Genomic DNA, 57,671 nt, shown 5'->3' on the forward strand with positions numbered 1-57,671 from the left:
AGATTGCCGTGCGCATCCAGCGCCAGCATGCCGATGGTGTCGTGGTTGTCCTTGCCGCCGGGCAGCGTGCCGCGGCGATAGGCGCGGTTCTCGATATTGGCCTCGGGCGCGTAGTGGGAGGTCTTCAGCCACTCCTTCCACGCCTGTTCCGATTCGGGCGTCAGCAGCTTGGTGCGCTCGAAGCCCTGCGCCAGCGCGAACTGCAGCGCGCCATCGCCGACCAGCATCACATGCGGCGTCTTCTCCATCACCCGCCGCGCCACCGAGATCGCATGCACGATGTCCTCCAGCGCCGCCACCGACCCGCAACCGCCGGTGTGATCCATGATGCAGGCATCCAGCGTGACCCGCCCATCGCGGTCCGGATACCCGCCAAGCCCGACCGTGTGATTGTCCGGATCCGCCTCCGGCACCCGCACCCCGGCCTCCACCGCATCCAGCGCTGCGCCGCCGCGGGAGAGCACCTGCCACGCCGCCTGGTTCGCGGCGATGCCGAAGTCCCAGGTGGAGATCACCCGTGCAGCGCCGTATGGCAAGGGGTCAATGCCGGTCTTGGTCTGCGCCTTGGCCGCGGCGCGTGCGCCCGGCAGCACACCGCCCAACCCGGCGGCCAGGGCGCCGAAGGCGGCGGTTTTCAGGAAGTGGCGGCGTTGCGGCATGGGAAGGCTCCGGCGTTGGGAGGGCGCGCGGGGTGGTGGGCGCGTAGCCTTACATCATGCGGCAGAGTGCGCGGGGATTAAACGGCCTGCTTGGCGTTACAGAGCGTCTTGGCCGGCGTGCTCACGCAAAATTGCGTCAAGCGTGCCTTTCATAAGGCTCAGATTCATAGTGGAGTCAAAGCAAAGCCGACAGGCGTCAGATTTCGCTTTGTCGCATTGCGGCCCAGGCGTTCAAACGTGCACTCAACATTTCTATATCGCTCACCGCGCCCATGATGATCAACACATAGCCACCTTTGAATCTCTCTCTTAATTAAATTCACATAATGGAGCGGTGGCACCGAAGACTTTGCCATGCATGCTCTAACCAAGCCTCCATATCGCAAACTCGAAACTCGACCTTAATCGAGATTTCGATAGAAGATCAAAAATAACGTTATTAATTCACAAGCCAAAAAGAACACATATTCCTTGGCAAAAGAAATTTCTTCCCACTGAAAGCCTCCACACACCTGACAAAATCGTATTGAATTTTTGAGTAATGATTCCAGTCAAAAAAATCGAAAAATCTGAAATCTAAATTCGAGACATCCGTTGCCGCGCCAACATGAATCCACTTTACGTTCCCATCCACATCTTCCTCAGAAGTCAAAACTGAACTCAGGTCATTCGAATTTAATTTAACAACCAGCATCCTTATGACATCCATCCGATAAGCGTCAGCAGCATGGGGAGACCCATGAAGCACCAAGCACCGAAGAAGCTCCCGCTCTATGATTTCAAAAGACTCCTCAACATCAAGCCTAATTATATTTTCGCCAGGCATTAGATATTTATTCCAGACATCACACCCTGCGCGCCGAAAAAGCTCAATTTCAACACTTACATTCTTCATTGTCAGAAACCATTAAGACCAGTACTTGGCCGATCAGGATGACAGATGCATGTGTTCGGATTTTGGTTATATCTAATTACGTGCCAGTAACCGTTAGCATGTCCATGCCCTGGTTTATTGACAAACCACCTAGCACCTGGAGGGCATGGATTGCAATTACCATCGCAGTCTCTACCCGGATCAACAGGAGGCAAAGAGACCGGATCATTTTTCCCCCTCGCTTCCTGCCAAGGCAGCCCAAAAATCGGTGAATTGTAAAATTTCACAGACCCCCAGAGAATTGAAGCAAGCACTTCATTCGGCCCAGGGAAATTAATCTTCGGATCATTGTATCCAACATCAGGCTGATCTTTAGAAGGATCTGAGGGATGACCGATGTACGGAGGAGTACCCGGTACTACCCAGTTCAAAGGGGGTACCACTTGCAACCCAAGAAGATCATAGAAATTTAGCGGCTGCCCAACGGCATAGCTATAAGTGGAAGCGCCTCCTCCAAGTCCAATCGGATCACTCTGCACATACCGACCCGTCCCTGGCTCGTAGTCGCGGAAGTAGTTCTGATTGAGCCCGCTCAACGCATCGTAGCGCTGCCCCGGGAAGCGCATATCGAACACGAAGGCGGTGCCGTCCTTGTCCGGATCCTGGTCTGGGGCGGTGGCGCCGAAGGCTTCGCCCTTCAGGTCCCAGCGCCAGATCGCCACGTCGCGGACCGGGTCGATCACCGCGCGCGGCGTGCCCAGGTGGTCGGGTTGCACATAGCGCAGCGTGGTCTTGGCCAGCACGCCCACCGGCAGGTCGTCCAGCCAGATCGCCTGCTGCACGACTGCGCCGTTGTTGTCGTAATCGCCCAGCCAGTGGCCGCTCTCATCGTAGAGCGTATAGACGTTGGTCTTGCCCACCCGCCGCACCTGCTCGCCACGGCCGTTATAGGCATAGTTCGCCACCACCGTGCCGCTGCGCTTGACCTGCGTCAGTCGGCCATTTGCTCCATACACGTACTGCACGGCCGTGCCACCGATCGCCGTGGTGTTGCCGACCGCATCGTAGCTGCGCGCCGTGCCGGCCACGCTGCTCAGGCGGTGGCTGGTGGTCGGATAGCTGTAGGTCTGCGTGGTGGTGTTGACCTTGGCGCTGAGGCGGTTGCCGGTGGCATCGTAGGTGTAGCCGTCGATCACCGTATCGGTCGGGCCGTCCTTGAACGCGGTCAGCCGGCCCAGCGGGTCGTAGTCCAGTTTGATGACCGGTGCGGTGTTGCCCGGCGCGGTCAGCGCGCTGAGATTGCCGACCGGGTCGAAGGCGAAGCCCACCGCTAGGCCATCACTACGCGTGTCGTTGACCGCCAGCGGGTGGTAGTCCTGGTCCAGCGCGCGCTGCATCGGACGGCCGTTGCCATAGGCCCACCCAGCGACCGGGCCGAACGGATAGTAAGTCGCTTGGTTCAGCAGGACCTGTCTTGTACCGCCAGGTGGCGTCACCCCGACTTCGGTGGTCTGACCTTGGGCGTTGCGCACGTAGTCCACCACCGCCCCATCCGGGTAGGTCAACCGGCTCAGTTGCCCGGCCTTGGTGTAGGCGTAGCGGACCACGAACACCTTGCCGTTGGTGGTCTGCACCTTGCGGACCAGATCGCCGAAGCGGTCATAGCAGTAGTCGGTGCTACCGCTGCCGTCCTGCATCCGGGTCAGGCGGCCCACGGCGTAGGTCTCGCCGCTGGCGCAGGTCGTCTGGCTGACGTCGTAGGTATAGCTGACGTTGAGGCTGGCGGTCGGATAGGTGACCAGGGTCAGCCGGTTCAGCGCGTCGTAGCCGTAGCTGGTCTTGATGTTGCGCGCGTCGGTCTGGGTGGCGCGGTTGCCGGCGCTGTCGTAGGTGTAGGTGGTGCTGCCGGTGTCCGGGCTGGTGAGCTTGGTCAGGTCGCCCAGGCCGTTGTAGGCGTAGGTGGTGTCCAGGCCCTTGGGGTCGGTGACCTTGGTCAGGTTGTCCAGCGCGTCGTAGCCGAAGGTGGTCTCCGCGGCGATGCCCCCCACGTCCTGCAGCGTGCGCGCCAGGCGGTTGAGCGGGTCGTAGTCGTTCTGGGTGGCATGACCCAGCGCATCGGTGACGGTCTTGGTGTTGCCGTTGGCGTCGTAACCGAAGTCGGTCGGATCGCCCTGCGCGGTGGCCTGCGTCGCCAGTTGGCCGAGCTGGTTGTACACCCGCGAGAGCGTGCGCTTGAGGGTGCCCGACGCGTCCTTGGTGTCCTCCTTGAGGCGGTTGCCGGCATTGTCCAAGGTGTAGTGGATGGTGTTGCCGGCGTTGTCGGCGATATCGGTCAGCCGGTGCGCCGCGTCGTAGTTGAAGCGGGTGAACGCGCCATCGGGCTGGGTCACCTGCTTGACCAGCCCGGTCGGCCAGTAGTCGATCGTGGTGATGCGATCGTCGCTCTCGCTGCTGTCGTCTGACCCGCGCACCTTGCTGGCGGTCAACCAACCGCGCGGGTGGTAGGTGAAGTCAGCGATTACACCGTTGGCGTCCTTTGCGGACAGCACGCGGCCGGCGCCGTCGTAGGCCAGGTACTCGGTGACTTGGCCGAGCGCATTGGTCGCCTTCCACAAGTCGCCCTTGCGGTGCGAACAGGTGGTCGGGGACGTGGCGCAGGTGCTGTCGTCGGACGGGTAGTAAGCAAAGCTCGTGGCGTCGTTGACGTCGGTGCGCTGCCCAGCAACCGAAGTCACCAAACCCAGCAATGGGCAGCGACCCGCATCAATGTCAGCCTGTTCGCAATAGGTTGTGATGGAGGTTCGGGTGTCACCCGTCGCGGGATCAGTGCGCAATGCCGTGAGTGCTTGTCCGCGAGTGTTATAGGTCCAGTTCCAACGCGATACCAACGTGTCCAAGGAATTGTAGGTGCGACGCTCGGTCGGCACTCGAAAATCCCGATGCCAATCAGTCTGAGAACTACGCTTGTTGCCTAGCACTCCATCTGAGACATCGACACGACTTAGAAGCAAACCCATGGCATCGTACTGGGTTTCAACCACGTTACCTTCAAAATCCGCCGTACGCGCCGGGTAGCCATTATCGTCATATGTGCGAGCCGCAAACGCACCGACGGGACAATTAGCACAGTACTTTTGAGAGGTCGCCAATTTAGCTCGACCGAATTGAGCAACATAGCCATACGTGACTTCACCACCAAGAGCCGTGATTACTTTCGCATTGCCAACACTGCGCTCAATGGTTACGCGATCAATTCCATCTTCCGCTGCCCCATGCCAACTACTTACTGCCAACCCATTCTCATCATATTTCCAGCTGGCATATCGAGCTCCGAGCTCATCAAATACTCCAGTAATAAGAAATGGATCCGAAGCATCCTCATAGACATATTTCAAAATTCCGGCGGACACTCCCGAAGAAGCAAGATAAGAAACCTCATCAAGCCGCCGAGAAGTGTACTTATACTTAACAACGGTACCATCCGGAAAACTCAAGCTATCAAGCAGTTGATTTACATACGCAAACAACAACCTGCGTCCCGATCTGTCCTCAACGGAGGCAAGCTGTCCTTCTTCATTGTAGGAAAGACTAATCAAGTCGCCGTCTTGATAGGCGACAGATATCAACATCCCCGACCTATCGTAATATTCTTTTTCACCCAATGACGTATCAACCAGCCAACCGACGCTCCCGTCACCAAATTTAATTGAACTCAGTTCATCATCGACATCAGGGTCTCCCAACCACTGATTATCAGACTCCCTGAAAAAAGAGTACGCCCCCGAAGGACGAGATAGCAGGATAACCCTCTTACCATCAATAATGTATTCAACAATCCTGCTTTGATAATTATGCCGCCAGCGGCGCCCAAGCAGATCACCTGGGTTATAAAAGGAAATCTCACTTGAATAATACCTAGAGAAACTTAGATGCCCCTGATTCACCCTAAAGTCGTAGACATGTTCCTCTTTAGCCCCCGTGAACATATTGATTGGATTACCAACCATGACAGGACCAACAACTTTACATGAATTCCCACAAGCACTATTTTTCCCAGACTGAAGTTCAGAATCGACACACTCTATTCCAAGGCAAGCCGGAGGCTGTGAGTAGGAGAAATGCTCCACAGCTTGTACGTAACTACTACTAAGATACCAAATCGAGGAAACGCTACAGAGCTCATAACTACAACCTTCATCACGCACCACATAGTGAGCACCAGCATAACCGTCTGATTGCCGCGCAACCTGATATCGCCCCCATGCGACCGCGGTGTCGTATGCAGTTGATTTGTCACAAACTTCATCTTTGCAAGCCCAATCAGCCGCACTGGCATCAAAGGTGAAGAGACCACCTGCAACGCCCCAAATTAGCAGCAAGGCAAACTTAGAAAACAGTGACATCACTAAGATCCTTACGCGTACATACGCCACAAGCTGCACCCCCTAGCGGAACAGATAAATCCAAAAATCAAATCAACCAACGGACAGTTTCACTTAACAAGACACTTATCCGCCAACCGACTACCATGACATCGTCAACGTAAAGCTACCGCGTCACACCGCAAACCGCTCCACCACCATCCCCTCGATCGCCTCCAGATCCGGCAGCAAGGCGCTCTGCTCGCCCAGCAGCACGCGCATGTGCACGCCCGGTGGGAGGGTTTCTTCGGAGGCGTCGGCGAGCAGGCCGTCGCGGGGGACGGAGATCAGTTGCGGGAAGGATTGGGTCAGCAGGGCGACGTACGGCAGGTCGGGGTTGCCGCCCAGGGCCTTGAGCACGACGATCTTGTTGTTGGCGGCGACGGTGTCGGCGCCCAGGCCGGTCAGGCGGGCGAAGGAGACCAGCGGTACTTTCCAGCCGTACCAGGCGATCTGGCCGAGCAGCCAGTGCGGAACGTCGGGCAGCGGTTCGACCGGCACGCGCGACATCACTTCGGCGATGGTGGCGTTGGGCAGCAGTACGCGCTCGCTGCCGGCCAGGATGAGGACACCGCGGATTTCGTCGTTGCTGGCGTAGCTGCTCATGGAATGACTTCGTCCTGGAAGCGGAAAAAATGCGCGATGCGGGCTCGGCGGTGAATGGCGTGTGCCGCCTCGCTCAGCCGCTCCACCGCGCGGTCAAGGCCTGGGCCAGCTGCGCCGGATCGCCGCCGGGATGACCCTGCAGGATCAGTTGCGCGCCGGCGGCGGGGTCGTAGCAGCCGTCGCCGGATTGCCCGGCGACCCAGGCGCCCTGCCCGGCCAGTGCCAACACGGCCTCCACCTGTTGCGGGTCGCTGCCGCTGAGCAGCAGCACCGCGCTGTGCGCGGCCGGCAGGCCGGCGACTACGGAAGTGCCAGCGTCTTGGGCGACGAAGCGCAGGCCGGCCGTGCCCTGCACGCCGACGTCGTCGGGAAGGATGTAGACGTTGCCGGGGGTGACCGGCTCGCCGGCCTCGGCCAGCAGCACCGGCAGCGCGGATACGCGTGCGATCTGCTTGACCAGGTTGCCGTAGCGGCCGCCGTCCAGGCGCAACTGCACCAGCAGCGGTAGCGGGAAGTTGTCCGGCAGCGCAGCGAGCAGGCGGCGGATCGCGTCGGGGCCGCCGATGCCGGCCATCACCAGCACGGCGCCGCGCGCGACGTCGGCGCGGGCGCCGGGGCCGCTTGGAGATGCGGACTCCTCAGAGTCCAGCGCCACCAGCGACAGGCCTTCGGTGGAGAACTGCACGCTGCGCTGCGGTTCGCGCGGCTGCGGCGCGCTCAGCGGCGCGTCGTCATCGACCAGCGACCAGGCACTGGCCGGCAGCGCCGCGGGTGCGGCTGCGGGCGCAGCCGGTGTCGTATCGGCGGACGGTGCAACCGGTGCCGCAGACGCTTCGCTGGCAGCGGCCTCGGCGCGCGCGAACTGCAGTTCTTCGAAACCGGGCGCGACGTCGGCCGGCGGCTGCCAGGTGTAGACGCCGTCTTCCGGCACGGTCGCGGCGAAGCCGGCGGCTTCGTCGACATGCAGGCCAATCGGCGCGTCCTCATGCAACTGCGCCGGCGTCGCCGGCAGGCCCGGCTCCGGCTGCAGGCCGGTCTCGGTCTCGCGGCCGGGCGGCAGCACGTCCTGGTGGCCTTGCAGCTTGGCCGCCAGATGCCGCGCCCAGCGCTGCGCTTCCCAGCCCTCGCGGCGCGCGGCCAGCTCGGCTTCGTCGAAGATCACGGTGACGCCGGGCAGTGCCAGCGCCGCATCCAGCCGCTCCAGTGCGTCCTCGATCGCCGGCTCCAGTGCGATCAGTACCGCGCTGGGGGCGGCATCGGCCAGGGTCTGCGCGTCGATCGCGCCAGGGTCGTCTTCCAGCACGATCGCCGCGCCGACCAGATGCAGGGCTTCGCGCAGGCGCTCGCGCGCCTTGCCGGGACGGGCCAGCAACGCGACCGGCGTGGAGGTGGTGTCGCCGTCATTCGCGAACACGGGCGATCCCCAGCAGGTCGTAGACGTTGCGCATCAGATCCAACTCTTGGTAAGGCTTGCCGAGGTAGCGCTGCACGCCCAGTTCGAAGGCGCGCTGGCGATGCTTTTCGCCGCTGCGCGAAGTGATCATCACGATCGGCACGGCGGCGTAGCGCGGATCGGCGCGCATCGCGGTCGCCAGTTCGTAGCCGTCCATGCGCGGCATCTCGATGTCCAGCAGCATCAGGTCGGGCACGCGCTCTTCCAGGCGCTCGAGCGCCTCGACGCCGTCGCGCGCGGACACCACGTCGAAGTTGTGCCGTTCCAGCACGCGGCCGGTGACCTTGCGCATGGTCAGCGAATCGTCGACCACCATCACCAGCGGCACGCGGCGCTGTTCGGTCGGCACCGCCTCCACCACCGGCCGCTGCGGCTGCGCCAGATAGCGGCGCACCAGCGGGGCGATGTCGAGGATCACCACCACGCGGCCATCGCCGGTGATGGTGGCGCCGTAGATGCCGGGCACCGAGGCGATCTGCAGGCCGACCGGCTTGACCACGATTTCGCGGTTGCCGAGCACCTGGTCGATCGCCACCGCCGCGCGCAGGTCGCCCGCGCGCACCAGCAGCAGCGGCACCTGCGCCTGGCCTTCGGCCCGCGCCGGGGCCTGCCCGACCAGCGAACCGAGGTCGTGCAAGGCGTACTCCTCGCCGCTGTAGCGGTAGCCACCGGTGCCGGCCTCGAAGCGTTCGCGGCCGATGCGGCCGATGCCGCTGACCGACGCCACCGGCACCGCGAAGGTGGTGTCGCCGATCTGCACGAACACCGCCTGGGTCACCGCCAGGGTCTGCGGCAGGCGCAGGGTGAAGGTCACGCCCTGGCCGCGCACCGAATGGATGTCCACCGAGCCGCCGAGCTGGCGCACTTCGTTGCGCACCACGTCCATGCCCACGCCGCGGCCGGCCAGCTGGCTGACCTGGTCGTAGGTGCTGAAGCCGGGTGCGAAGATCAGCGCATCCAGTTCGTCGTCGGACAGCACCGCGTCGGCGGCGATCAGCCCGCGCTGCTCGGCGCGGCGACGGATCGCCTCGCGGTCGAGCCCGGCGCCGTCGTCGGCCACTTCCAGCACGATTTCCGACCCTTCGCGACGCAGGCGGATGGCGATGTTGCCCTCCTCCGCCTTGCCCGCAGCGCGGCGCTGTTCCGGCGCTTCCAGGCCGTGCGCAACCGAATTGCGCAGCATGTGTTCCAGCGGCGCGACCATGCGGTCGAGCACGTTGCGGTCGAGTTCGCCGTGGGTGCCTTCCAGGCTCAGGTGCACCTGCTTGCCGGTTTCGCTGGCGGCCTGGCGCACCACGCGCCGCAGCCGCGGCACCAGGCCGTCGAACGGCACCATGCGCGCGCGCATCAGCCCGTCCTGCAGTTCCGAACTGACGCGCGACTGTTGCTGCAGCAGACCGTCGTACTGCCGCGCCAGGTCGTCGAGCACGCCCTGCAGGCCGCCCAGGTCGGCCGCGGACTCGTTGAGCGCGCGGCTGAGCTGCTGCAGCGTGGAGAAGCGGTCCAGCTCCAGCGGGTCGAAGCTCTGCTCGGCCTGGTCCTGTTCGCGCTGGTAGCGGGCGACGATCTGCGCCTCGGTTTCCAGGTCCAGGCGCCGCAGCTGGTCGCGCAGACGCGCATTGGTGCGGTCCAGTTCGGCCATCGCGCCGCGGAACGCGCCCAACTGCTGCTCCAGCCGCGAACGGTAGATCGCCACTTCGCCGGCATTGTTGACCAGGCGGTCGAGCAGATCGGCGCGCACGCGCACCTGTTCCTGCATCGGCCGCGCGAGCATCGACTCTTCGTCGGGCGCGCCGTCCGCCGGCAGCGGCGCCGACAGTGGCGCCGATACGGCCGCCAGGGCCGCGGCGGACAGGGCAGCGTCGGCTGCAACGGCGGGCGCCGCCGCAGCGGTCTCGGCGTCGCCGCTGACGACGGACGACTGCCCATGCGTGCGCGCGTCGAACGCAGCGATCAGGTCCTGCGGCATCGCCACCGCGCGGTGGTTGCCGGTCAGGGTCAACAACTGGTGCAGGCGATCGAAGCCGCGCTCGAGCAACTGCACGTCCTGGCGGTCGAGCTCGGTACGGTGGGCGGCGACCGCCTCCAGCAACGACTCGATGCCATGGCCAAGGTCGCCGATGGCGTTGATCCCGGCCATGCGTGCGCCGCCCTTGAGCGTGTGCAGATCGCGCTGCAGGCCGCCGAGCACGTCGCGGTCCTGCGGCGCGGCACGCAGCTCGGCGATCAGGCGATCGCAATGGTCGAGCAGGTCCTTGCCTTCGTCGACGAAGATATCGACCAGTTCGCGATCGAGGTCGGCGAAGTCCAGCGGGCCGAGATCGACGGCCGACAGATCGGGCCGCGCGCCATCGGCGACGGCATGCGTGGCGTCAGCGTCGGACAGCGCAGGTACGGCTGCCTCCGGCACGTGCGGGTGGATCGCTTCATGGGCGTGTTCGGCAGATGCCGCGTCGGCATCGGCTACCGTGGCCGTGTCGCCCTGATTGGCGTCGTCCTGCGGCGCGTTGGGCGCTTCGTCGAACGTCGCATGATGCGCTTCCGTCGTTTCATCGACGTCGGGCGGCGCAGCGTGCGCGGCGTGCTCCGTTTCGGCGGCGGCGTCGTGCGGCGCGCCATCACCTGCACCTCCGGTCGGCTCGACGTGTTCGGCAAGCGGCTCGGTGTCGGTATGTTCGCCCACCGCGTGTGTGGCGAGCGAAGCCGCATCGCCCTCGTGCTTTGCGTCGTCCACAGGCGCTGCGGCATCCGGCGTCGCGTCGCCATGCTCCGCAGCAGCCTCGGTATCGTCGTTGGCCGAGGCCACGCCATCGTGGCGCCAACCACTCGACGGCGCCAGCGGCTGCTGGTGCAGGCCGATCGCAGGGGCGTCCTCGTTGAGCTGTTGCTCGTGCGCTTCAGCGGTGTCGTCGGCGGGCGCGTCGGCGGCGCCAAGCGCGGCCTCGTCATCCGCTGCCTGCGATTCCTGGGCATGTGCATCGTGGATATCGTCGGCCGGCGTTTCGGTCGCCTGGTCCGCGGCATCGCCGTCGACTGCCATGTCCTCTGGCGCCTGCGCATCGTGCGCGTGCTCGGCGTCATCCTGGGTGTCGTCCGTGTGCGCGTCGGCCGCGTGGCCTTCGGCATCGACGGCGGCTGCCGCATGATCGGATGCCTGGACATCCTGCGCATGGACGGACACGTCCTGCGTCGCGTCGGCGTGTCCCTCGACTTGGCGATCCTCGGAATCGTGCGCTTCGCCGTCGTGCGACGGTGCCTGGACGTCCTGTGCGTGCGTGACCGTGTCGGTCGCGGCATCGACGGCGGCCGCATCGGCCGTCGCGTCAGGCGCTACAGCCGCATCCAACGCGTCCGGTGCGGAATCGTCCGACACCTGCTCGGCGCTCAGCGGCGCCTCGACCGTCAACTCGTCGAGCTGGCCGTCCTGCGCCAAGGCCGCCTGTTCTTCTGCGTGGCCTGGATCTTGCGATGCTGCCAACGCTTCGACCGATGCCTCATCTTGGCTTGGCGCATCGTCGTGCTCGGACGTCGGCTGGGCCACGCGCGACGTGTCCTCGCCCGCAGAGACCGGCATGGCGGCCTCGCTGTCGAGGGTGGCGTCGGTTTCTGCCGGCGTGGACGCCGGTGCCTCTTCAGAAGACGGCACGGACGCCAAGTCCGCGTGAACGTCGGCAGCATGCTGATCGACGTCGCCCTCGCCTGCCTGCCCGGCCGCTTCGTCCGCCGGCAGCGTCTCGTGCAGATGCGCGGCGTCGCCCACGAACGCCGACAAGTCGTCGGCCGCGGTGAGTTCCACCGCCTGCACGGCCTGCGCATCCAGACCGCTGTCGCCCTGTGCAGACGCAGACAGGTCTTCGTCGTCCTCGTCGTGCGCGATCAGCGGCCACTGCACTTCCGGCAGGGTCTCCACCAGTGCGCGCAGGCGTTGTGCCAGGTCGGTGAACGGCGGAATCACCGGCGACGGCGCCTGCAGTTCCGCGATGGTGGCGGCGATGGCGCGCGCCGCGTCCTCGAGCGCACGCACGCCTTCGGCGCTGGGCACGCTGCCGGCGGCCAGCGCACGCTTGACGTAGCTCTCGGCCGGACCGGTGACCGCCGTGATCTCCGGCACGTCGGTCATCGCGAACGCGCCGCTCATGGTGTGCACAGCACGCAGCAGCGCTTCGGTGGCCGGCTGCGGCGCGTGCTGCAGCCAGGCATGCACGGTCTCCAAGTGAGTGGCGACCTCGGCTTCGAGGATCTCGCGCAGCACGCTGTCCACCGACGCCGGCGTGCCCGCGCGCGGCGCGGCCGCGGCCTGCGGCGTGGCGAAATAGAACGCGTCCTCGCCGGCAGCGATGCGCTCGGCCACCGCCTGGATCGCGTCCAGGTCGGCCTGCACCGTGCCGTTGCCGCGCAGTGCGGCATTGAGTTGCGGCAGCACCGCGTAGGCCTGCTCGACCATGGCGACCACCGCCGGGCTGGCCGGGCGCGAGCCGTCGAGCACGCGGTTGAGCATGCTCTCGATCTTCCAGCTGAACTCGCCGAGTACGCGCGCGCCGACCAGGCGGCCGCTGCCCTTCAAGGTATGGAACACACGGCGGATCGGCCGCAGGCTTTCCATGTGCCCGGGCGCGGCGCGCCAGGCCGGCAGCAGCGTACCGAGATTGACCAGTTCCTCGTCGAACTCCTCGAGGAACACCTCGCGGATTTCCTCGTCGATCTCACCTTCGCCGTCGATGAAGCCCGCCTCGACGGTGGGAGCGGAGGCGACAGGTGCGGCGCTGGGCGCGGCATGCTGCGCTTCGGCGGACGTGGCGGCGGCAGACTCGCCATCGCTGGTGGCGGTGGCGACATCGAACTGCGCGGCCGCCGCCTCCAGATCGGCGAGGAACGCGGCTTCGGCGTCCGACACCGGCGTAGTGGGAGCAGCGTGTTCCGAGACCGGCTCGGGCGTCGCCCGTTCCTCGGCGTCCAGCGCGGCATGCTCCGGCTCCGCCGGCGCAGCGGCCACGGCGTCGGTATGCGCTTCCTCGCCGGTGCTGGCAAGGTCGGCATCGGCATGCCCCTGGCCATCCTGGGAAGCGTGAGAATCGGTCCCGTCTGCGACGTCGGTGGCGGCGACCTCCGTGATCTCGCTCGGAATCGCATGCGCGGCGTCTTCGTCGTCGGCACCGGCGTCGGAGGGCTCAGCCTGCCGTGCCGCGTCGAGGTGCTCGCCCTGCGCCGTGTCGGCGTCGGCGTCGGCCAACTCGGCCGCACCCGCGGGCGGCGCAGATGCTGCCTCCTGGTCCGGCGACGCCGGGGCGGCATGCCAATCGAGTGCACGTGCCTCATCGGCCATGCTCGGCGCGTCGGCGAACGCCGGCGCGTCTCCCAGTTCGATGATCAGCGGTGGCCTGGACGCGTCGGTGTCTTCCGCAGCAACCGGCGCGTCGACGATGATCAGGTTGGGATCGTCGTGCTCGCCAAGCTCGGCAAACGCGGCCGGCACATCGGCCTGCGCCTCATCCGGGTACTCGGCGGCCACCGGATCGAAACCGGCGACATCGGACGCGGGCGCCGCGGGAACGGCTGCAGCTTCGTCCTCCTGCGCGAGCGCGGGCGGCGTCTCCGACCGCAACGCGTCCTGTTCCAGCACCAGGGAATCGAGGCTGATGTGCAGCGGCTCGGCGGTGCCGGTCCAGCTGTCCTGTTCGGCCGCGACCGGATCGAAACTGAGCGCCTGCGATGGTGCCGCGGATTCCTGCTCGCGCGCGTCGCGCACGTCGTCGACCGGCGCGGAGGCGTGTCCGGCCGCGGCATCGTGTTCGTCCGTCGCCAGGCTCCACTGCGGCGCCTGCGGGGCGAACGGCGCGGCGTCCTGGGTGCGCGGCATCGTCTCCGGCACGTCCTCGGCCGGTGCCAGATCCCAGGCCGGCACGGCCGGTGCGGCGATGGACGGCAGCGCGGACTCGACGGTGGGATCGGCGGCCACGGGCGGCGGCGGCGCGACGGATTCGGCCGCCTCGCTTCCGCTCGGCAACACGCCCGGCGCAGCCGGCGCGGTATCGGGCAGCGGCCAGTAACGCAGCGCTTCCAGGCTGCTGCGTGTGATGTCCAGGATTTCCTCGCGCCCGGGGCGGCGCTCGCGCAGCGCTTCCAGGTAGTACTCGAGGCTGGCCATCGCGTCGGCCAGGGTGTCGAGCTGGCGGCCGCTGGGCACGCGGCGCTTGCCGATCAGTTCGGTGGCGACGTAGCGGCGCACGCCTTCCAGGTAGTCGGCTGGCTGCGGCAGCTCCAGCATGCGCAACGCACCGGCGACCTCGCCGAGCAGGCGCGGCACTTCGTCCAGGCGCGCATGGTCCCAGTTGGTCTCGATGAAGGCGACGAAATGCTCGCGGGCACTGCCGAAGTTGGCGATCGCCTCGTGCGCCAGCACTTCCACCGTGCGCCGCGCCTCGGCGGCGCTGGCCTCGTCCTGCACGTCGCCGCCGGCGCCGAGATAGGCGACCTGGTCGTCGAGCGAGGCGTCCACGTACAGCAGCGCGCCGGCGATATCCAGCAGCAGGCCTTCGTCGGCCGCGCGGACGCCGTCGACGATGCTGCGCAGCGCGTCGCGCTGCACCACCACCACGCTGCGCGCCACGCCCAGGCCCATCACGCCCAGGGTGTCGGCGACGCCGCCCAGCTCGTCGACCTGGGCCTGCAACGCGGCGACATCGCCGCCGGTGCGCAGGTGCAGGTCCAGCGCGTCCTTGACCCGCAGCAGTTCTTCCTTGATCGCAGTGCCGACGGTGTCGAGCAGCTCGCGGTTGCGGCCGGCGAGGCTGCCGCGCGCGTGGTCCAGTTCGGCCTCGGTGGCGGCGGCGGCATCGGGCGCCAGCGCGAACAGCGCGCCCTCGCTGAGGCCGGCTTCGCCGCGCGCGGCGCGGATCTCGTTGAGCAAGGGCAGCAGCACGATCGGAATGTCGCGATGGCCGTCCTGCAGGCGCTCCAGGTAGTCCGGCAGCAGCACGGTGCCGCGCATCAACGTGGCGCAGGCCTCGTCGCGGTCGGCCGCCTGGCCGTTCTGCACCGTGATCGCCAGCAGTTCCAGTTCCTCGGCGACCATCGCCGGCGCGTACAGCTCGACCATGCGCAAGGTGCCCTGCACCTGGTGCAGGTAGCCGGCGCAGAAGCGCATGCGGCCGGTGTCGGCCGGTTCTTCGACGAAGGCTTCGATCTCGCCGCGGACCTGGCGTAGGGTCTCGTCCAGTTCCGGCTTGACCCAGCCCAGCGCGGCATGGCTCATCGCATCGCGCAGCGCGCTCATCGCCGCGTCTCCGCGGCCGGGCACGCGCCGTGCCGCGCGAGCGCGGCGACGGGATGCGGGAGTTTTTCACGGTACGTCATGTGCGCTTCCTTCCACCCGGTTCCGGCCCGCTTACGCCGGCAGCTTGAAGTCGGCGACCGAGCGCCGCAGGTCCGCCGCCAGTTGCGCCAGGCGGCCGATCGATTCGGCGGTCTGTCCCGCGCCTTGCGAGGTCTGTCCGGTGATCTGCCGGATCACGTCCATCGTCTGGGTGATGTCGATCGCCGCCGCCGACTGCTGGTGCGCGGCGATGGAGATGTTCTTGATGAGGGTGTTGAGCGCGTTGGACACGCGTTCGATTTCGGTCAGCGCGGTGCCGGCATCCTCGGCCAGGCGCGCGCCGGACACCACTTCGGAGGTGGTCTGCTCCATCGAACTGACCGCTTCGTTGGTATCGGCCTGAATGGTCTGCACCAGGCCTTCGATGCGGCGGGTGGCGCCGGAGGTACGTTCGGCCAGGCGCTGCACTTCGTCGGCGACCAGGGCGAAACCGCGGCCGGCTTCGCCGGCCGAGGCGGCCTGCACCGCGGCGTTGAGCGCGAGGATGTTGGTCTGCTCGGAAATGTCGTTGATCAGTTCCACGATCGAGCCGATTTCCTGGGTCGACTCGCCCAGCCGCTTGATGCGCTTGGAGGTCTCCTGGATCTGGTCGCGGATCTGGTCCATGCCCTGGATGGTCTCGCGGACCACGCCGGCGCCTTCGGCCGCGATCACCACCGAGCGCTGCGCCACTTCCGCCGATTCGGTGGAGTTGCGCGACACCTGCTCGATGCTGGCGGCGATTTCGTTGATGCGGACCGAGGCCGAGCCGATCTGCTCGGCCTGATGGCCTGCCGCGTCGGCCAGCTGCCGCGCGGTGGCCTGGGTTTCCTCGGTGGACACGGCGACCTTGGCCGAGGTGTCGTTGATGGTGGTCACCAGGTGGCGCAGTTCGTCGACGGCGTAGTTGATCGCGTCGGCGATGGCGCCGGTCATGTCCTCGGTGACCGAGGCCTTGACGGTCAGGTCGCCTTCGCCGAGCGAGCTGATTTCGTCGAGCAGGCGCATGATCGCCTGCTGGTTGCGGCTGTTGTATTCGACCTGGGTCTGCAGGCGGATTTCCTGCTCGCGGCTGCGGCTGCGCACCGTGGTCCAGACAAAGCCGACGATCGACAGCAGCGCCAGCAGGCCGGAGACCACGCCCAGCCAGAAGTTCGGGAACCACCGGGTGTCGCGGGTCGAGCCGAACGCGGAGAATGCGTCGAACAGCTTCTTGCTGTCCTCCAGCATCTTGCCCGAGCCGGCGGTCAGCGCCGCGGCGGCGGACTGCGCGGCGAACAGGCTGCGCGAGCTGGCCTGCAGCGCGTCCAGGTCCTTCTTCATTTCCGCCCACTGCGCCTGCGACTGCTCCAGCGCGGCCAGCGCGGCGGCGTTGCGCACCGGGGCGATACCCAGTTCCTCGTTGCCGTTGCGCAGGCCCTCGAGCATCTGCCCGAACACCACCGCGTCGCGCGCCAGCGCGTCGCCAGCGCTGGCGGCGCCGCGGCCGCCGGCGCGCATTTCGGTGACGCGGCGGGCCATGGTGCCGGCCACCACCACCTGCTGCAGGGTGTTGTAGATCTGCGCGGCGGGAGCGCCGCCAACGGTCATCGCGCGCACCACCTCATTCAACTGCGCCTGCAGCTGCGGCACGCCGCCGACGAAGCGGTCGGCATTGCCGGCCAAGGCCAGCACCGCCGGTTCGCTGTCCACCACCTGCTGCGCGTTCTTGGCCAGCGGCGCCCAGGTGCCGTTGAGGGTCTGCAACGGCCCGGACACGCCGGTCTCGTTGGCATAGCGCGCATTGAGCTCGGCGACGGTGGTTTCCACCTTCGCCTTGGTCTGCTTGAACTGCTTGAAGGTCTCGGCGTTGCCGGACACCGCGTCGCGGGCCTGGTTGGCCAACTGTTGCGACAGCACCTGCAGGTCGGCCGCGCCGGTACTGGCGCCGGCCAGGCGGTTGCCCTGCCAGGTGGCCACGCCGGTGTTGGCGCCGAACACGACCAGCGACACCGCCAGCAGGCCCAGCCAGAAACTGGTGCCCACGCTGCCGAGCTTGCTGGCCTTGCGGGCGTCCGGAGCAGTACTCATGATGCGACCTCGGTCTTCGATGCGGAGGCAGCGCGCGCGCTCAGGCGGCGGCTTGCCGGAATTCGGGAGTGCGCGACAGCAGCGACAGCGAGAACACGCCCCAGTCCTGGGCGTCGCCGCGGAAGGCGCGGTCGATGAAGTGCGCGTAGCGGCCCTGGGCCAGATCGCCCGGCTCCACCGCCTGCGCCTCGGTGAAACTGCGCTGGCCGAACAGTTCGTCGATGGTCAGGGCCACGTCGCCGCCGCTCTGGCGCATGATCAGCACGCGCTGGCCTTCCTGCAGCGCGGTGCGCTCGCCTTCCAGGAACTGCTTCAGGTCGACCACCGGGAACAGGTTGCCGCGCAGGTTGCCCACGCCCAGCAGCCAGGGCTGCGCGCCCGGCACCGGGGTGACCGGCGGCATGCGCACGATCTCCACCACTTCGCGGAAATCCGAGACCAGGTGACGCTTGCCGACGCGGTAGCCGACCCCGCGCCAGACGTCGTCGTCGAAGGCGCGTTCGGGCATCTGCACCGCGTGCGCCAGGCTGCGCCGCTCGTAGGCCTCGAGGATGTCGAAGGGCGAGCGCATGTCAGCCCACCAGTTGGTTGATGCGGGCGATCAGCTCTTCTTCCCGCGGCGGCTTGACGATGTAGTCGGTGGCGCCCTGGCGCATGCCCCAGACCTTGTCGGTCTCCATGCTCTTGGTGCTGATGATCAGCACCGGGATGTGCCGGGTGGCCTCGTCGCGCGACAGCGCGCGGGTGGCCTGGAAGCCGCTCATGCCCGGCAGCACCACGTCCATCAGCACCAGGCTCGGTGCCTGCTCGCGCACCAGCTTGATCCCGTCCTCCGCGTTGTCGGTGGACAGGACCTGGTGCCCGGCTTTTTCCAGCCATTGCGTGAACACCGCCCGGTCGGTCGGTGAGTCCTCGATCAACAAGATACGGGCCATGCTGCCTTTCCCCCTGGTCAGGCGTTGACGTATGTACGGATCGCGCCCAGCAGCTCTTCGCGTGTAAAGGGTTTGGTGAGGTACTGCTCGGACCCGACGATGCGCCCGCGCGCCTTGTCGAACAGGCCGTCCTTGGAGGACAGCATGATCACCGGCGTGGCCTTGAACAGCTGGTTGCCCTTGATCAGCGCGCAGGTCTGATAGCCGTCCAGCCGCGGCATCATGATGTCCACGAAGATGATCTGCGGCTGCTGATCGGCGATCTTGGCCAGGGCCTCGAAGCCGTCGGTGGCCGTCACCACTTCGCACCCTTCGCGCTTCAGCAACGTTTCGGCGGTACGACGGATTGTTTTCGAATCGTCGATCACCATCACCCGCAAGCCTGCGAGTTCCCCACCCGCAGTCGTGTTTTCACTCATCACTTGCCCCCAAGCGCGCGACGCTTCATCGGATCCGGCTTCGCTGCGAAACGCCATGTATCCCAAGACCCGCTGCGACTGTCAAGGCCGCCGCTGCCGGTCTGCGTTGAACCACGTAACAGCACAAACTATGTCACAGTTTGGCGGATAACGTGCGACACCGTGCGGCCGCGCCGGACGCCCGGTGCGCGGCGCCCCCGCCGACCCGCTACCATCGTCCGCTCAGTCTCTCAGGTGCCCCCATGCCGTTCGATGTCATCGTGGTGATGGACCCCATCGCCAGCATCAAGATCGCCAAAGACACGACCTTCGCGATGCTGCTGGAAGCGCAGCGCCGCGGGCACCGCCTGCACTACGTGCGGCCGGGCGGGCTGACCCTGCGCGACGGCCGCGCGCTGGCCCAGGCCGCGCCGCTGCGGGTACGCGACGACAAGGCCGGCTGGTTCGAGCTGGATGCCTTCGCCGACCTGACGTTCGGCCCAGGCCAAGTGGTGCTGATGCGCAAGGACCCGCCGTTCGATGCCGAGTTCCTGTACGACACCCACGTGCTGAGCGTGGCCCAGCGCGCGGGCGCGCAGGTGGTCAACGACCCGCAGGGCCTGCGCGACTTCAACGAGAAGCTGGCCGCCCTGCTGTTCCCGCAATGCTGCCCGCCGACCCTGGTCAGCCGCGACGCTGCTGCGCTGAAGGCCTTCGTGCTGGAGCATGGCCAGGCGGTGCTGAAGCCGCTGGACGGGATGGGCGGGCGCTCGATCTTCCGCAGCGGCACCGGCGACCCCAACCTCAACGTGATCCTGGAGACGCTGACCGACGGCGGGCGCAAGCTGGCCCTGGCGCAGCGCTTCATCCCCGACATCAGCGCCGGCGACAAGCGCATCCTGCTGGTGGACGGCGTGGCGGTGGACTACTGCCTGGCGCGGATTCCGCAGGGCGACGAGTTCCGCGGCAACCTGGCCGCCGGTGGCCGCGGCGAAGGCCGCCCGCTGAGCGAGCGCGACCGCTGGATCGCCTCCCAGGTCGGCCCGGAGATGAAGCGGCGCGGCATGCGCTTCGTCGGCCTGGACGTGATCGGCGACTACCTCACCGAGGTCAACGTGACCAGCCCCACCTGCGTGCGCGAGCTGGACGCGCAGTTCGGGCTCAACATCGCCGGGCTGCTGTTCGACGCCATCGAGGCCTACCCGGCGCGATGAGCGCGGCCGCCGCGACGCCCGCGCCGCGCATCGGCGAGCGCGAACGGCTCAGCGCCACCCTGGTGCTGTCGCTGATCGTGCATGGGCTGCTGATCCTCGGCGTGGGCTTCGCGATCGACGACGATGCGCCGCTGGTACCGACCCTGGACGTGATCTTCAGCCAGACCAGCACCCCGCTGACCCCAAAACAGGCCGACTTCCTGGCCCAGGCCAACCAGCAGGGCGGCGGCGACCACGACAAACCCCAGCGCCCACGCGACAGCCAGCCGGGCGTGGTGCCGCAGCGCCAGGATGGCCTGGCGCCGCAGGCGCTGCGCGCGCAGACCGCGGCCGCCGCGCCGGAGCCGACCCCGCGCGTGGTCAGCAGCGCGCGCGGCGAGCAACCGCTGCCGGTGGCGCAGACCCAGCCGCGCACCGACGAGCCACAACGGCCCGTGGACGCGCAGCGCGAACAGCGCGATGCCGAGATGGCGCGATTGGCCGCCGAGGTGCATTTGCGCTCGGAGCAGTACGCCAAGCGCCCCAACCGCAAGTTCGTCTCCGCCAGCACCCGCGAATACGCCTATGCCAACTACCTGCGCGCCTGGGTCGACCGCGCCGAGCGCGTGGGCAATCTCAACTATCCCGACGAAGCACGGCGGCGCCGGCTCGGCGGCCAGGTGGTGATCAGCGTCGGCGTGCGCCGCGACGGCAGCCTGGAGAGCAGCCGCATCCTGCGTTCCAGCGGCGTGCCGATGCTCGATGCCGCCGCCCTGCGGATCGTGCAGCTGGCGCAGCCGTTCCCGCCGCTGCCGCGCACCGACGACAACATCGACATCCTGCAGGTGACCCGCACCTGGGTCTTCCTGCCCGGCGGCAGCCTGGTCGACGACCGCTGAGCTGCGTGCACGGCAGCACCTCTCAGCAGGCTAGCCCCTCTCCCATCGGGAGAGGGGTTGGGGTGAGGGTACGGCCGCCCGCAACGCCTGCCGGTCGCAAACAGTTCGAGGCTTCGCCCGCACCCTCATCCGCCCCTTCGGGGCACCTTCTCCCGAGGGGAGAAGGGAAGCGCTAAGCCCCTCTCCCGCCGGGAGAGGGGTTGGGGTGAGGGTACGGCCGCCCGCAACGCCTGGCGGTCGCAACAGTTCGAGGCTTCGCCCGTACCCTCATCCGCCCCCTTGGGGCACCTTCTCCCGCAGGGAGCAGGGAAGCGCTAAGCCCCTCTCCCGCCGGGAAAGGGGTTGGAGTGAGGGTGCGGGCGCCACGGAACGCCTGGCGGTCGCAAACAATTCGAGGCTTCGCACGTACCCTCATCCGCCCCTGCGGGGCACCTTCTCCCGCAGGGAGAAGGGAAGCGCTAAGCCCCTCTCCTGCCGGGAGAGGGGTTGGGGTGAGGGTACGGTCGCCACGGAACGCCCGGCGGTCGCAAACAGTTCGAGGCTTCGCCCGTACCCTCATCCGTTCCTTCGGGGCACCTTCTCCCGCAGGGAGAAGGGAGGCGCTAGCCCCTCTCCCGCCGGGAGAGGGGTTGGGGTGCGGGTATGGCCGCACGGAGAGCCCGACAGCCAGCGACATAACCATTGGTGCCGCCCACATAACGACGCGGCATTTCTGTGATGGCGGCCCATTAAGGTTAATGGAGCGGGGGAACGTTACCGCGCACACCGCATCATCCAGGACGGGCGGATTCGAGTCGGCGCGGCGTGCCCCGCCCCACCACTCCCACCCGAGCCACCCCCGCATGCACAACCACCGTTCCCTTCGCAGGCCCGCCCTGCTCGCCCTGGCACTGAGTGCCGCCCTCGCCCTGCCGCCGGCGCAGGCCCAGTCCACCACCGGCGCCGTCGCCGGCCAGGCACCGGCCGATACCCAGCGCATCCTGGTGCGCAGCGACAGCGGCCTCAGCCGCGAGGTCGCGGTCGACGCACACGGCCGCTACAGCGTGGGCCAGTTGCCGCTGGGCACCTACACCATCATCGCCAAGGGCGCCGACGGCAGCGTGCTGGGCAGCCGCGATGGCGTCGGCCTCACCGTCGGTGCCGTCACCGACGTCTCCTTCACTCCCGCCACCACCAGCCTGGCCGGCGTCCAGGTCAGCGCCGACCGTGCCGCCGCCGCGATCGACGTGAGCAGCGTGGACTCGCGCACCGTGATCAATGCCGAACAGCTGCAGCGCCTGCCGCTGGGCCGCTCGGCCGAAGCCATCGCGCAGCTGGCGCCCGGCGTCGCCGGCAACAGCGGCAGCGGCACCTACATCGGCCCGACCGGTGCGCAGTTGCTCAGCTTCGGCGGTGCCTCGTCGGCGGAGAACGCGTACTACATCAATGGTTTCACCACCACCGACCCGCTGCGCGGGTTGGGCGGGCTGACTCTGCCCTACGGCAGCATCGACCAGTTGGAGGTCTATACCGGCGGCTACAGCGCCAAGTACGGCCGTTCCGACGGCGGCGTGCTCAACGCCGTCGGCAAGCGCGGCAGCAACGAATGGCATTTCGGCGCCCAGGCGACCTGGGAACCGGACGGCCTGCGCTCCGCGCAGAAGGACGTGTATGCGCCCGGCAACGGCGCGCTGTACCGGCCGGACAGCAAGAGCGGCTCCACGCTCAGCAGCCAGAGCGTCTACGCAGGTGGTCCGTTGATCCAGGATCGGCTGTTCTTCTTCGGCGCCTACGAACTGCAGCGCCAGGACGGCGATCGCTTCTACGGCGCACGTGAGACCACACCGGGCCCGTACTACTACGACTACCAGTACCGCCGCCCGAGCTGGTACGCCAAGCTCGACTGGAACATCAGCGACAGTCAGCTGCTGGAAATCACCGGCGCCTCCAGCCGCTACATCACCCGCGGCACGTACTCCCAGTACAGCGGCCGCGACATCGGCGCGCTGCGCGGCGATGCCGACACCACCAAGACCGGTGGCGACCTGTGGAGCGCCAAGTACACGGGCTACCTCACCGATCGGCTGACCTTCAGCGCCCTGTATGGCCAGCAGCGTACCGACGACTACAGCCGCAATCCCAGCTACAACAGCACGCTGACCTATGTCTCCAGCCCCGGCTTCCAGAACCCGGCCTACACCGGTGGCACCCCGATCACCAATGCACAGACCACCGCGCTGCTGGTCGACCCAGCGCGCGGCAACCGCACCGACAACCTGCGCCTGGACCTCAACTACGCCATCGGCGCGCACAGCATCACCATCGGCATCGACAACCAGAACGCGCGCGCGCTCAACCGCGGCTCGGTGGCCTCGGGCGACGGCTATTACTGGATCTACGGCCAGGCCAGTCCCAACGTGCCGATCAACACCGGGCTCGGCGTCCCGGCCACCGGTGGCTACCCCAACGGCCAGGACGGCTATTACGTGCGCAAGTACATCTACAGCGCACTGGCCTCGGTGCGCTCGGCGCAGCGCGCGCAGTACGTGGAGGACAACTGGCAGGTCAACGACCGGCTGCTGCTCAGCCTCGGCCTGCGCCTGGACCAGTTCACCAACTACAATCGCGACGGCGCGCCGTACATCAAGCAGACCAGCGGGCAATGGGCGCCACGGCTGGGCTTCAGCTGGGATGTCGACGGCGATGCGCGCTTCAAGGTGTACGGCAACGCCGGCCGCTACTACCTGGCGTTGCCGCTGAATCCGGCGTTCAACGCCGCTGGCGCCACCCTGGCCACGTCCACCTACTACACCTACGGCGGCATCGACGCCAATGGCTATCCCACGGGCCTGACCCAGATCTCCGGCGCGGTCTCGTCCAACAACAACTACGGCATCCTGCCCGATCCCAAGACCGTCGCCACGCAAGGCATCAAGCCCTCGTTCCAGGACGAGTTCATTCTCGGCTTCACCAAGGCCTGGGGCGACAGCTGGGTCTACGGCGCCAAGGGCACCTACCGCGTCCTGCGCAGCGGCGTGGACGACTACTGCGACAGCGATACCGTGTTCGCCGCCGCCGCAGCGCAAGGGCACACGGTGACCCTGACCAGCAATCCGGTCAGCTGCTGGCTGATCAACCCGGGCCGGGCCAACACCTTCACCCTGGTCGACACCTCGGGCAACTACGTCAAGGTGCCGCTGAGCAACGCGCAGTTCGGCTTCCCCGCGTTCAAGCGCAACTACTACGGGCTCAACCTGTCGCTGGAGCATCCGTTCGACCAGCGCTGGTACGGCCGCCTCGACTACACCTGGTCGCGCAGCTACGGCACCACCGAAGGGCAGTTGCTGTCGGGCATCGGCCAGACCGCGGTATCCACCACCCAGGCCTGGGACTACGCGCAGTTGATGGAACACACCAACGGCCCGCAGAGCAACGACCACACCCATCAGTTCAAGTTCTACGGCTACTACCAGATCAACCCCGCATGGCTGGTGTCGGCCAACCTCAAGCTGATCTCCGGTTCGCCGTTCAGTGCACTGGGTTCCTACGGCCCCGACCACAGCGACCCCTCCGGCTATGGCATCGCCTATCACTACTACCAGGGACAGCCGTCGCCCCCAGGCAGCCAGGGCCGTCTGCCGTGGCTGCAGCAGCTCGATCTTGGGGTCTCGTGGCGGCCGGCCTACGCCGACCGCAAACTGGCCTTCACCCTGGACGTGTTCAACGTCTTCAACGGCCAGGCCACGCTGTGGAAGTACCCGTACTCGGAGACGGGCCCCGGCAATCCGGATCCTGTGTACGGCGCGGCACTGCTGCGCCAGGCGCCGCGCTCGCTGCGGTTGAGCGTCAGTTACGACTACTGAGGCGCGTTGGCGAAGCGCACGGGTGCCGGCCGCTGGCGGTCGGCACCCTGCCCGGTCTCACTGCAACAGGCTGGCCGCATGCAGGCGATCGGCCAAGGCCACGATTTCGGCGGCATCCTGCACGCGCGTACGCCAGGCCGCGGGAATGCCATCGAGGCCATAGAAGGCACCGGCCAGTTGCCCACAGATGGCTGCGGTGGTATCCGCGTCGTCGCCCAGGTTGGCCGCGCGCAGCACCGCATCCGCGAAGCACTCGGTGGTGGCGAAACACCACAGCGCCGCCGACAGCGCATCGACCACGTAGCCGGTGCCGCGGATCTGCGTTGCCGGCACCGCGGCATGCTCACGCACGGCCAGCGCACGTAGCGCAGGAGTCTGCATCGGCGGTACGTCCGCCGGTTGCAGCACCTGCGCACGCGCGTCGCCGCGCAGCGCGGCACGCAGTTGGAAGGCGAACAGCCGGCTGGCATCCAGCACCTCGGCCGCGGCATGGGTGGTGCGCGAACTGTCGGCGGCGCGCTCGGCCAGTGCGTCGGGGCGCTGCGCGTAGAACATCGCCACCGGCGCCAGCCGCATCAACGCGCCGTTACCGGCCGCGCGCGGATCGTCGCTGCCGCTGAACGCCGGCCCGCCCTGCAGATAGCGCTCCAGCGCCGCGCGCACCGTGTTGCCGATGTCGAAGCATGTGCCAGTGCTGCTCAGGTAGCCGTGCCGGTACCAGTTGCAGTAGCGGTTCATCTGATCGGACGCGTCGAAGCCTTGCCGGTACAGCAGGCTGTGCGCCAGACACAATGCCATCGAGGTGTCGTCGGTCCACTGCCCCGGCTGCAGGTCGAACGGACCGCCGCCGACCATGTCGTCGATCGGCGCGAAGCTGCCGGGCGCCTTGAATTCCAGGGTGGTCCCCAGCGCGTCGCCCACCGCCAACCCCAGCAGGCAACCGCGGAAGCGGTCGCCGGGCGTCACCGCGGCGCTCATCGCGCGGCCCGCTGCGCCTGTTGCTCGGCCAGGGTCAGGGCGACGTTGTCGCGCAGGTAGGCTGGTTCGGCGCGTTCCGGCGCGATCCCTTCGCCGCGCGCGTGTGCGGCCGCGGCGAGGGTCAGCACGTCGGCGGCATGCGGCAGCGCATGCGCATCGGCGCTGCGCCAGTGCGTGCCGAAGCGGCGCTGCAAGCTGCCATCGACCGCCGCCAGCCCGGTACCCACCGCGGCCCAGGCCGCCTCCGGCTCCGGCAACACGAAAGCTTCCGGATTCAGCACCTGCTCCGCGGTCAGCGCCTGCAGGCCGCCATCGGCCTGCCGCGCGTAGGCCGCGGTGTAGATCTCGCCCATGCGCGCATCGATCGCCGCCAGCACCCGCGGCGCATCGGCCGGCGCGCGCAGCGCCAGCACCTGCAGCGTGGACACCGGCAGCACCGGCAGGTCCAGGGCCAGGGCGATGCCCTGCGCCACCGCGATGGCCAGGCGCACCCCGGTGAACGCGCCGGGGCCGCGACCGAAAGCCACCGCATCGAGCTGCCGGCGGCCGATGCCGGCTTCGGCCAGCAGTTGCTCGGCCCACGGCAGCGCCAGTTCGGCATGCCGCCGCGGCGCCAGTTCGAAGCGCTCCAGCACGCGGTCGCCGACCAGCACGGCGACGGAGCAGGCTTCGGTGGAGGTTTCGAAGGCGAGGAGATTCATTGAGGAGCCGGGATTGGGGATTCGGGAGTTGGGATTCGCAAAAGCAAGAGCGGCGCGTCGGCTAGTGTGACGCGGCCGGTGGCGTCGCGGTCTCGGGATTATCGCCCAGCGCCGGGGGCTCGGCGGCGAAGAACTGGCGCACGTCCTCCACATCGCGCGTCCTGGCGAACGGCGGCAGCGACTCCAGGAAGGTGCGGCCGTAGGACTTGCTCAGCAGGCGCGGGTCGCACAGCACCAGCACGCCGCGGTCGCGCTCGCTGCGGATCAGGCGGCCCACGCCCTGCTTGAGCGCGATCACTGCCTGCGGCAACTGCTCGTCGCGGAACGGGTTGCCGCCGTCGCGGCGGATCGCGTCCAGGCGCGCCTCGAACACCGGATCGTCGGGCGCGGCGAACGGCAGCTTGTCGATCACCACCACGCTCAGCGCATCGCCGACCACGTCCACGCCCTCGCGGAAGCTGGCCGAGCCGAGCAGCACGCCGTTGCCTGAGGCGCGGAAGCGCTCGAGCAAGGTCGCGCGCGGCGCCTCGCCCTGCACGAACAGCGGCCAGGGTCCGTCGCGCAGCGCCTCGGCCGCCTCGCGCAGCGCGCGGTGCGAGGCGAACAGCAGGAAGGCGCGGCCCTGCGAGGCCTCCAGCACCGGCTGCAGTGCAGCGATCAGCGCGGTGCCGAAACCGCGCGCGGCCGGATCGGGCAGCGCCGGCAGGTAGCACAGCGCCTGCCGCGCCCAGTCGAACGGGCTGGGCTGCAGCAAGGTCATCGGGTCGCTCAGGCCCAGGCGCGTGGCGATGTGCTCGAACTCGCCCTTCACCGCCAGCGTCGCCGAGGTGAACACCCAGGCCGCGTGCGAGGCCTCGCGGTGCGCGCGCAGCGGCCCGGACACGTCCAGCGGCGTGCGCTGGCAGCGGAAGCCGCGCGGGGTCAGCTCGTACCACAGCACGTCGTTGCTCGGCGCGTCCGCTTCCGGCTCGGCCTCGAAATCCGGAATCGGCGCATCCTCGCCGAGCCAGCGGCCCAGCCGCGTGCGCAGTTCGCGCGCGCGCGCCGCGCAGGCGTCGAAACCGGGCGAGGCCTCGCGCAGCGCGGCCAGTGGCTCCTGCAGCCGCGCCAGATCGGCGAGCAGCGCATCGAAGCCGTCGCGCACCTGCGGCTTGGCCAACAGCCGCCATTGCGTGCCGCGCGCCGGCAGCCCCTCCATCGCCGCGCGCAGTTCGCGCAGGGTCTGCTCGATCGCCTGCACCGGCGCCTGCAGGCTGGCCAGCGCACCGGCGACATGCCGGCTCTCGGCCACGCAGTCGCGCGCCAGTTCCTGCAGCGGGCGCATGCCGAAGCCTTCGCCGAAGAAGTTCGCCGCCAATTCCGGCAACTGGTGCGCCTCGTCGATCACGAAGGCCTGCGCGCCGGGCAGGATCTCGCCAAAGCCCTCCTGTTTCAGCGCCAGGTCGGCCAGCAGCAAGTGGTGGTTGACTACCACCAGGTCGGCGGCCTGCGCGCGTTGCCGCGCCTGCACCACGAAGCACTCGCCCCAGAACGGGCACTCGGTGCCCAGGCAGTTGTCCACGGTGGAGGTGACCAGCGGCAGCAGCGGCGAATCGTCGGCCAGCGCGTCCAGTTCGGCGATGTCGCCGAAGCGGGTGCGCCCGCTCCAGGCGACGATGCGCTGGAACTGCGCGACCTGTTCGCGCGCGGTGAAGCGCGGCTCGCCGCGCGCCTGCTGCAGGCGGTACTTGCACAGGTAGTTGGCGCGCCCCTTCAGCAGCGCGCTGCTGAGGCCCACGCCCAACGCGGCCCGCACCCGCGGCAGATCGCGGTGGTAGAGCTGGTCCTGCAGCGCGCGGGTGCCGGTGGAGACGATGGTCTTGAGCCCCGACAGCAGCGCCGGTACCAGATACGCATAGGTCTTGCCGGTGCCGGTCCCGGCCTCGGCGAGCAGCACGTCGCGCTGCTCGAACGCCTCGGCGATCGCCGCGGTCAACCGCAACTGCGCCGGCCGCGGCACGAAGGCATCGAGCTGACGCGCAAGCGCACCGCCTTCGCTGAGCGCTTCGGTGCTTGCGTGGGCTAAAGACATGGGGGTGGTGCCGGGATTGGGGAATCGGGATTGGGGATTGGCAAAAGCAGAAGGCGTGCGCGTCGTGGATCAGTGCGTCGGCCATCAAGGCGAATTACACGCCAACCAGCGACTTCAGCCTGCAACGCGCGGAAATGCGCTCTAGCCAATCCCCAATCCCAACTCCCCAATCCCCGCCCTCAGTACCTCTTGATCCCCGGCACCGTGCACCCGGCGATCTGCGCATGCGCCGAGGCCGCGTTTTCCTTCTGGCCGCGGGCCAGGCGTGCCTGTTCGATGGTCGCCCAGTGGCGGCGGCACAGCGGGCCGGTCTGCGAGCCGAGGTCGATGGCGCGCTTGGCGAAGGCTTCGGCCTGGGCGTCGTCCTTCTGCAGCAGTGCCACTTCGGCGCGGTCCTGCAGCAGCGCCGGGTCCTCCGGCACCAGCTTCAGCGCCTGGTCCAGCGCCGCGGCGGCGCCGGCCAGGTCGCCGGCATTGCGCTTGCGCTTGGCGCTCTCGCGCAGGTCCTCGACTTCCGGATCGCGCAGCGGCTGCACGCTCAGTTCGGTGTCGTCGGCACCGCCGCTGGCGTCGATCGCGGCGATGCGCTGCGCCGGCGTGGTGGTGTCCACCGGCGCGGCCGGGGGCGGCGGCGGCGGCGCACTGACGCACGAGGCGAGCAGCAGGCTGAGGGCGGCGATGGCGGGAAGACGTGGGGTCATGAGCGGTATCCGGAATCCGGGAATCAATGTGCCGGCGGCGGCGCGGCCGCGTCGGCAGGCGGGTCTTTCTTCTTGTCCAGGCCGAACCAGCTGCGCCAGCCACCGCCCTGGTGCTCGCCCTCGGCGGGCGCGGCCTCTTCCGGCAGCGCCTGCGGCGGGGTGCATGCGGCATACGCGGGCACGAAGCCGACCACGAACGGGAACTGGCGCGCGCCGGGGCAGGTCGAGTCGGTGCTGTTGTACCCCACCGGGTCCATCCACTGCCAGTCGATGCCCTTGCCCTGCACCTGCAGCGGCGCGCTCGGCAGCCGCGAGAAGATACCGGACCAGACCCGCATCGCACCGGTGGCGCCGTACAGGCCGGTCTGCTTGTTCTGGTCGTTGCCGATCCAGATCACCGCCAGGTGGTCGCCGGTGTAGCCGGCATACCAGCTGTCCACGCCGTCGTTGCTGGTGCCGGTCTTGCCGGCCGGCGACAGCTTGCCCAGGCCGTCGCTGAGCAGCTGCCGCGCGGTGCCGTTGCTGACCACCTGCTGCAGCGCCATGCCGACCAGATTGGCGGCGATGGAGTCGCCCTCCTGCGCCGGCGCCGGAGTCTTGTCGTAGCGCTTGAGCAGCTTGCCCTGCGGATCGAGCACGCCGCGCACCGCATGCAACGGCTGGATCTCGCCGCCGGAGGCCAGGAACTGGTACAGCTGCGCCATCGCATACGGGCTCTGGTCGGTCGCACCGAGGATCAGCGAGGGGTTGACCTCGGCCTCGATGCCGGCCAGCACCTTCACCAGTTGCGCCACCCGTTCCGGCCCGACCTGCATGCCGACACGCACCGTAGCCTGGTTGTAGGAGTGCGCCAGCGCATCGACCACGCGCACCGTGCCATGGCTGCGGCCATCGGAATTGCCCGGGCTCCAGGTGCGGCCGCGGCCCAGTTGCACAGTGACCGGGGTGTCGTCGACCCAACTGGCCAGCGAAAAGCGGTCCGGCTGCGCCAGCGCCAGCAGGTACACGAACGGCTTGAGCAGCGAGCCGACCTGGCGCTGCGCCTCGATCGCGCGGTTGAAGCCGGGCTGGGCCACGTCGCGGCTGCCGACCACCGCCAGCACTTCACCATTGTGGGTATCGGTGAGCACCAGCCCGGCCTGCAGCGGCGGGCGCTTCTTGTTGGTCTCCAGCGAGGTGATGGTGCGCGTCACCGCGCCTTCGGCATAGGCCTGCGCCGACGGCGACATGCCGGTCAGCACGCTCAGGCCGGCGCCCTGCAGCGCGCTTTCGGGGTAATCGCGCGCCAGTTGGCGTCGCACCAAGTCGACATAGGCCGGGAAGCGGTTGGCCGCAACCAGGCCGGGTTCGGCCGGCACGCCCAGCGGCGCGGCCAGCGCCTTGCGGTAGGTCGGTTCGTCGATCAGCTCGCTCTCGCGCAGCTTGCCGAGCACGAAGTTGCGCCGGTCCAGCGCGCGCTCGGGATAGCGCCGCGGGTCATAGTAGGACGGCCCCTTGACCAGGCCGATCAGCAGCGCCACCTGCTCGGGTGCCAGCGCGTCGAGTTCGCGGCCGAACCAGAACTCCGCGCCCGAGGCCACGCCATGCACCGCCTGGCTGCCGCGCTGGCCCAGGTACACCTGGTTGAGATACGCCTCGAGGATGGTGCGCTTGTCGTAGCGCGCCTCCATGATCAACGCGTACAGGATCTCGTTGAACTTGCGGGTGACGGTCTGTTCCTTGCCGATGCCGAGCAGGCCGCTGCGCGCCAGCTGCTGGGTCAGGGTGCTGGCGCCCTGCCGGCTCTTGCCGCCGGAGCGCACCATCACCCAGGCCGCGCGGACCATGCCGCTGAGGTCGACGCCGTGGTGCGAATTGAAGTCGCGGTCCTCGACCGCCTGCAGGCCGGTGACCAGCAGTTCCGGCACTTCGTCCACGCGCACCAGGCGCCGCTCTTCCTGCTTCTGCCCGTACAGCGTGGCGATGCGCGCCGGATCCAGCCGCGCGGCCTTCAGCGATTTGCGCGTCTGCGCATCACGCAGCGCCACCACGCGGCCGCCAGCCAGACCGACCTCGATGCGCCGCGGCGCGACGCGCCCATCGACGTCGACGTAGCCGCGGCTGGCGATGGTGAAGCGGCTGCCGTCCTGCTGGTAGCTACCGGGACGCTCGGCACCGGCGTCGGCGCGATAGCTGGCCGCGTCCAGTTCGGTCTTCAGCGTCTGCGGGTCCATCGCGGTGTCCGGCGCCAGTACCAGCGGCCGGGCGTACACGCGGGTGGGAATCTGCCAGCGCAGTTCGCCGAAGCGCTGGGTGACCTGTTTGTTCAGATAGACCGTGTACGGAATCAGGAAGCCCAGGCCGAGTGCGGCGGCAGCCAGGCCCCAGGTGAGCAAACGCCGGCGCCATACGGCGGCGGGGCTGTCCAGGGCGTCGTCCTGATCGTCGGTGTCGTGATCGTCGTAGCGTCGGGGCACGGGAATGCGAGAATGTAAATTCCGCCGAGTCTAGCGCAGCCCAGCGGGCAGCGCGGCGCGGCGGCCTCTTCGTTTAAGTTGGAGTGGTCCCGGATGTCGATGTCGTGGGCGAATGCGCGCTACGCCCTGAACCGCCTGGCCGGCCTGGTCCGGCGCGGCCTGACCAGCCTGCGCACGCGCGGCTGGCGCAGCACCTGGCAACGCGTGCGCGTGCATGCGCAACCGCTGCCGCCGCCGCAGCGCGCGCTGTTCGCGGTGGAACCGGCGCCGTTCGCCCCGTTCGCGGTGCCGAACAGTCCCGCGCCGCTGGTCAGCATCGTGATCCCGGTCTACAACCACGTCGCGCATACCCTCGCCTGCCTGCGCGCACTGGCCGCGCATCCGCCGGCCGCGCCGTGCGAGATCCTGGTCATCGACGACGGCAGCAGCGACGCCACCGCGCAGTGGATGCCACAGGTGGTCGGCCTGCACTACCACGTGCGCGAGCGCAACGGCGGCTTCATCGCCACCTGCAACGACGGCGCCGCGCGTGCGCAGGGCCGCTACCTGGTGTTCCTCAACAACGACACGGTGCCGCAACCGGGCTGGCTGGACGCGCTGCTGGACACCTTCGCGCAGGTGCCGCAAGCCGGCCTGGTCAGCGCGCAACTGCTGTATCCCGACGGCCGCCTGCAGGATGCCGGCGGCGTGGTCTTCGCCGACGGCAGCGGCTGGAGCTACGGCCGCTTCGAGTCGCCCGACGATCCGCGCTATGCCTACCTGCGCGACGTCGACTACGGCAGCGGCGCGGCGCTGGCGATCGAGCGTGCGCGCTTCCTGGCGCTGGGCGGCTTCGATACGCGCTACACGCCGGCCTACTACGAAGACACCGACCTGGCCTTCGCAGTGCGCGCCGCCGGCTTGCGCACGCTGGTGCAACCGGCCAGCCGCGTGGTGCACGACGAGGGCACCAGCAACGGCACCGACACCGGCAGCGGGATCAAGGCCTACCAGGTACGCAATCGCGCGGTCTTCGCCGCCAAGTGGGCCGAAGTGTTGTCGCAGCACCTGCAGCCCGGCGAGGTGCCGACGCCGGCGCTGCTACACCGACAGCAGCGCCAGGTGCTGATCCTCGACGAAGCGCTGCCGCAGCCGGACCGCGACTCCGCCTCGCTGCGCCAGCTCAACCTGATCCGCCTGCTGCTGCAGGAAGGCGCGCACGTGGTGTTCGTGCCCAGCGAGCGCAGCTACGCCAGCCGCCACAGCGAGGCGCTGCAGCGGCTCGGCGTGGAGGTGTGGTATGCGCCCTACCTGAAGAACCTCACATGGTTCCTGCAGCAGCACGGCAGGCGTTTCCACAGCGTGCTGCTGGTGCGCCACCACGTCGCCCACGCCTGCCTGCCGTTGCTGCGCCGGTTCGCGCCGCAGGCGCGGCGGCTGTTCGACACCGTGGATCTGCACTACCTGCGCGAACGCCGCGGCGCCGAACTGGCCGGCGACGCGCGTCTGCTGCGCGAGGCCGAGCGCACCCGTGCGCGCGAGCTGGAGGTGATGGCACAGGTCGAGGTGACCGTGCTGGTCAGCGCAGTCGAACGCGAACAGTTGCAGCGCGAGGCGCCGCAGGTGCGCACGGCGCTGATCTCGAACCTGCACGAGGTCGCCGGTCCCGGCCTGCCGTGGGCGCAGCGCCGCGACCTGGTGTTCGTCGGCGGCTTCCGCCATGCGCCCAACGTGGACGCGGTGCGCTGGTTCCTGCAGGAGGTGTTCCCGGCGGTGCGCACGCGCCTGCCGGAGGTACGCCTCCACTGCATCGGCGCGGACATGCCGGAGGACATCCGCCGCCTCGGCGAAGCCACCGCCGGCGTCGAGCTGCTGGGCCACGTTCCCGACATCGCCGCCTACATGGACGGCATGCGCATCGCCGTGGCGCCGTTGCGGTTCGGCGCGGGGGTCAAGGGCAAGGTCAACCTGAGCATGGCGCATGGCCAGCCGGTGGTGGCCACTGCGTGCGCCGTGGAAGGCATGCACCTGCGCGACGGCGAGGACGTGCTGATCGCCGACGACTCCGCAGCGTTTGCCGACGCCATCGCGCAGCTGTACGCCGATCCGGCGCTGTGGCAGCGGCTGGCCGACAACGGCCTGCGCAACATCGCCACCCACTTTTCCCTGGACGCTGCCCGCGCCACGGTGCGCGAGGCGTTCCTGGCCTGAGCGGCGGTGGCGCGGCGCTGCCTATCGCGTCGGGACTGAAGTCCCTCCCACAACATCCCGCGGGCGTTGCTACTGGCTGGGGCGGTTCTGTGCGGATGCAAGCGCGCGCGTCGCACACTCCGTTAAGAACGCTCTGATCTGCATCTGTAGGAGGGGCTTCAGCCCCGACGCCTCTGCGACCCGCCTCGAAACTGGCGCGCAGTTCTGGCGAGTCCCTTTCGCCACATCTTCCATCGGCTCGTAGGAGCGGCTTCAGCCGCGACAGGCGTTACCGGTAACGCTTGTCGCGGCTGAAGCCGCTCCTACGCGCGTGCAGCTGCCGTCACGATCACAGGTGCCCACACTGCCTCGCATGGCATTGCATCAGGCGTTGTCGCGCACCGACGCAGGCAATGCAGACCAGGACGCACGCAGTCGCGGATACGCACCGATCGCCGGAACCGCTGAGCCCCTTTGTGGGAGGGACTTCAGTCCCGACGCGACGCAGCTCCAGACAAGGGAAGCCCCCCGCCAAGTTCACCACCCGCACTAGCGCCCCGGACTGAGACTGCGCAAACGGCGCTCGAAGGCGCCCAGTTCCGGGGTGGCCGGATCGATCGCGCGGGCGCGCTGCAGCGCCTGCCGCGCGAACGCGGCATCGCCGCCACTCAGGCGCTCGTCGCCGACCGCCAGCCAGCGCTGCGCCAGGCGCCGGCGCGCGGTGGCCAGGCCGTTGCCGCCCGGCGCCAACGCACGCCAGGCGTCGTAGCAGGCGCTCGCCGCCAGCACCCGGTTGCCGCGCATGGCATCGTCGAAACAGCGCCGCAGCGCCGCCAGCACGCGTTGCTCGGCCGCGCGCACCCGCGCATCGCGCGGCGCCAGGATCTGCGCCGCGAGCAAGCTGTCGTAGGCACTGGCGCCGGGCGGGGTCGACCAGTCGCCGCGCGCCTCGGCGGCCTGCAGATCGGCCAGCAAGCGCTGCAGGCGCCGCTCGCGCTCGGCCGGCGATATCCGCGATTGCGGCGTGGCCTGGCTCTGCCGGGCGCGCTGCAGCGCCTGCCTGGCGTCGGCCAGCGCGCGGCTGTCGGGTGCCAGCGCCTGGCCCTTGCGCAGCGCGCGCTCGGCCTCGCCGAAACGGAAATCGGCGGCGGCGCGGCTCGCCTGCAGGGCATAAGCCGCCGCCACCCGCTCCAGACCGTCGCTGGCACCGGCCGCATCCGGTACCGCCGCGCGCCATTGCGTGAAGCCACGTGCCGCCGCGTCCAGGCGCTGCCGGCGCAACGCCTGCTCTGCCTCGCGCTGCAGGCGCTCCAGCGCGCGGTTCAGTTCCGCCTGGGTCTCGGGCAGGTCGACATGGCCGGCGTCGTAGCCGCGCGCGCGCTCCACCAACGCCGCGGCAGCGGCCAGATCGCCGCGTGCCAGCGCGCTGCGCGCGTGCTGCAGCAGTTCCGACAGCGCATCCTCGCGACCTTCCAGCGCCGCGGTGCGTTCCGGCGCGTACTCCAGCACGCGCTGGTACAGCGGCAGGGCCGCGTCCGGGCCATCGTCCAGATACCCGTCGCGGCGCGCCTGCGCCGCCCGCTGCAGCAATTGATCGATGCCGGCGTGCGCGGCCTCGCGCGCGCGCAGTGCCGCCTCGATGCGATCGGCATCGGCGCGCGGCACCTGCAGCGCGCGCGCCAGCGCCAGGGCCTCGCGTGCCTGCGGGTAGCGGCCGGCGGCCAACGCTGCACGCGCCTGCCCCAGCGCCGCGCGCCCGGTGGCGGCCAGCCCGACGCGCGCCTGCATGCGGTCGCCGTCCAGCGCCAGCGCGGCCTCGAAGCGCTCGCGCGCGCCGCTGCCGTCGGCGGCGCTGAGCCGGCCCGCGCGCAGTGCCGCATGGCCCTGGTCGAGCAGTTGCTGGATGCGCGTCTCCGGCCAGACCAAGTCGGCCAGCGGGCGGCGGAACACCACCACGACCGCCGCCACCACCAGCAGCGCCAGCGCCCAGCGCCAGGCACGCCGATCGCGCCACAGCGGCACCGGCCGCTGCCTGCGCTTGGGTTCGTCCCTGACCTGATCCGGCGGCATGCTCACCGCGCAAGCTTAGCGCTGGGCCGATGACGAACAGCTGTGCGTCGCGCCGGCAGGAAGCAGACACCCGCCGTGCCTGCACAGGTCGGACGTCTCGTCCCGAGCCTGCGCAGGCACCGCCCTGCACTCAGCCCAGCCGCCGCGCCTCGTGTACGCCCGGCAGCGCGTCGAGCTTGCCGAGCAAGGTGGACAGTTGCCCGTAATCGCCGACCTTCAGCCGCAGCCGCAGTTGCGCCAGGCCGCTGTCGCGCACGTTCTCGCTGTTGATCTCCAGCACGTGCGCCTCTTCCTGGGCGATCAGGTTGGTGATGTCCTTGAGCAGCCAGCGCCGATCCACCGCGCGCACCAGCACGTCGACCTCGTAGCCACCGCCGGCCTGGCCCCACTCCACCGGCAGCACCCGCTGCGGATGGCTGGCGGCCAATCGCGCGAACGCGGCGCAGTCGCTGCGATGCACGGTGACGCCGCGGGTCCGGGTCAGGTAGCCGGCGATCGGCTCGCCAGCCACCGGCTGGCAGCAGCGCGCCAGTTGCACCAGCAGATTGCCGACGCCCTGCACGGTGAACTTGGACTTGCCCAGCCCGGTACGGCGGGCGGTCGGCCGCGGCAGCGCCGGCGCGGCCGGCTGCGCCGCGGCGCGCTCGGCCTCGTGCAGGGCGCGCCCGACCTGGCTGGGGCCGACGTCGCCCAGCGCGACCTGGATGTACAACTCCTCCACGCCGTCGGCATGGAACTTCTTCGCTGCCGGCAGCAGATCGGCATGCTGCAGCCCCAGGCGCTTGAGTTCGCGTTCCAGCAGGTCCTTGCCGGCCTGCACGTTGCGCACCCGGTCCAGCTTGTGGAACCAGGCGCGCACCTTGTCGCGCGAACGCCCGCTGGCCAGGTAGCCGTTGGCCGGCAGCAGCCAGTCGCGGCGCGGCTCGGCCTCCTTGCCGGTGAGGATCTCCACGCGGTCGCCGCTGCGCAGCTTGTGGGTCAGCGGCACGATGCGGTTGTTGACCTTGGCGCCGCGGCAACGGTGCCCGACCATGGTGTGCACGTGGTAGGCGAAATCCAGCGGGGTGGCGCCCTGCGGCAGGTCGATCACCTCGCCCATCGGGGTCAGCGCATAGACCCGGTCCTCGACCAGCTCGGCGTCCAGCGCCCCGGCCAGCCCGCCCTGCTCGCCGTCCTGCGACTGCTCCAGCAGTTGCCGCATCCAGGTGATCTTGCGGTCGAAGGCCTTCTCGGCACCCTTGCCGCCCTCCTTGTACTTCCAGTGCGCGGCCACGCCCAGCTCGGCCTGCGCGTGCATGTCGTGGGTGCGGATCTGCACCTCGATCGTGCGCCCTTCCGGGCCGACCACCGCGGTGTGCAGCGAGCGGTAGTCGTTGGCCTTGGGCCGGGCAATATAGTCGTCGAACTCGCTGGGCACCGGCGCCCACAGCGCGTGCACCACGCCCAGTGCCGCATAGCAGGCGGCGACGTCGTCGACCATCACCCGCACCGCGCGCAGGTCGTACAGCTGGTCGAAGGCCAGGCGCTTCTTCTGCATCTTCCGCCAGATGCTGTAGATGTGCTTGGGCCGCCCACTGATCTCCGCGCGCAGGCCCTGCTCGGCCAGCGCCTTGGACAGGATCTTCTTGACCGCCTCGATGTAGCGCTCGCGCGCCACCCGGCTCTCGTCGACCTCGCGCGCGATGCGCCGGTAGGTGTCCGGCTCCAGGTGCCGGAACGCCAGGTCCTCCAGTTCCCATTTCAGCTGCCAGATGCCCAGGCGGTTGGCCAGCGGCGCATGGATGTCGCGGGTCAGCTGCGCCAGCGCGCGGCGCTGCGCCTCCGGCGCCTTGTCGGCCACGCGCATCTGCGCCAGTTGCCGCGCCAGCAGGATCGGCACCACCCGCAGGTCCTGCACGATCGACAGCAACAGCCGGCGCAGGCCCTCGCTGTTGCGCCCGGCCTCGCGCCCGGCGTGCAGCGCCCACACCGGGTCGGCGGCGTCCTGCGCCTCCAGCAGGCCGGCCACCGCCTGCGCCCGCGCCGGCGGCGCCACCGGCAGCTGCGGCAACTGCGCGCGCACCTCCGGCAGGTCGAACAACAGCGCGGCCAGCAGCGACGCCTCGTCGGCGGACAGCAGCGCCAGCGCGTCCAGGGTGTCGGCCAGCACCGGCCACGGCAGCCGCGGCGCTGGCTCGGCCTGCGCCTGCCAAGCCTGCAGCAGCGCCGCGCGCAGGGCGGGCGCCAGGGTCGCGGCCGCCGGGCGTTGCAGCAACGCCTCCAGGCCGGAGTGGACGGTGTGGTTCAAGGACGGACGCAGTTAACGAAACGGTGCCGCCTACACTAACGCGCTTGTGCGCGTTCTCACAATTGCGCCCGCGTCGCGCCGACTGGACGCAGCGCACATACACACCACCACCTCACTGTGACCTGGTTGCGACTTGCGGCGCTTTTACCGGAATTTCACAACCGCCCCAACCCCCGCGCCTATGCTCGAACGCGATGGTCACCCGCTGCTGTCCTGCATGCGCTGCGGCCGTCGTCCCCTAGCCCGATTCGAAGAGGAACGCACATGAAGAAGTGGAACAAGCCTGTGATCCGCGAAATCTGCGTCGGCGCGGAAATCAACTGCTACGCCTCCGGCGAGCTCTGACCCGCGCACTCCTCCCTTCCCACGACCGAAGCGCGACCGGCCAGGCGCTAAAAACGGAGACCGGATGCACCTCATCGTATTGGGATCGGCGGCAGGCGGAGGGCATCCGCAGTGGAACTGCCACACGCCCGCGAGCCAACGCGCGTGGCGGCAACACCCGGATGCCCAACGCCGTACCCAGGCCAGCATCGCGGTCAGTGTCGATGGCCAGCGCTGGCTGCTGATCAACGCCTCACCCGATTTCCGCCAGCAGGTGCTGGCCACCCCGGCGCTGTGGCCGCAGCGCGACCAGCGCCATTCGCCGATCGAGGCGGTGCTGCTGACCAGCGGCGAGATCGACCATATCGCCGGGCTGCTGTCGATGCGCGAGAGCCAGCGCTTCGACCTGTACGCCAGCGGCCGCGTGCTCGAGCTGCTGGCGCAGAACCCGGTGTTCGACGCGCTGCACCCCGCCTACGTGCATCGCCACCCGTTCGCCCTGGACACGCCGCTGTCGCTGCTGGGGCTGCAGGTCACCCCGTTCGCGGTGCCCGGCAAGGTGCCGCTGTTCATGGAATGCCGCCATAGCGGCGACCTGGCCGGCTCCGCCGAGGAGACGCTGGGCCTGACCATCGACGACGGCACGCATCGCCTGCACTACATCCCCGGCTGCGCGGCGCTGACCGACGCCCTGCGCGAGCGCCTGCGCGGCGCCGAACTGGTGTTCTTCGACGGCACCCTGTGGCGCGACGACGAACTGGTGCAGCTCGGCGTCAGCGCCAAGACCGGCCAGCGCATGGGCCACATGAGCATCGACGGCGAGGTCGGCACCCTGCGCGCCTTCGCCGACCTGCAGGTGGCACGCAAGGTCTTCATCCACATCAACACCACCAACCCGATCCTCGACGCCGGTTCGCCCGAGCGCGCCACGGTCGCCGCGCACGGCTGGGACGTGGCCCACGACGGCATGGAGATCGCGCTGTGACCCGCCTCCCCGCATCACCTGCGAGACCGAACCCGTGAGCGCTTTGCTGAGCCCCGAGCAGCTGGAAACGGCGCTGCGCGCGATCGGCGCGCGGCTGTACCACGACCAGCATCCGTTCCACGCCCTGCTGCACAGCGGGCGTCTGAACCGCGGCCAGGTCCAGGCCTGGGCGCTGAACCGCTACGAGTACCAGCGCTGCATCCCGCTGAAGGACGCGGCGATCCTGGCGCGAATGGACGACCCGGCGCTGCGCCGGATCTGGCGCCAGCGCATCGTCGACCACGACGGCAGCGCCGATGGCGAAGGCGGCATCGCCCGCTGGCTGCACCTGACCGACGCGCTCGGGCTGGATCGCGAGCTGGTGCAATCCGGCCGCGGCCTGCTGCCCGGCACCCGCTTCGCGGTGCAGGGCTACCTGCACTTCGTGCGCGAGAAGAGCCTGCTGGAGGCCATCGCGTCCTCTCTGACCGAATTGTTCGCGCCGGGCATCATCAGCCACCGCGTGGCCGGCATGCTGCAGCACTACAACTTCGTCTCGCGCGAGGCGCTGGCGTATTTCGAGCATCGCCTGCACGAGGCGCCGCGCGATTCGGACTTCGCCCTGGACTACGTCAAGCGCCACGCCGACACCGTGGAGAAGCAGCAGCTGGTGCAGGACGCGCTGCGCTTCAAGTGCGGTGTACTGTGGTCGCAACTGGACGCGCTGCACTTCGCCTACGTGCAGCCGGGCGTGGCCTGGCCGGACGCGTTCGCTCCGGACCCGGCGCAGGCCGCGGCATGAGCGCGCTGGACGCCAGCAGCCAGCCACGGCTCGCCGCCGGCGTGCGCCTGCAGCACGACCGCGCCCGCGGCCAATGGGTACTGCTGGCGCCGGAGCGGGTGATCGAACTGGACGAGATCGCCCACGCCATCGTCTCGCGCTGCGACGGCGTCCGTAGCCTGGCGGCGATCGCCGCGGAACTGGCCGCCGAATTCGAGGCCGACCCGGCCGAGGTCGAACGCGACGTGAGCGAGCTGGCGCAGCAGTTGCACGCCAAGCGGCTGCTGCGCGCATGAACGCGCTCGTGCCGCCGCCGCTGTCGATCCTGCTGGAGCTGACCCACCGCTGCCCGCTGGCCTGCCCGTACTGCTCCAACCCCATCGCACTGGCCGGCCTGCGCGAGGAACTGGACACCGCCGGCTGGCGTTCGGCGCTGGACCAGGCCGCGGCGATGGGCGTGCTGCAGGCGCATTTCTCCGGCGGCGAGCCGATGCTGCGCAAGGACCTGCCCGAGTTGGTCGCGCATGCGCGCGGGTTGGGTCTGTACAGCAATCTGATCACCTCCGGCGTGGCCGGTGGCGCACCGATGCTGGCCGCGCTCGCGGCGGCCGGGCTGGAGCACGTGCAGCTGAGCATCCAGGACGCCGACGCCGCTGGCGCCGACCGCATCGCCGGCTATCGCGACAGCCTGGCGAAGAAGCGCGCCTTCGCCGCGGCGGTGCGTGCCCTCGACCTGCCGCTGACGATCAATGCGGTGATCCACCGGCACAACGCCGAACGCGTCCCGGCGATGATCGACCTGGCGCTGGAGCTCGGGGCCGAACGCCTGGAAGTGGCCCATACCCAGTACTACGGCTGGGGCCTGCGCAATCGCGCCGCGCTGATGCCCAGCCGCGCGCAGATCGACGCCACCGTGGCGGCGGTGGACGCCGCGCGCCTGCGGCTGCAAGATCGCCTGCACATCGACTTCGTCACTCCCGACTACTACGCCCACCGGCCCAAGGCCTGCATGGGCGGCTGGGGCCAGCGCTTCGTCAACATCTCCCCGCGCGGCGACGTGCTGCCCTGCCACGCCGCCGAGACCCTGCCGGACATGCGCTTCGAAAACCTGCGCACGCGCCCGCTGGCGGCGATCTGGGAGGACGGCGAGGCCTTCGTGCGCTTCCGCGGCAGCGCCTGGATGCCCGAGGTATGCCAGGGCTGCCCGAAACGCGAGGTCGACTGGGGCGGCTGCCGCTGCCAGGCACTGGCGCTCAGCGGCGACGCCGCGACCCTGGACCCGGTCTGCGAACGCGCTCCGGCGCATGCCGCGCTGCAGGCGCTGGCGCAGCGCGAAGCCGCCGCGCCGGCCCCGGCCTTCGTGTACCGGCGGCCGCCGCGCACTTCGGGCGTGCCCGCCGCCGCCGAGGACTGAACCGGGCGCCGACGCGGTCCCGGGCGCGCCCGGCATCCCGTGCGCGGTCACCGCTTGCGACTACACTACGGCGCATCCCACTGCCCGGATCCCCGCCATGTCCCTTGCGCGTCTCGCTCCCCTGGTCCTGTGCGCGGCGCTCGCCGTGTCCGCCGCCCCGGCGCTCGCCCAGCGCACCGTCTCCGGCGATCTGCAGACGCAGATGTCGCCGCAGGAGTTCAAGGCTGCCGGGCTGGACAAGCTGTCGCCGCAGGAACTGACCGCGCTGAACGACTGGCTGCAGGGCAAGGTCGCCAAGGAAACCGCGGTGGCGCTGGAAAAGGCCAAGGAAGAGGGCCGCCGCGAGGTGATCACCAAGAACCGCGGCTTCTTCGACTTCGGCAGCGCCGAGCCGATCGAGAGCACCCTGGTGGGCGAATTCACCGGCTTCGGCAAGGGCCGCCACTACGTGCTGGCCAACGGCCAGGAGTGGGAACAGACCGAGGCGGCGAGCCTGTCCAGCGTGCATCTCACTGCGCCCAAGGTGAAGATCACCCCCGGCATCGTCGGCGTGTGGTACATGCAGGTCGGCACCTACAACACGCGCGCCAAGGTCCGTCGCGTCAAATAGGATCGCGTGCCGTGAACATGCGTCCTCGGCCGGGCCTGGCCGACGCCTCGCACAGCCTCGCCGATGCGCTGCGCCGGCGCCTGCGCGCCAGCGATGTCTGGTTCATCGCCCTGGCCCTGCTGGTCGGCGTGATCGCCGGCCTGCTGACCCTGTTGCAGAGCAGCCTGGCGCACGGCGCGCAGGCATTGCTGTATGGCCTGGAGGCCGACGAGCGGCTCAGCGCCATGCCGGACCTGAGCGTGCAGCAGTTGCTGGTACTGCCGCTGGGCGGACTGCTGGTCGGCCTGCTGGGCATGGCCGCGCGCGCGCGCAAGCGGCAACTGGTCGACGCCGTCGAAGCCAACGCGCTGTACGGCGGGCGCATGTCGATGCGCGACAACCTGATCGTCTCCGTACAGACCCTGTTCTCCAACGGCGTCGGCGCCTCGGTCGGCCTGGAGGCGGCGTACACGCAGATGGGCGCCGGCAGCGGCTCGCACCTGGGCCGGGTGCTGCGCCTGCGCCGCGCCGACATCCGTACCCTGGTCGGCGCCGGTGCCGGCGCAGCCATCGCCGCCGCCTTCGGCGCTCCGCTGGCCGGGGCGTTCTATGCGTTCGAGATCGTGATCGGCGCGTACTCGCCATCGGCGCTGGCACCGGTGGCGGTGGCCTCGCTGGGCGCGGTGTTCGTGTCGCAACTGGCCGGGGTGCAGCCGTACCTCCTGCCGGCCTCGGCGGCTTCGGCGCTGGAAGCGCGCGACTATGTGCTGTACGCGCTGCTGGGCGTGCTCTGCGCCTTGCTGGCGGTGGCGGTGATGCGCCTGATCGGCGCAATCGAACAGGCGATCAACCGCAGCCCGCTGCCGCGCTGGGCACGCCCGGTCGCCGGCGGCGTGCTGCTGATCCCGCTGGCGCTGATCACCCCACAGGTGCTGTCCTCCGGGCACGGCGCGCTGCACCTGGACCTGACCAGCCCGACCTCGCTGCGCTGGCTGGGCATCCTGTTGCTGCTCAAGTGCCTGGGTTCGGCCATCTCGCTGGGCTTCGGCTTCCGCGGCGGCCTGTTCTTCGCCTCGCTGTTCATGGGCTCGCTGGTCGGCGGGCTGTTCGCCGGTGTGCTCAATCTCGGCAGCGGCATGGCCCTGGTCGACGGCACCGCCGCCTCGCTGGCCGGCATGGCGGCGATGGCCGCCGCGGTGATCGGCGCGCCGATGACGATGGCGATGCTGGTGCTCGAAGGCACCCACGACTTCGTGCTGGCCAGCGCGGTGATGGTGGCGGTGCTGGTGGCCAACACCATCGTCCGCCAGATCTTCGGCTACTCGTTCTCCACCTGGCGCCTGCACCTGCGCGGCGAGACCATCAAGAGCGCGCGCGACGTCGGCTGGGTCAAGCACCTCAGCGCCGGGCGGATGATGCAGAAAGACGTGCATCCGCTGACCGCCACCACCAGCGTGGCCGAATTCCGCCGCCGCTTCCCGCTCGGCTCAGGCACCCGCGTGGTGCTGGAGGACGAGAGCGGCCATTACGCCGGCCTGGTCACCCTGGCCGCCGCCTATGCCGACGGCGTCAACGCCGACGCGGCCATCGTCGACTACGCCGGCAACCGCGACGTGGCCCTGCCCGTCGACACCGACGTGGTCACCGCCATGCGCCAGTTCGACCTGACCCAGAGCGACGAACTGGCCGTGGTCGACGACCAGGGCAAGGTGCTGGGCGTGCTCAGCGAAAGCTTCGTACGCAAGCGCTACGCCGAGGAACTGGACAAGCGCCAGCGCGAGCTGATGGGCGAGCGGGTGGATGATTGAGGGCGGGGATTGGGGATTCGGGAATGGGGATTCGTTGGATTGCGGCGGGCTGAAACGTCAAGGGCCGTGATCGCATGTCGTAGGAGCGGCTTCAGCCGCGACCGTCGTGGTGTCATGCGTCGCGGCTGAAGCCGCTCCTACAACACAACAAGACGCGACTGCGTCGGTGCTTTGCACCCAACACCACACGCCGTTGCAGCGCAACTGCTTGGCCGTCCACACGGCGCATCCCTTCTGTGTGAGGGGCTTCAGCCCCGACGCATCACCGCCAGCGCGTCGGGACTGAAGTCCCTCCCACAGAGAGCGACGCCGCCGATGCGCTGAACGCACAGCAAGCGACAGCAAGCGACAGACCTGTAGAAGCGGCTTCAGCCGCGACGCGTTGCCGTGGAACGGTCGCGGCTGAAGCCGCTCCTACGGCGGTATCGGCACGACTCCACTGCGATCTGCTGCATGCGTAGGGGCGAGAACGACAAGTCGTTGCAGAGCGCAGATGGCCTTCATCACCCACGCGGCCTATCTTCCTTTGTGGGAGGGGCTTCAGCCCCGACGCATTGCCGCCTGAGCATCGGGATTGCAGTCCCTCCCACAAGAAAACTGCCACCGCGAGCAGCGCGGTTATCAACGTCAGTGCGGGAAAGCGCGAAAACCCCGCCACCAATCCCCAATCCCCACTCCCGGCTTTCCACAGCCGAACGGCTGCTCATCACCGCAGCAAAGCCACCCGCTGCGCCAGCTTCTTGGCCGAGATGCCGGCGCGGGCGCCCAGTTCCTGCGCGAACAGCGACACCCGCAGTTCTTCCAGGTCCCAGCGCAGCGCCTGCCACTCTGGCGTGTCTCCGCGTCCAGCCGCGGCTGCGTCGGCCAACGCGTCGACGAACGGCTTCAGCTCCAGCATCCGCGCCTGGTCGCGGGCCGGATCGCGCTTGGCGCGTTCGGCCCGCAGGATCATCGCGCGCAGATAGCGCGGGAACTGCGCCAGCGCGGTGGCCGGGGTCTCACGCAGGAAACCGGCATGCAGCAACGCCGCCAATTGCGCGCGCAGGTCGTCGAGGTTGCCGCTGGCCCAGCCCATCAGCGGCGATTCCAGTTGCGGCTTCAGTTCCGCGGCCGCGCCCATGATCGCCTCGGCCAGCTTCAGCCGCTCCATCGCCTCGCCGAACAGCTGCTTGGCGGCGGTCTCGCGACGCTGGGCGAAACTCTCCGCGTCGCGGATCGCCTCCAGTCCCTGCTCCAGCAACGCGTTCAACGCCGCCTCCACCAGGTCCCCGCGCAGGCGTTCCTGCGACTCGATCGCCGCATACAGCAGCCCGGTCTTGGGCGACACCGGCAACTGCTTGCGCGCCTGCTTGACCTTGTCGGACAGGGCGATCTCCAGCAGCCGGCGGACGCCGCGCGGGTGCGCGGCCTCGGCCTGCGCGCGATCGGCGAAGATCCGCAGCGCGGCGCTGTCGCCCTCGTCCACCAGGGCCGGATAGGCGGGCACCCCGGCCTCGCCCGGCACCTGCAACGGGATCGGCGTCGCCGGGAACTCACGCAGCCCGGTTGCGGCCATGGCGCGGCCGGCGCGCGCGGCGAAGGCCTGCCCGGCCCGTTCGCCGAAACGCGCACGCAGCGCGTCCAGCTCGCGCGATTCGGCCAGCACCTTGCCGGCGTCGTCGCGCAGGCGCAGGTTCATGCGCAGATGCGGCTCCAACGTGCTTTCGTCGAACTCCAGCGCGCTCAATGGCGCACCGGTGGCGCGTTGCAGGAACCGCGCCAGTTCGCCGCGGATGTCGTCGGCGCTGGGCTGCGGGAACGCCTCGTAGAACGCGCGGGCGAAGTCCGGCGCCGGCACGTAGTTGCGGCGCAGCGCCTTGGGCAGGCTGCGGATCAGCGCCGCGGCCTTGTCGGTGACGAAGCCCGGCGCCAGCCACGACAGCCGCGCCGGGTCCAGCGCATTGAGCAGATGCACTGGCACCTCCAGGGTCACGCCGTCATCGGCCGCGCCCGGTTCGAAACGGTAGTGCAGCGGCAGCCGCGCATCGCCCAGCGGGAAATACTTGGGATAACGCTCGGCCTCGCTGCCCTCGCCCGGCAGCAGGTCGGCCAGCGACCAGTGCAGCGTTCGCCGCTGTTCCGGTGCCAGCGCCTTCCACCAGGCGTCCAGGCCGGAGGCGGAGTGGATCTCGCCGGGAATCCGGTCCAGGTACCAGCGCGCCTGCCAGTCCTCGTCGGCGACGATGCCGGCACGGCGCAGCTTGGCCTCTTCCTCGTGCGCCTGCGCCAGCACCTTCTGGTTGTCGGCGACGAAGCTGGCGCGGGTGTTGATCTCGCCCGGCACCAGGCCCTGCCGCACGAACAATTCGTGCGCACCGGGCGGATCGATGCGGCCATAGTGCACCGGCTTCTTCGGCGCCAGCACCAGCCCGAACAGGCTGATCTGCTCGGAGGCCAGCACCTGCCCCTGCGCGCGCGACCAGTGCGGATCGAAGTGCTTGCGCGCCAGCAGATGCGGCAGTTCGGCGATCACCCAATCCGGCTCGATCGCCGCGTTGGTCAGGCCCCACACCTTCTGCGTGTCCAGCAGCGTCGCCGGCAACACCCACGGCGGCGGCTTGCGGGCAAGCGTCGAGCCGGGAAACAGCAGGAAGCGGCGCTGCCGCGGCGCCAGGAAATCGCCCTTCTCGGTGCGATGGCCGACCTGGGTCGGCAGGCCGGCCAGCAAGGCGCGATGCAACGCCTGGTAGGACGCGGCGCGCTCGCGTTCGCTGGCGCGCGGCGCCTCGCCTGCTTCGGCCCGCGCAGGCGGCGGAGTCGGGGCAGGCGTCGGGACCGGCGTGGTCGGCGTGCCGCGCCCTTCGCGGGCCAGCCGCGCGGCACGGTGCAACTGCCCGCGGGTCGCGCGCGCCGCGGTCTCGGCATCGCGTGCCGGCGCGGGCGCGGATGCACCGGCCAGCAGCGGCCGCATGGAGGCGTCCGCTGGCTCCTCGGTCCAGCCCAGCTCCGCGCACAGCAGGTGCAACTGGCGATGCAGTTCGCGCCACTCGCGCATGCGCAGGAAGCCGAGGAAATGCCGCCCGCACCAGTCGCGCAGCTTGGACTGGGTCAGGTCTTCATGTGCCTGCCGGTAGCCGTCCCACAGGCGCAGGATGCCGACGAATTCCGAGCGCGCATCGGCGAACTTGGCATGCGCGTTGTCGGCGGCCTCGCGCGCCTCCGGCGGGCGCTCGCGCGGGTCCTGGATGCCCAGGAACGCGGCGATCACCAGCATCGGTCGCAAGCAGCCGTGCTGCTGCGCCGCCACCAGCATCCGCGCCAGCTTCACGTCCACCGGCAGCCGCGCCATCTTGCGGCCGATCTCGGTGAGCTTGCGCAGGCCATGGCGGTCCGGCTCGCCAACCGCGCCAAGTTCCACCAGTTGCTGCCAGCCGTCGGCCACCGCGCGCTCGTCCGGCGGCTCCAGGAACGGGAAATCCTCGATCCGGCCCAGCCCCAGTTGCAGCATGCGCAGGATCACCCCGGCCAGGCTGGAGCGGCGGATTTCCGGATCGGTAAATTCCGGCCTCGCCTGGAAATCCGCCTCGGCATACAGCCGGTAGCAGATGCCCTCGGCGATGCGGCCGCAGCGGCCCTTGCGCTGGTTGGCGCTGGCCTGCGAGACCGGTTCGATGTGCAGCCGATCGAGCTTCTGCCGCGGGCTGTAGCGCTTGACCCGCGCGTAGCCGGGGTCGATCACGTAGCGGATGCGCGGCACCGTCAGCGAGGTCTCGGCGACGTTGGTGGCCAACACCAGGCGCCGCTTCGGGCCGGGGTTGAACACCCGGTCCTGGTCGGCGTTGGAGAGCCGCGCGTACAGCGGCAGCACCTCGGTCTCGCGGTATTTGCGCCGCTCCAATGCCTGGTGCGCATCGCGGATCTCACGCTCGCCAGGCAGGAACACCAGCACGTCGCCGCGCGGATCCAGCCGGGTGATTTCGTCCACCGCCGCCACGATCGCATCGTTGACCGAGAGGCCGGGATTGGGGAGTCGGGATTCGGGATTGGCAGAAGCACGCGATGCCGAGCGCTCGCGACCATCCGCAGTTTCCAATCCCAAATCCCCATTCCCCAATCCCGGCTCTTCCAGCGGCCGATAGCGCACCTCCACCGGATACGTACGGCCTTCCACGCTGATCACCGGCGCATCGTCGAAATGCGCGGCAAAGCGTGCGGTGTCGATCGTCGCCGAGGTCACGATGACCTTCAGGTCCGGGCGCTTGCGCAGCAACTGCTTCAGGTAGCCGAGCAGGAAATCGATGTTGAGGCTGCGCTCGTGCGCCTCGTCGACGATGATCGTGTCGTAGCTGGACAGCCAGCGGTCGCTGGCGATCTCGGCCAGCAGGATGCCGTCGGTCATGAACTTGATCCGGGTCTGCTCGCCGACCCGGTCGTTGAAGCGCACCTGGAAGCCCACCGTCTCGCCCACCGGCGTGCGCAACTCCTCGGCCACGCGGCTGGCCACCGCGCGCGCGGCGATGCGCCGCGGCTGGGTGCAGCCGATCATGCCGGCGGCGCCGCGTCCGGCGGCCAGGCACAGCTTCGGCAACTGCGTGGTCTTGCCCGAGCCGGTCTCGCCGGCGATCACCACCACCTGGTGCTCGCGGATCAGCGCGACGATGCGCTCGGCCTCGCGCGCGATCGGCAACTGCGGATCCAGCGTGATCGCCGGCTGCTGCGCCGCACGCGCCGCGCAACGCGCCTGCGACGCCTGCAGCGCCTGTTCGAACGCCGTCTCCAGCGCGGCATTGCCGGGCGCGCCCTGCCAGCGCGACCATAGGCCCAGCAGGCGGCCGCGGTCGCGGGTCAGTGCGCCGTCGATCGCGGCGCGGCGTTCGCGCAGGCGTGCCGGCACGGAAGGTTTTTCGATAGCGTTCATCAATCGGATGCCATTGAACGTTGAATCACAGCACATGCTTTAGTCTGTCTATTGTGACGCCATCTCGTCCGTAACCCCCAAAGAGGAATTCCCATGGCCAAGAACAAGACTCCCAGCAAGACCAAGAACGCCGCCAGCAAGGCCGTCGCCGGCCAACCGCTGGCCGGCTTGGCGCCGTCCGCGCCCAACATCGATATCGGGATCGGCGGCGGCGATCGCAAGAAGATCGCCGACGGCCTGTCGCACTACATGGCCGACGCCTTCACCCTGTACCTGAAGACCCACAACTTCCATTGGAACGTGACCGGGTCGATGTTCAACTCGCTGCACCTGATGTTCGAGACCCAGTACACCGAGCAGTGGGCGGCGCTGGACGACGTCGCCGAGCGCATCCGCGCCCTGGGCTTCAACGCCCCGGGTTCCTACAAGGAATACGCCGCGCTGACCTCGATCCCGGAAGAGGAAGGCCTCAGCGACAGCGCCGACTGGCGCGAGATGGTGCGCCAGCTGGTGGTGGGCAACGAGGCGGTGTGCCGCACCGCACGCAAGGTGCTCAAGACCGCCGACGACGCCGGCGACGACCCGTCGGTGGACATGCTGACCCAGCGCCTGCAGACCCACGAGAAGTACGCCTGGATGCTGCGCTCGCTGCTGCAGTAAGGGGTGCCGCCCTGCCTGCTTGGCAGGCAGGGCCGGCCAGCCGCGCGACACTGCACGCGCCGTCGCCCGGATCGGGCGACCCCGCATACCGACGACTGCGTCATCGCGTTTGGCTCCCTCTGTAGGAGCGGCTTCAGCCGCGACGGGCACTGACGACACGGCCCGGTTCCGGTTGATCCCCAAAAGAGACAAGCGCCGCTCCTACCAGAACCTGCGAGGCGCTAGCCGGGTGCATTGTGGGAGGGCCTTCAGTCCCGACGCCTTGCGAGGTCGGCCAGGCAGGCTTGGTTCGTCACCGCCGCAGGACCCTTGAGTCCTACAGAACGCCGCGCCTTCGCCTGATACCCGCTTGCGAAATTCCGGAAGCCAACCGCCCTTGCGCGGCGCGGTATCCTACACAGATGTCTTCCCCCGCCCACGCCTTGCTCAGCCGCGTCTTCGGCTACGACCAGTTCCGCGGCCCGCAACAGGACATCGTCGAACACGTCGCCGCCGGCCACGACGCGCTGGTGCTGATGCCCACCGGCGGCGGCAAGTCGCTGTGCTACCAGGTTCCCTCGCTGCTGCGCGACGGTACCGGCATCGTCATTTCGCCGCTGATCGCGCTGATGCAGGACCAGGTCGAGGCGCTGCGCCAGCTCGGCGTGCGCGCCGAATACCTCAACTCCACCCTGGACGGCGAGACCGCGCAGCGGGTCGAGCGCGCCCTGCTGGCCGGCGAACTGGACCTGCTGTACGTCGCCCCGGAACGGCTGCTGACCCCGCGTTTCCTGTCGCTGATCGAGCGTAGCCGCATCGCCCTGTTCGCCATCGACGAGGCGCACTGCGTGTCGCAATGGGGCCACGACTTCCGGCCCGAGTACCGCCAGCTCACCGTGCTGCACGAGCGCTGGCCGCAAACCCCGCGCATCGCCCTCACCGCCACCGCCGACCCGCCGACCCAGCGCGAGATCGCCGAGCGCCTGGACCTGGCCCAGGCGCGCCATTTCGTCAGCTCCTTCGACCGCCCCAACATCCGCTACACCGTGGTGCAGAAGGACAACGCACGGCGCCAGTTGCTGGACTTCCTGCGCGCGCACCGCGGCAGCGCCGGCATCGTCTATTGCATGTCGCGGCGCAAGGTCGAGGAGACCGCCGACTTCCTGGTCCGCGAAGGCCTGAACGCCCTGCCCTATCACGCCGGCCTGCCGGCCGAGGTGCGCGCCGACAACCAGCGGCGTTTCCTGCGCGAGGACGGCATCGTGATGTGCGCCACCATCGCCTTCGGCATGGGCATCGACAAGCCCGACGTGCGCTTCGTCGCCCACACCGACCTGCCCAAGTCCCTGGAGGGTTACTACCAGGAGACCGGCCGCGCCGGCCGCGACGGCGAGGCCGCCGAGGCCTGGCTGTGCTACGGGCTGGGCGACGTGGTGCTGCTCAAGCAGATGATCGAACAGGGCGAGGCCGGCGAGGAACGCAAACGCGTGGAGCGGCGCAAGCTCGACCAGTTGCTGGGCTACTGCGAATCGATGCAGTGCCGCCGCCAGGTATTGCTGGCCGGCTTCGGCGAGACCTACCCGCAGCCCTGCGGCAACTGCGACAACTGCCTGCAGCCGGCTGACGCCTGGGACGCCACGGTGGCCGTGCAGAAAGCGCTGAGCTGCGTGTACCGCAGCGGCCAGCGCTTCGGCGTCGGCCACCTGATCGACATCCTGCGCGGCAACGAGGGCGAGAAGATCAAGCAGTTCGGCCACGACCAGCTCAGCACCTACGGCATCGGCAAGGACCTGGACGCGCGCGCCTGGCGTGGCGTGTTCCGGCAACTGGTCGCCACCGGCCTGCTGGAAGTGGACAGCGACGCCTACGGCGGCCTGCGCCTCACCGACGCCAGCCGCCAGGTGCTCAAGGGCGAGCGCAAGATCATGATGCGCCGCGAACTGCCCAGCCGCGGCCGCGAGCGCGGCGACCGCAGCGGCAGCCCGCGCACCGGCGTGCCGGTGCAGGCCCAGGACCTGCCCCTGTTCAACGCGCTGCGCGACCTGCGCGCCGGCCTGGCCAAGGAGCAGAACGTGCCGGCCTTCGTGATCTTCCACGACAGCACCCTGCGCAACATCGCCGAGCAGCGCCCGACCAGCCTGGACGACCTGGCGCGGGTCGGCGGCATCGGCGGCAGCAAGCTGGCCCGCTACGGACAGCAACTGCTCGACGTGGTGCACGCGCAGGGCTGAGTCGCGGGCATCGGTGTCCGCCGCCCCTGCACGCCCAGGCCGGGCTCGCGGCACCGACAGGCCGGGTTCAACGTGGTATTGATAGCGTCAGCGTCATGGCGGAGCGTTTCCCCAGCCCCGCCCGGCCCCTCTCTCCTGGCGGATGTCCGATGAACCGCAGCCTGCTTCTCCTCGCCTGCACCCTGCTTGCCGGCCCCGCCCTGGCCCAGACCGCCGATGCCACCAGCGACAGCGAGGCGGCCAAGCGCAAGCTCGACCTGAGCGTGCCGCAGCAGCCGATCACCTATGCCGATCCTGGTACCAAGGCCGATCCCCCGGGCGCCTACTACGGCGATACCAGCGGCACCTCGGCCTCGGCGCAGAAGGCCGCAGCGGCACAGGCACGCGCCGAGGCCCTGCAGGCGCAGGCCGACCGCTGCAACGGCAACGTGCACGGTAGCGTCGCCACCGGTATCGGCTATTCCACGCATGGCGGCAACAGCAACTACCAGGCCGCCAATCTGAACCTGTGCAAGACCTCCTACACCGACGACGGCAAGCCGCGGCAGATGGGCATCAGCATCAGCGTCGGCCGCGGCGACGGCCCGGTGTTCGGCCGCGGCTACTACCCCGGCGCGTACGGCCCGCCGCCGTTCGGCTGGTAAGCACGGCGACATGAGGGCAGCGCCAGTAATCCGCTCCCGCCACGGTCGAACCAATGCAAGTTGCCTCGTAGGAGCGGCTTCAGCCGCGACGGGATGTTCCCGGTAAAGCGCGTCGCGGCTGAAGCCGCTCCTACAGCACACTTCTTGAAGTTGTTAGCAGTGTCCGCCGGTCTCCAGGCGGGTTCGCACGCGGCCTGGAACTTTCCGGCAGCACTTGCCCCCTGTTCACGTCCGCAATCGCAGCACCCCGCGGTGCGTCGTGTCGTGCCGGCACCGCTGAAACCGCCCGCTCCCACGCTCGCGCGCCACTGTGGGCAGACGCACCCAGTCACGCAGCCGTGCCCGCTGCGTCCATTGCGCGCGCGAAGCGCGCACTGACATCCCCACTCGAGAGTGCGGCCCGTCACGGTCGTGGCTACGGGATCGACCGACTTGCTGCCGCACGCGCGACCGCGACGCATCGCGTCTACAATCGCGCTGCCTTCATTGGCATGTCGGCCGCTGCGGCGTCACGCATCGCGTGCGCGTAGTGGCCGTTCGCCCGGCATACCTCCCCTTCATGTGGCATCGCTTCCCCCCGAGCTCACGCCATGTCCAACGTAGTCCGGCTGCACAGCGCCCGCGAACGCGAGCAGCGCCTGCACGATGACGTCCTCGATGCGGCAGAGCGCTGCATCGTCGAGAACGGCCTCGGCGCCACCACTTTCGAACTGATCGCCGGAATCGCCGACGTCCCGTGCAGTGCGGTGCGCCGGCAGTTCGACGACAAACGCAGCCTGGTCCAGGCGCTGATGGAGCGCGGCTACGAGCGTGCGATCCGCACGATGTGGCTGCTGCAACCGCCGCCGCACCAGGACGCGACCGCGTTCATCGCCGGCGCCCTGGAAGACTGGCTGGTAGCCGATGCCAACCAGCGGCGGCGGCGCCTGGATCTGGAGATGGACCTGGCCGCCGCGCGTGATCCCGAACTGGCGCAATACGCGCGCCGGCTCAACGTGTCCCTGGTGCAGAACCTCGGCGACCTGCTAAGACGCATGCTGCGCGACCACGGCTGCAGCGGCAGCGAAGCCGAATTCCAGGCCCGCGTCTATGCGGTCGCAGCGATGTGCGGCGGCTTGCACATGATGATGACCACCGGCGTGGAGCTCAACCGCATGCACCTGCAGTTGATCCTCAGCGAGAGCCTGGCCGGGATCTTCAGCACGGCGCGCGGGTAGCGCGGCCTTGGGCCGCCCGATGCCCGCGTCTTGCGCACAGGTTGCTGGGCATCGATAAACACCCGGGAAGCGACGTCGGTACGACGTTCGGCCTGGCTGCTTGCACAGTGAATGGTCGAACGCCGCCTATGCATGCGTTGCAGATGACGTGGCGGAGCGGAGGACGCGCTGATCCGTCAGCGACGCACTCCCTCCGATCCAGAGTGACATCCGACCACGATTTCCGCGGCGCCCGGAACGCGACCGCGCATCCTCTCCACCGCTTACCTTCGCAGCACGGCATTGCGCAGCGCCGATCAGATCGGCTGCAGACGCGCATGCATGCGCTGTGCCGCAGTGCGCATGGCCTGGCCGATCTGCTGCAGGGTCCTGGAACGGACCGCGACGTGCTGCCAGTACAGCGGCACGTCGAGCCAGCGCTGCGGGTCGACGACGACGATCTGCTGCTGGCGCAAGGCGGCTGCAAGCATCTGCTCCGGCGCCAGGCACCAGCCCAGCCCGCGCGCGGCCGCGTCGACGAAACCGATGGAGGTGGGCAGATAGTGGATTGGCGGGCTCAGCCGCGAGCGGGTGATGCGACGCACGAAGCGCGCCTGCAGCGCGTCCTTGCGGTTGTAGACGATCATCGGGGCGCGGGCCAGCGCCGCCGCATCCAGCCCGTCGGCGAAATAGCGGGCGAAAAATTCCGGCGAGGCGATCGCGCGATAGCGCATCGCGCCCAGCGGCAGCACGTTGCAGCCCTGCAAGGCCTTGCCAACGGAGGTGACGGCGCCAAGGACCGCACCACTGCGCAGCAGCTCCAGCGTGTGGTCCTGGTCGTCCACGCGGATGTCGAACAGGAACCCGTGCGCGTCGTGCAGGGCCGCCAGCGCGTCCAGGAACCAGGTCTGCAGCGAGTCGTCGTTGACCGCGATGGCGATGCTGCGCGCCGCTGCGCTGCTGGCAGGTGCGGGCAGCAGGTCGGCCACCGCCTCGGCCTCCAGCACCTGCATCGGTCGCACGCTGCGCAGCAGGCGCTCGCCCGCGGGCGTTGGCCGGCATGGGGCCAGACGCACGATCAGCACCTGGCCGAGCCGGTCTTCCAATGCCTTGATCCGCTGCGACACCGCCGACGGGGTCAGCGCCAGGCGGCGCGCCGCAGCTTCGAAACTTCCCTCTTCCAGCACGGCGGCGAAGGCGGACAACTGGGGATGGAGCAGATCCATGGCAACGAAGGCGATTAGGAATTCTTCACAGCCTACAGAAAAATGAGGTTGGCTAATCCCGTTGGCACGTGCAGCATGCTCGCTCCACGTCCCAGGACACTGCACATGGTGCTGCAGGCATTACTGGCCGGCTTCGTCGCCGGCGCCGGCCTGATCGTCGCCATCGGCGCGCAGAATGCCTTCGTGCTGCGCCAGGGACTGCAGCGGCGGCATGTCGGCCTGGTCGTGGCCGTGTGCGCCGTCAGCGACATCGCGCTGATCGTCCTCGGCGTGTCCGGCATCGGTGCCGTGGTGGATGCCTGGCCGGGCGTGCTGCAGGGACTGCGTTTCGGCGGCGCGGCCTTCCTGGGTGGGTACGCGCTGCTGGCCGCACGCCGCGCCTGGCGCGGCAGTGGCGGGTTGCTGGCGCAAGGGCAAGATCCGCAACGCTGGCAACGCGTTCTGCTGACCTGCCTGGCCTTCACCTTCCTCAACCCGCATGTCTACCTGGACACCATGGTCCTGCTGGGCAGTCTCTCCACGCACTATCCGGAACCACTGCGCTGGGCGTTCGCGCTCGGCGCCTGCCTGGCCAGCGCAACCTGGTTCAGCAGCCTCGGCTACGGCGCGCGGCTGTTGCAGCCGGTGTTCCGCAAACCCGCTGCGTGGCGCCTGCTGGATGCCGCGGTCGCGCTGTTCATGCTGGGGCTGTGCCTCGCGTTGCTCCTGCAGCCCCTGGCATGAACGATCGGAGTGCGTTAGCCAACGCGGCACGAGGCCTCCGCCTGCACCGGCCGCTCAACGTGTCGCCACTTGCTCATACAGCGCGGCATCCTGCCCCACCCAGGCCCGCAAGATGGCGCCGTCCGCATCGTACTGGCCACTGAACTGATGCAGATGCCCGATACCGATTCCCAGTCGTCCGGGCAGACCCTTGATACCCACGACCCGATGGCCGGAGAAAACCCGGCCATACCGTGCGTGACGCCACAGCTCCAGATCGATGAATTTGGGTTGGCGCCTGCACGCCTCACGAAGCGCCTCGATGCCTACTCCCTTGACCGCGGTACTGCACAGGCTTGCGTGCGCGTTATTGCTCATCTGCCGCGCAAGACGCGAGCGGATGTTGTAGTAACGCGCGCGGCACTCGCCCACCACATCAGCCGATTCCAGCTCGCTGGCGATGTGGGAAAGCCAATCGGGCGCATACCAGTCGTCGTCCTCCACGATGACCACGCGCTCCGCCGAAGCGATGGTCTCCAAACCGGCCAACAGATTGCGCGCCTGGGTGTTCTGCCCGACCTCCCAGGCTGGCGAAGGACGCACGACGTCCACATGCCAGCCAGTGCGCACGAAATCGATCGCCTGCGCAGATGGGCCATCGTCGACGACGATCCACCTGACCGGATGGGGATAATCCTGAGCGAGCATCCAGCGCTCGCATAGTCTCCATGCGTCCTGCCTGGCACCAGTCGCCGTCAAAAGCGTCAGCATTTCGCACTTCCCGACCAATTCCAAGGAACGACGCGGCGACGATTCATACAGGCGCCGAGCATCATGTGTCCAACACCTCTTCCAAGTTCATGCGGGGAAACACGTCCAGCGCCGTTTCGCGGGTCGCATTGATGACCTGGATCCCACTGAGCATCGGAAGCAGACGTTTGAAGTCCCCAGGCCAGCCCGGCAAGGCGGCAGCGTTCCCGAGCGCGCGTGGATGGTCCTCATGCCAGTGCGCCTTTCCACCGCTTTTCTGGCAGTCGTAACCCAGCAATACGATCTTCGCCACGCCCCATCGTGCCGCCAACGCAACCGCACCGGCGCCGGAATGTCCGACGCCTTCCACGGGCACATGATGCACCCCAGGTAGTCTCCCAGGCGCTACCAGCGCGCCGAGAAACCTCGCACGCGCCTCCTGCAGGTGCCATTGCCACCACGCATGGTCCATCGCATAAAGCACATCCGCCCACGGGCACAGGCAGAATGTCGTGTTGACCACGATCACGCCCCGATCCGGACGTCGGTCCACCCACGCCCGGACAGCGGCACAATCCTCGGCCCTCAAACTCGGGCCGCTCGCGATGCACACGCACTCTTTCCAGCGCCCTTGAAAAAAGGCATCCCCGTGCAGAACAGGCATTGTCTTCAATTGATCCAAAGCGTCCTCGCTGCAGATCCTGGCTTCCCCGTGCGCCGGCATTTGCAGGATGCCGGTCCTATGGCAATCTCCCGCATATCCCCACGGGCGCCGATACGCACATCGTCGCATACGAGTTCCGTCACGTGCGGGCGCCGCCACAGACAGTACCGTGGTACCCAACAGCGCAGATGCAGCGTCGTGCTCCTGTCCGGATGCGCGACGCGTTCTGGCTGTCCCTCTGCGCGCAAGAGAAGTTGCGCAACAAAACCCCGGCGCGTGGCCGGGGTTTTGTTGGTACTGATCGTGGCGACGCCTACGGCGTCGGGTCAGTCCCAGAAGTTGTTGTAGTCGCGCGCCTTCTTGTCTGGCGCCTGGGAGCTGACCAGTTCGCAGTCGGTCGAGACCGGCGGGTGATCGGCGTCGATCGAGCGGCAGGCGAACGTCGCCAAGTCTCCGGTCTTGGCACCCGTGGCAGGTACGCGGGCGCCACCTTTCAGAGTGGTGCCTTCGGCGCTCACGGCGACCACGGTCCCGACGATCTGCGGCCGCATGTCATCGTCCGGCAGGCTCGCAATCGTGAGTTGCTTGCGCACGACCACATAGTGGCCAGATTGGGCGGCGTGCACCGGCACGGAAAGAATCGCCAGGACGGCGGCAAGAATCAAAGCGTTCGATCGCACAGCAAATTCCCCTGTAGACAGCTTCTAG

36 protein-coding genes and 3 pseudogenes (1 of these 39 running past the window's edge) are annotated in these 57,671 nt (G+C 68.7%); 16 read left to right on the forward strand and 23 right to left on the reverse strand.

Annotated features, from left to right (window positions below):
• The 11 genes and pseudogenes from GGR71_RS02690 to pilG all read right to left on the reverse strand — a co-directional run.
• Positions 1 to 659 carry the 5' portion of a N(4)-(beta-N-acetylglucosaminyl)-L-asparaginase gene (locus GGR71_RS02690; RefSeq protein WP_160963599.1) on the reverse strand. The gene continues 403 nt to the left of window position 1, outside the view, so the window shows 659 of its 1,062 coding nt (coding positions 1-659); the start codon lies at positions 657 to 659; its stop codon lies off the left edge, out of view.
• A gap of 897 nt (positions 660 to 1,556) precedes the next feature.
• Positions 1,557 to 5,936 carry an RHS repeat-associated core domain-containing protein gene (locus GGR71_RS20895; RefSeq protein WP_221237683.1) on the reverse strand — a complete coding sequence of 1,460 codons (4,380 nt, stop codon included), beginning with the start codon at positions 5,934 to 5,936 and terminating at the stop codon, positions 1,557 to 1,559.
• Between the two features lie 153 nt (positions 5,937 to 6,089).
• A complete protein-coding gene (locus tag GGR71_RS02700) occupies positions 6,090 to 6,560 on the reverse strand; it encodes a chemotaxis protein CheW (RefSeq protein ID WP_160963603.1) in 471 nt (156 codons plus the stop codon).
• Positions 6,561 to 6,633: 73 nt separating this feature from the next.
• The gene (locus tag GGR71_RS02705) at positions 6,634 to 7,974 is read right to left on the reverse strand and encodes a chemotaxis protein CheB (protein WP_160963605.1); all 1,341 of its coding nucleotides are present in this window, start codon (positions 7,972 to 7,974) and stop codon (positions 6,634 to 6,636) included.
• A pseudogene (locus GGR71_RS20960) lies at positions 7,961 to 9,841 on the reverse strand (response regulator); the annotation flags it as partial. The gene GGR71_RS02705 and the pseudogene GGR71_RS20960, both read right to left, overlap by 14 nt.
• A gap of 45 nt (positions 9,842 to 9,886) precedes the next feature.
• A pseudogene (locus GGR71_RS20965) lies at positions 9,887 to 12,988 on the reverse strand (Hpt domain-containing protein); the annotation flags it as partial.
• Between the two features lie 138 nt (positions 12,989 to 13,126).
• Positions 13,127 to 15,286 (reverse strand): annotated as a pseudogene (locus tag GGR71_RS20970) (Hpt domain-containing protein); the annotation flags it as partial.
• Between the two features lie 111 nt (positions 15,287 to 15,397).
• Positions 15,398 to 17,434: a methyl-accepting chemotaxis protein gene (locus GGR71_RS02715; protein ID WP_160963609.1), complete on the reverse strand. Its 2,037-nt coding sequence runs from the start codon at positions 17,432 to 17,434 to the stop codon at positions 15,398 to 15,400.
• A 40-nt stretch (positions 17,435 to 17,474) separates the two neighbouring features.
• Positions 17,475 to 18,005, reverse strand: a complete 531-nt coding sequence (locus tag GGR71_RS02720; protein ID WP_017910264.1) for a chemotaxis protein CheW — start codon at positions 18,003 to 18,005, stop codon at positions 17,475 to 17,477.
• Position 18,006: 1 nt separating this feature from the next.
• On the reverse strand, positions 18,007 to 18,369 hold the full coding sequence (locus GGR71_RS02725) for a response regulator (protein WP_160963611.1): 363 nt from the start codon (positions 18,367 to 18,369) through the stop codon (positions 18,007 to 18,009).
• A gap of 17 nt (positions 18,370 to 18,386) precedes the next feature.
• On the reverse strand, positions 18,387 to 18,788 hold the full coding sequence (pilG, locus tag GGR71_RS02730; RefSeq protein ID WP_003472648.1) for a twitching motility response regulator PilG: 402 nt from the start codon (positions 18,786 to 18,788) through the stop codon (positions 18,387 to 18,389).
• Positions 18,789 to 19,030: 242 nt separating this feature from the next.
• Between pilG and gshB the strand changes: the two genes are divergently transcribed.
• The 3 genes from gshB (at position 19,031) to GGR71_RS02745 (ending at position 24,701) form a co-directional block, all read left to right on the forward strand.
• Complete coding sequence (gene gshB / locus GGR71_RS02735) at positions 19,031 to 19,981, forward strand: glutathione synthase (RefSeq protein ID WP_160963613.1); 951 nt, start codon at positions 19,031 to 19,033, stop codon at positions 19,979 to 19,981.
• Entirely contained in the window at positions 19,978 to 20,859 is an 882-nt protein-coding gene (locus GGR71_RS02740; RefSeq protein ID WP_048492313.1) for an energy transducer TonB family protein, read from the forward strand. The genes gshB and GGR71_RS02740 overlap by 4 nt, the downstream gene beginning before the upstream one ends.
• Before the next feature lie 842 nt (positions 20,860 to 21,701).
• Entirely contained in the window at positions 21,702 to 24,701 is a 3,000-nt protein-coding gene (locus tag GGR71_RS02745) for a TonB-dependent receptor (protein ID WP_160957383.1), read from the forward strand.
• Between the two features lie 57 nt (positions 24,702 to 24,758).
• On the opposite strand, the gene GGR71_RS02750 is transcribed toward GGR71_RS02745, so the two are convergent.
• The 5 genes from GGR71_RS02750 to mrcB all read right to left on the reverse strand — a co-directional run bounded on the left by GGR71_RS02750 (position 24,759) and on the right by mrcB (position 31,608).
• The gene (locus tag GGR71_RS02750) at positions 24,759 to 25,679 is read right to left on the reverse strand and encodes an ADP-ribosylglycohydrolase family protein (protein WP_160957382.1); all 921 of its coding nucleotides are present in this window, start codon (positions 25,677 to 25,679) and stop codon (positions 24,759 to 24,761) included.
• Positions 25,676 to 26,380 carry a tRNA (adenosine(37)-N6)-threonylcarbamoyltransferase complex dimerization subunit type 1 TsaB gene (tsaB, locus tag GGR71_RS02755; RefSeq protein WP_160957381.1) on the reverse strand — a complete coding sequence of 235 codons (705 nt, stop codon included), beginning with the start codon at positions 26,378 to 26,380 and terminating at the stop codon, positions 25,676 to 25,678. Before tsaB ends, GGR71_RS02750 begins: the two co-directional genes overlap by 4 nt.
• Positions 26,381 to 26,441: 61 nt before the next feature.
• The gene (locus tag GGR71_RS02760; protein WP_160957380.1) at positions 26,442 to 28,451 is read right to left on the reverse strand and encodes an ATP-dependent DNA helicase; all 2,010 of its coding nucleotides are present in this window, start codon (positions 28,449 to 28,451) and stop codon (positions 26,442 to 26,444) included.
• A 179-nt stretch (positions 28,452 to 28,630) separates the two neighbouring features.
• Complete coding sequence (locus tag GGR71_RS02765) at positions 28,631 to 29,152, reverse strand: hypothetical protein (RefSeq protein WP_184451611.1); 522 nt, start codon at positions 29,150 to 29,152, stop codon at positions 28,631 to 28,633.
• Between the two features lie 23 nt (positions 29,153 to 29,175).
• Entirely contained in the window at positions 29,176 to 31,608 is a 2,433-nt protein-coding gene (gene mrcB / locus GGR71_RS02770; protein ID WP_160957378.1) for a penicillin-binding protein 1B, read from the reverse strand.
• Positions 31,609 to 31,701: 93 nt separating this feature from the next.
• On the opposite strand from mrcB, the gene GGR71_RS02775 reads away from it, so the two are divergent.
• Positions 31,702 to 33,798, forward strand: a complete 2,097-nt coding sequence (locus GGR71_RS02775; protein ID WP_160957377.1) for a glycosyltransferase — start codon at positions 31,702 to 31,704, stop codon at positions 33,796 to 33,798.
• 528 nt (positions 33,799 to 34,326) lie between these two features.
• Here GGR71_RS02775 and GGR71_RS02780 read toward each other — a convergent pair.
• Entirely contained in the window at positions 34,327 to 35,847 is a 1,521-nt protein-coding gene (locus GGR71_RS02780; RefSeq protein ID WP_456362582.1) for a hypothetical protein, read from the reverse strand.
• Between the two features lie 130 nt (positions 35,848 to 35,977).
• The gene (locus tag GGR71_RS02785) at positions 35,978 to 38,134 is read right to left on the reverse strand and encodes a RelA/SpoT family protein (RefSeq protein ID WP_160957376.1); all 2,157 of its coding nucleotides are present in this window, start codon (positions 38,132 to 38,134) and stop codon (positions 35,978 to 35,980) included.
• Positions 38,135 to 38,398: 264 nt separating this feature from the next.
• Between GGR71_RS02785 and pqqA the strand changes: the two genes are divergently transcribed.
• The 7 genes from pqqA to GGR71_RS02820 all read left to right on the forward strand — a co-directional run bounded on the left by pqqA (position 38,399) and on the right by GGR71_RS02820 (position 44,014).
• Positions 38,399 to 38,479, forward strand: coding sequence for a pyrroloquinoline quinone precursor peptide PqqA (pqqA, locus tag GGR71_RS20975; RefSeq protein ID WP_010344287.1), 81 nt, complete (start codon positions 38,399 to 38,401; stop codon positions 38,477 to 38,479).
• 64 nt (positions 38,480 to 38,543) lie between these two features.
• On the forward strand, positions 38,544 to 39,443 hold the full coding sequence (pqqB, locus tag GGR71_RS02795; protein ID WP_160957375.1) for a pyrroloquinoline quinone biosynthesis protein PqqB: 900 nt from the start codon (positions 38,544 to 38,546) through the stop codon (positions 39,441 to 39,443).
• A gap of 34 nt (positions 39,444 to 39,477) precedes the next feature.
• Positions 39,478 to 40,224 carry a pyrroloquinoline-quinone synthase PqqC gene (gene pqqC, locus GGR71_RS02800; protein WP_160957374.1) on the forward strand — a complete coding sequence of 249 codons (747 nt, stop codon included), beginning with the start codon at positions 39,478 to 39,480 and terminating at the stop codon, positions 40,222 to 40,224.
• Entirely contained in the window at positions 40,221 to 40,499 is a 279-nt protein-coding gene (gene pqqD, locus GGR71_RS02805) for a pyrroloquinoline quinone biosynthesis peptide chaperone PqqD (protein WP_160957373.1), read from the forward strand. The genes pqqC and pqqD overlap by 4 nt, the downstream gene beginning before the upstream one ends.
• Positions 40,496 to 41,617 carry a pyrroloquinoline quinone biosynthesis protein PqqE gene (gene pqqE / locus GGR71_RS02810; protein ID WP_160957372.1) on the forward strand — a complete coding sequence of 374 codons (1,122 nt, stop codon included), beginning with the start codon at positions 40,496 to 40,498 and terminating at the stop codon, positions 41,615 to 41,617. Before pqqD ends, pqqE begins: the two co-directional genes overlap by 4 nt.
• Before the next feature lie 97 nt (positions 41,618 to 41,714).
• Entirely contained in the window at positions 41,715 to 42,227 is a 513-nt protein-coding gene (locus GGR71_RS02815) for a hypothetical protein (RefSeq protein ID WP_048492431.1), read from the forward strand.
• A 17-nt stretch (positions 42,228 to 42,244) separates the two neighbouring features.
• Positions 42,245 to 44,014: a chloride channel protein gene (locus tag GGR71_RS02820; RefSeq protein ID WP_184451676.1), complete on the forward strand. Its 1,770-nt coding sequence runs from the start codon at positions 42,245 to 42,247 to the stop codon at positions 44,012 to 44,014.
• Positions 44,015 to 44,720: 706 nt separating this feature from the next.
• Here the strand turns inward: GGR71_RS02820 and hrpA are convergent.
• Positions 44,721 to 48,911 (reverse strand): ATP-dependent RNA helicase HrpA, encoded by a 4,191-nt coding sequence (gene hrpA, locus GGR71_RS02825; protein WP_184451613.1) that lies wholly within the window; start codon positions 48,909 to 48,911, stop codon positions 44,721 to 44,723.
• A gap of 93 nt (positions 48,912 to 49,004) precedes the next feature.
• Between hrpA and GGR71_RS02830 the strand changes: the two genes are divergently transcribed.
• The 4 genes from GGR71_RS02830 (at position 49,005) to GGR71_RS02845 (ending at position 53,642) form a co-directional block, all read left to right on the forward strand.
• Positions 49,005 to 49,571 carry a Dps family protein gene (locus GGR71_RS02830; RefSeq protein ID WP_160957369.1) on the forward strand — a complete coding sequence of 189 codons (567 nt, stop codon included), beginning with the start codon at positions 49,005 to 49,007 and terminating at the stop codon, positions 49,569 to 49,571.
• A 401-nt stretch (positions 49,572 to 49,972) separates the two neighbouring features.
• Positions 49,973 to 51,781, forward strand: a complete 1,809-nt coding sequence (gene recQ / locus GGR71_RS02835) for a DNA helicase RecQ (protein WP_160957368.1) — start codon at positions 49,973 to 49,975, stop codon at positions 51,779 to 51,781.
• 149 nt (positions 51,782 to 51,930) lie between these two features.
• Positions 51,931 to 52,425 carry a hypothetical protein gene (locus GGR71_RS02840; protein WP_160957367.1) on the forward strand — a complete coding sequence of 165 codons (495 nt, stop codon included), beginning with the start codon at positions 51,931 to 51,933 and terminating at the stop codon, positions 52,423 to 52,425.
• Positions 52,426 to 53,015: 590 nt separating this feature from the next.
• Positions 53,016 to 53,642 (forward strand): TetR/AcrR family transcriptional regulator, encoded by a 627-nt coding sequence (locus GGR71_RS02845; protein ID WP_160957366.1) that lies wholly within the window; start codon positions 53,016 to 53,018, stop codon positions 53,640 to 53,642.
• Between the two features lie 296 nt (positions 53,643 to 53,938).
• Here GGR71_RS02845 and GGR71_RS02850 read toward each other — a convergent pair whose 3' ends face one another.
• Positions 53,939 to 54,847 (reverse strand): LysR family transcriptional regulator ArgP, encoded by a 909-nt coding sequence (locus GGR71_RS02850; protein WP_160957365.1) that lies wholly within the window; start codon positions 54,845 to 54,847, stop codon positions 53,939 to 53,941.
• 105 nt (positions 54,848 to 54,952) lie between these two features.
• Between GGR71_RS02850 and GGR71_RS02855 the strand changes: the two genes are divergently transcribed.
• Positions 54,953 to 55,570, forward strand: coding sequence for a LysE/ArgO family amino acid transporter (locus tag GGR71_RS02855; RefSeq protein ID WP_160957395.1), 618 nt, complete (start codon positions 54,953 to 54,955; stop codon positions 55,568 to 55,570).
• A 54-nt stretch (positions 55,571 to 55,624) separates the two neighbouring features.
• Here GGR71_RS02855 and GGR71_RS02860 read toward each other — a convergent pair whose 3' ends face one another.
• From GGR71_RS02860 to GGR71_RS02870, 3 genes are all read right to left on the reverse strand, one after another.
• Positions 55,625 to 56,320, reverse strand: coding sequence for a glycosyltransferase family A protein (locus GGR71_RS02860; RefSeq protein ID WP_160957364.1), 696 nt, complete (start codon positions 56,318 to 56,320; stop codon positions 55,625 to 55,627).
• 61 nt (positions 56,321 to 56,381) lie between these two features.
• Positions 56,382 to 56,828, reverse strand: a complete 447-nt coding sequence (locus GGR71_RS02865) for a hypothetical protein (protein WP_184451615.1) — start codon at positions 56,826 to 56,828, stop codon at positions 56,382 to 56,384.
• A gap of 461 nt (positions 56,829 to 57,289) precedes the next feature.
• A complete protein-coding gene (locus GGR71_RS02870; protein WP_160957362.1) occupies positions 57,290 to 57,643 on the reverse strand; it encodes a hypothetical protein in 354 nt (117 codons plus the stop codon).
• Between the last annotated feature and the right edge of the window lie 28 nt (positions 57,644 to 57,671).

This window comes from Xanthomonas sp. F1 (assembly GCF_014199855.1).

Excerpts from the sequence above, each read along its gene's own strand:
- pqqB (WP_160957375.1), top strand. The coding sequence starts at position 38,544 with ATGCACCTCATCGTATTGGGATCGGCGGCAGGCGGAGGGCATCCGCAG.
- recQ (WP_160957368.1), top strand. The coding sequence starts at position 49,973 with ATGTCTTCCCCCGCCCACGCCTTGCTCAGCCGCGTCTTCGGCTACGAC.
- GGR71_RS02715 (WP_160963609.1), bottom strand. The coding sequence starts at position 17,434 with ATGAGTACTGCTCCGGACGCCCGCAAGGCCAGCAAGCTCGGCAGCGTG.
- GGR71_RS02725 (WP_160963611.1), bottom strand. The coding sequence starts at position 18,369 with ATGGCCCGTATCTTGTTGATCGAGGACTCACCGACCGACCGGGCGGTG.
- GGR71_RS02815 (WP_048492431.1), top strand. The coding sequence starts at position 41,715 with ATGTCCCTTGCGCGTCTCGCTCCCCTGGTCCTGTGCGCGGCGCTCGCC.
- GGR71_RS02780 (WP_456362582.1), bottom strand. The coding sequence starts at position 35,847 with ATGCCGCCGGATCAGGTCAGGGACGAACCCAAGCGCAGGCAGCGGCCG.
- GGR71_RS02720 (WP_017910264.1), bottom strand. The coding sequence starts at position 18,005 with ATGCGCTCGCCCTTCGACATCCTCGAGGCCTACGAGCGGCGCAGCCTG.
- GGR71_RS02745 (WP_160957383.1), top strand. The coding sequence starts at position 21,702 with ATGCACAACCACCGTTCCCTTCGCAGGCCCGCCCTGCTCGCCCTGGCA.
- gshB (WP_160963613.1), top strand. The coding sequence starts at position 19,031 with ATGCCGTTCGATGTCATCGTGGTGATGGACCCCATCGCCAGCATCAAG.
- GGR71_RS02855 (WP_160957395.1), top strand. The coding sequence starts at position 54,953 with ATGGTGCTGCAGGCATTACTGGCCGGCTTCGTCGCCGGCGCCGGCCTG.
- GGR71_RS02750 (WP_160957382.1), bottom strand. The coding sequence starts at position 25,679 with ATGAGCGCCGCGGTGACGCCCGGCGACCGCTTCCGCGGTTGCCTGCTG.
- GGR71_RS02850 (WP_160957365.1), bottom strand. The coding sequence starts at position 54,847 with ATGGATCTGCTCCATCCCCAGTTGTCCGCCTTCGCCGCCGTGCTGGAA.
- tsaB (WP_160957381.1), bottom strand. The coding sequence starts at position 26,380 with ATGAATCTCCTCGCCTTCGAAACCTCCACCGAAGCCTGCTCCGTCGCC.
- GGR71_RS02845 (WP_160957366.1), top strand. The coding sequence starts at position 53,016 with ATGTCCAACGTAGTCCGGCTGCACAGCGCCCGCGAACGCGAGCAGCGC.
- GGR71_RS02830 (WP_160957369.1), top strand. The coding sequence starts at position 49,005 with ATGGCCAAGAACAAGACTCCCAGCAAGACCAAGAACGCCGCCAGCAAG.
- GGR71_RS02775 (WP_160957377.1), top strand. The coding sequence starts at position 31,702 with ATGTCGATGTCGTGGGCGAATGCGCGCTACGCCCTGAACCGCCTGGCC.
- pilG (WP_003472648.1), bottom strand. The coding sequence starts at position 18,788 with ATGAGTGAAAACACGACTGCGGGTGGGGAACTCGCAGGCTTGCGGGTG.
- GGR71_RS02760 (WP_160957380.1), bottom strand. The coding sequence starts at position 28,451 with ATGTCTTTAGCCCACGCAAGCACCGAAGCGCTCAGCGAAGGCGGTGCG.
- GGR71_RS02820 (WP_184451676.1), top strand. The coding sequence starts at position 42,245 with ATGCGTCCTCGGCCGGGCCTGGCCGACGCCTCGCACAGCCTCGCCGAT.
- pqqD (WP_160957373.1), top strand. The coding sequence starts at position 40,221 with ATGAGCGCGCTGGACGCCAGCAGCCAGCCACGGCTCGCCGCCGGCGTG.
- hrpA (WP_184451613.1), bottom strand. The coding sequence starts at position 48,911 with ATGAACGCTATCGAAAAACCTTCCGTGCCGGCACGCCTGCGCGAACGC.
- GGR71_RS02765 (WP_184451611.1), bottom strand. The coding sequence starts at position 29,152 with ATGACCCCACGTCTTCCCGCCATCGCCGCCCTCAGCCTGCTGCTCGCC.
- pqqA (WP_010344287.1), top strand. The coding sequence starts at position 38,399 with ATGAAGAAGTGGAACAAGCCTGTGATCCGCGAAATCTGCGTCGGCGCG.
- GGR71_RS02700 (WP_160963603.1), bottom strand. The coding sequence starts at position 6,560 with ATGAGCAGCTACGCCAGCAACGACGAAATCCGCGGTGTCCTCATCCTG.
- pqqE (WP_160957372.1), top strand. The coding sequence starts at position 40,496 with ATGAACGCGCTCGTGCCGCCGCCGCTGTCGATCCTGCTGGAGCTGACC.
- GGR71_RS20895 (WP_221237683.1), bottom strand. The coding sequence starts at position 5,936 with ATGTCACTGTTTTCTAAGTTTGCCTTGCTGCTAATTTGGGGCGTTGCA.
- GGR71_RS02840 (WP_160957367.1), top strand. The coding sequence starts at position 51,931 with ATGAACCGCAGCCTGCTTCTCCTCGCCTGCACCCTGCTTGCCGGCCCC.
- GGR71_RS02740 (WP_048492313.1), top strand. The coding sequence starts at position 19,978 with ATGAGCGCGGCCGCCGCGACGCCCGCGCCGCGCATCGGCGAGCGCGAA.
- GGR71_RS02860 (WP_160957364.1), bottom strand. The coding sequence starts at position 56,320 with ATGCTGACGCTTTTGACGGCGACTGGTGCCAGGCAGGACGCATGGAGA.